We start from the raw sequence: 56,379 nt of genomic DNA, 5'->3' as shown, positions 1-56,379 counted from the left end.
CGCCGAGGTCCGCACGCTCGCGGTCGATCCGGCCGTCCGCGGCACCGGGATCGGGCACGTGCTGCTGGAGAAGCTGGTGCAGACGGCACGCTGGCTGGGCGTCCGTCGGATTTTCTGCTTGACGTTCGAGGTCGCCTTCTTCGCGAAACACGGTTTCGTCGAGATCGGCGAGCTCCAGGAAACCGATGATGGTACGACAGACCCGGCGGCGATCGCTACGGATGTCTATGAAGAACTCCTCCGCTCGTACGATGAAGGCGTCGCCGAGTTCCTCGACCTGGAGCGCGTGAAGCCCAACACTCTGGGCAACTCGCGCATGCTGCTGCACCTCTGAGCCGCTCCATCGGGGTCAAGGGTTTGTGTTTTCCGGAGAAAGGCGCTTTCCTTTCCTCAGGCAATGGGTCGTTTAGCGGAAAGGGAAGCCCGTGGCACAGAGGGTGCAGGTCATTCTTGAAGACGATCTCGACGGCGGTTCGGCGGACGAGACGGTGACGTTCGCGCTCGACGGCGTTGCCTACGAGATCGACCTGAAGAGCGCCAACGCGGACAAGCTCCGCGGCCTGCTGGCGCCGTACGTGGAGAAGGGCCGCAAGCAGAGCGGCCGGCTCGCCGGCGCCCGCCGTCCGGCCCGCGGCGGTGCGGCGCGTCCGTCCGGCGGCGCGCCGGACACCGCCAAGATCCGCGCCTGGGCCAAGGAGCAGGGCATGGACGTCAACGACCGCGGCCGGGTGCCGAGCAACGTCCGCGAGGCCTACGAGCAGGCCAACGCGTCCTGATCCCGGCGCCGCAGGACCGCCGGAGCGGGTGCGGGGCCCCGGCGGCCGGACGACGGCGCCGCGCTGACACGCACGGGGCGCGGAGGGAACTCCTCCGCGCCCCGCGGCGCGTGCCCGGGCCCGGGTCCGGAACGCCGTCCGAGCCGCCCGCCGGGCCACTGCCCGGGCGGCCGCTCGGGCGGCGGAACAATCACCGGCTGTGCAACGCTGTAAGAGCGAAGCGGTAACGCCGACACCACCGGGTCGGCCCACCGGCCACTCGGCCACCGTTCAACCGCCGCCAGTACGGCCCGACTTCTCGCCAGGCGAACACCGCCACCACGGAAACTGCGCGAGAACCGCCCCGATACCGGGTATGAATGCAGGTGGACGGGTTCTTCGGCCCGTCCAGGGGCAGTATGTGCGACCGGCCGGACGGTTCCGGCCACGCCCCCGGCGGCACGTGTTCGCCGATGGCGTAGCGGAATCCGGTGCATCCGGCCCGCCTGTGGGAACACCGATTCCCAGCATCAGGTTGGGATTGGTGTCGGCTGGTCGCGCAGCATCTCGCTCCTCTACCGGGGAGTGAATCCGTGGGCCGCGCCGCTGAGCGGGACTAGCATGCGGAAGGACAGGGCGGGGACGGACCCCGAACTGCCCGACCGCTCTGAGGAGCGATAAACGATGTTCGAGAGGTTCACCGACCGCGCGCGGCGGGTTGTCGTCCTGGCTCAGGAAGAAGCCCGGATGCTCAACCACAACTACATCGGCACCGAGCACATCCTCCTGGGTCTGATCCACGAGGGCGAGGGCGTCGCCGCCAAGGCCCTGGAGAGCCTCGGGATTTCTCTTGAGGCCGTTCGCCAGCAGGTCGAGGAGATCATCGGCCAGGGCCAGCAGGCCCCGTCCGGTCACATTCCCTTCACCCCCCGGGCGAAGAAGGTCCTGGAGCTGTCGCTCCGCGAGGCCCTTCAGCTCGGCCACAACTACATCGGCACCGAGCACATCCTGCTCGGCCTGATCCGCGAGGGCGAGGGCGTCGCCGCCCAGGTCCTGGTGAAGCTGGGCGCCGACCTCAACCGGGTGCGCCAGCAGGTCATCCAGCTGCTCTCCGGCTACCAGACCGGCGGCAGCAAGGAGTCGGCCACCGCCGGCGGGCCCGCCGAGGGCACCCCGTCGACCTCGCTGGTCCTGGACCAGTTCGGCCGCAACCTCACCCAGGCCGCCCGCGAGGCCAAGCTCGACCCGGTCATCGGGCGCGAGAAGGAGATCGAGCGGGTCATGCAGGTGCTGTCCCGCCGCACCAAGAACAACCCGGTGCTGATCGGTGAGCCCGGCGTCGGCAAGACCGCCGTGGTCGAGGGCCTGGCGCAGGCGATCGTCAAGGGCGAGGTCCCGGAGACGCTCAAGGACAAGCAGCTCTACACGCTGGACCTGGGCGCCCTGGTGGCCGGCTCGCGCTACCGCGGTGACTTCGAGGAGCGCCTGAAGAAGGTGCTCAAGGAGATCCGCACCCGCGGCGACATCATCCTGTTCATCGACGAGCTGCACACCCTGGTCGGCGCGGGCGCCGCCGAGGGCGCCATCGACGCCGCCAGCATCCTCAAGCCGATGCTGGCCCGCGGCGAGCTGCAGACCATCGGTGCCACCACCCTGGACGAGTACCGCAAGCACCTGGAGAAGGACGCCGCGCTGGAGCGCCGCTTCCAGCCGATCCAGGTCGCGGAGCCCTCGCTGCCGCACACCATCGAGATCCTCAAGGGCCTGCGCGACCGCTACGAGGCCCACCACCGGGTCTCCATCACGGACGCCGCCCTGGTCGCCGCCGCCACCCTGGCCGACCGGTACATCTCGGACCGCTTCCTGCCGGACAAGGCGATCGACCTGATCGACGAGGCCGGTTCCCGGATGCGCATCCGCCGGATGACCGCGCCGCCGGACCTGCGCGAGTTCGACGAGAAGATCGCCGACGTGCGCCGCGAGAAGGAGAGCGCGATCGACGCGCAGGACTTCGAGAAGGCCGCGTCCCTGCGCGACGACGAGAAGCAGCTCCTGCAGGCCAAGGCCAAGCGCGAGAAGGAGTGGAAGGCCGGCGACATGGACGTCGTCGCGGAGGTCAACGAGGAGCTCATCGCCGAGGTCCTGGCCACCGCCACCGGCATCCCGGTCTTCAAGCTGACCGAGGAGGAGACGTCCCGCCTGCTGCGCATGGAGGACGAGCTGCACAAGCGCGTCATCGGCCAGAAGGACGCCATCAAGGCGCTCTCCCAGGCCATCCGGCGCACCCGTGCGGGCCTCAAGGACCCGAAGCGCCCCGGCGGTTCGTTCATCTTCGCCGGCCCGTCCGGTGTCGGTAAGACCGAGCTGTCCAAGACGCTGGCGGAGTTCCTGTTCGGCGACGAGGACGCGCTGATCGCGCTCGACATGTCCGAGTTCTCCGAGAAGCACACCGTCTCCCGGCTGTTCGGCTCCCCGCCCGGGTACGTGGGCTACGAGGAGGGCGGCCAGCTGACCGAGAAGGTCCGCCGCAAGCCGTTCTCGGTCGTCCTCTTCGACGAGGTCGAGAAGGCCCACCCGGACATCTTCAACTCGCTGCTCCAGATCCTGGAGGACGGTCGCCTGACCGACTCCCAGGGCCGCGTGGTCGACTTCAAGAACACCGTCATCATCATGACGACCAACCTCGGCACCCGGGACATCTCGAAGGGCTTCAACCTGGGCTTCGCGGCCACGGGTGACACCCAGACCGGGTACGAGCGGATGAAGGCGAAGGTCGGCGAGGAGCTCAAGCAGCACTTCCGCCCCGAGTTCCTGAACCGTGTCGACGACATCGTGGTGTTCCACCAGCTGTCCGAGGAAGACATCATCCAGATCGTCGACCTCATGATCGACAAGGTGGACGAGCGGCTCAAGGACAAGGACATGGGCCTGGAGCTCAGCGTCGAGGCCAAGAAGCTGCTGGCCAAGCGCGGCTACGACCCGATCCTGGGCGCCCGTCCGCTGCGCCGCACCATCCAGCGCGAGATCGAGGACCACCTCTCCGAGAAGATCCTCTTCGGCGAGCTGCGGGCCGGCCACATCGTCGTCGTCGACGTCGAGGGCGAGGGCAAGGACGCCAAGTTCACCTTCCGCGGCGAGGAGAAGTCGGCCGTCGCGGACACCCCGGCCGAGGTCGCCTCGTCCGGTCCGGACCTGACGAAGTAGCCCAACTTTTAACAGACAACTTCACAGCCACCGAGCCCCCGGCGTTCGCGCCGGGGGCTCGGTGCGTCCCGTCCCGCCCCGAACCGGAACGGTACCGACCGGGACGGCTGGCCCCCGTCCTGGAAGGTGCGGGTGCGCCCTGTTTCTCAGTAACGTTTAACCAGCATACGGTTGACAGATGGTCAGCTGATGGGAAGTCGCGGAGGATAGCGCCGTGACCATGTCACGGTCAAGGTCTATCTTTTCCGTGCACGCTTGTATCAAATGACGTCCACCTGTCTTTCATTTTGGTTTGCCGGGCTTTGGCCAAGAGCTGGCCCCGGTCGGGGAGGACGTCACAACGTTGAAGAACATCAGGAGAACCGCTGCGGCTGCCACGGCCACAGCGGTCATAGTCACGCTCGGTGCGGGCCTGTTCCCGAGCAGCGCCGTCGCCGCGGGCGGCGCGGCGCCGGTCCTGCGGGACCCCGCCGACGCGGCCGTCCAGGCCAACACCGAGCACAACATCCCGGGCCCGCTGACCGCGAAGATGACGGCCGAGCAGAAGGCCGCCACCGAGCAGCTGCTCAACGGCACCGCCCAGGTCGAGAAGCACAACGGCAGCACCAGCGTGAAGCTCGGCAAGGACAAGTACGTCGAGCTCGCCCGCGAGCGCACGGACAAGATCTTCACCATCCTCGTCGACTTCGGTGACCAGGTGGACAACACCACCAAGACGCCGGACGGCAAGGTCAAGTACGGCGGCGAGGCCGGCCCGAAGCACAACGAGATCGAGAAGCCGAACCCGGCCACCAACAACTCGACCGCGTGGCAGGCCGACTACAACCAGCAGCACTTCCAGGACCTGTACTTCGGCAAGGACAAGCCCTCGCTGAAGACCTACTACGAGCAGCAGTCCTCGGGCCGCTACTCGGTCGACGGTGTGGTCTCGGACTGGGTGCGGGTGCCGTGGAACGAGGCCCGTTACGGCTCCGACTACTGCGGCTCCAACGTCTGCGCCAGCGCCCAGGACCTGATCCGCGACGCCGTGGACATCTGGTACAAGGACCAGCTGGCCAAGGGTCAGACCGAGGCGCAGATCAAGGCGACCCTGGCCCAGTACGACCAGTGGGACCGCTACGGTTCGCACCACGACGGGAACTTCAACCAGCCCGACGGGTACATCGACCACTTCCAGATCGTGCACGCCGGCGAGGACAAGTCGGCCGGTGGCGGCAAGCAGGGCAACAAGGCCCTGTGGGCGCACCGTTCGTACGTCTACGGCAACCTCCAGGGCACGGCCGGCCCCGACGGCAACAAGCTCGGCGGCGTCCAGGTCGGCAACACCGGCCTGTGGATCGGCGACTACACGATGCAGCCGGAGAACGGCGGCCTCGGCGTCTTCGCCCACGAGTACGGCCACGACCTCGGTCTGCCGGACCTCTACGACACCGCCGGCAAGGGCATCGACAACTCGGTCGGCTTCTGGTCCCTGATGTCCTCCGGCTCCTGGCTCGGCGAGGGCAAGGGCAGCATCGGCGACATGCCGAACGACCTCGACGGCTGGAGCAAGTACCAGCTCGGCTGGCTGAAGGTCGACCGCGCCAAGGCCGGCAAGGAGTCGACCCACCACATCGGCCCGGCGGAGTACAACAGCGACCTGCCGCAGGGCCTGATCGTCGACCTGCCGAAGAAGAGCATCACCACCCAGATCAACAAGCCGTTCGGCGGCAGCAGTGAGTGGTGGAGCGGCAGCGCCGACAACCTGAACGTCACGCTCACCCGCGACATCGACCTGACCGGCAAGACCAAGGCCAGCATCGACGCCAAGGCCTGGTTCGAGCTGGAGCAGGACTTCGACTACGCGTTCGGCGAGGTCTCCGCCGACGGCGGCAAGACCTGGACCGTCGTCGACGGCACCTGGAACGGCACCGCGCTGCCCCGCGAGAACGGCCGCCCGGCCATCAGCGGCCAGGTGGCCGCCTGGGGCGACCTGTCCTTCAACCTGGACGCCTACGCGGGCAAGCAGATCAAGTTCCGCTACCACAACACCACCGACGGCGGCCTGCACTACCGCGGCCTGACGCTGGACAACATCGCGGTCGTCGCCGACGGCGCCACCGTGTTCAGCGACGACGTCGAGAAGGGTGACAACGGCTGGGTGGCCGACGGCTTCTCCCGCTTCGGCGGCTCGTACACCAAGGACTACGCGCAGTACTACATCGCGGAGAACCGGCAGTACGTGTCCTTCGACCGGACCCTGAAGACCGGCCCGTACAACTTCGGCTTCGCCGACCGCCCGAACTGGGTCGAGTACTACCCGTACCAGCCCGGCCTGCTGGTCTGGTACTGGGACGAGTCGCAGAGCGACAACAACGTCAGCATCCACCCGGGTCAGGGCCTGGTCCTGCCGGTCGACTCGCACCCGACCCCGCTGAAGTGGTCCGACGGCACCCTGATGCGTCCGCGCATGCAGGGCTACGACTCCACCTTCGGCTCCCGCCGCACCTCCGGTCTGACCCTGCACAAGGCCGGCGTCGAGACCGTCATCCCGAAGGCCAAGGGCGTCGACGAGTTCAACGACCTGAAGTCCTGGTGGAGCAAGGACAACCCGTACAGCGGTGTCGACGTCCCGAAGACCGGGACCAGCATCGAGGTCGAGAACGAGTCCTCGAACTACCTGGAGACCTGGATCCGGGTCCGCCCGGTCGACAACTGATCGCCACCCCCCGGTAGCGATCGGCCTGTGACCAGGCAGCTCTGAAAACTCCACGTCCGGCCCGTCCCCGCACCGCGCGGGGGCGGGCCGGACGCTTTGCGGAAGCAGTGGTGCTGGTCACAGGCCCCCGACCCGATACGACCGGCGGTAGTAGCCGGACGGGGGCGGGCGACAGGGGGGCTCGGAGCGGTCGTGGGCGATCGGATCTCATGATCGTTACTCCGTCGGTTTGAATATCCGGCGCCACGCTGACTACATGCCGTAGTACGTCACGCCGTTTGGGAGTCCGCTCGGTGACCGTTAAACCTGAGTGGTCCCCCGCTCAGCACGCGCCCGAACGGGCCCTTCGTGCTGCCCTCGTACGACCGTGAGGTACGGCAAGCGATGTCCACCATCCCGTCCGCGGGGCCGGCCCTGCGCCGGCTCGCCGCCCGCGCCGCGGCCCAGGCCGCGGCCTGGCAGCCCAGGATCGGCCACGCCGTCCGCACCCATGCCGCACCCCTGCGCAGGCTCGGGACGCCCCGGCACACCACGCTGCCGGGCAGCCGCCAGCGGGCCGAGCACGACCACGCGCTGGCCTCGGCCGGGGCGGCCGCGGTGCTGCTCGCCGGCGTACTGCTGGTGGCCACCCCGGGCACCGCCTCGGCGCAGACCGTGCGGCCCACCACGCCGGGCAGTTCGGCCTTCACGGTGCCGCGGGCGGAGGTGCCGAGCCCGGGGCTGGTCCAGGTGGCCGGGCCCAGCCCGTACAAGCTGCCCGACGAAGGCGACTCGGCGCAGGAGTTCGTGGGGGTCGCGGCCAACCTGCTGCCGCTGGAGGGGCCGGATCCGGAGGCCGCCGCCGAACCGGCTCCGGAGGCGGAGCCCGAGCCCGGGGCCGTTCCCGAGTCCGGGGCCGTTCCCGAGTCCGGGGCCGTTCCCGAGTCCGGGGCCGTTCCCGAGTCCGGGGCCGAGCCGGATCCCGAGTGGTCGGCGCCGGTGCCGAACGCCCCGACCAGCAACCCGTACGGGGTCGCCAACCGCGGGTACGCGGCCGGGTACCACACCGGGGTGGACTTCGCGGTCTCCCCGGGCACCCCGCTGCTGGCGGTCGGCAACGCGACCGTGGTGTCGGCCGGGTGGGACGGCGCGTACGGCAAGGAGGTCGTGCTGCGGCTGGCGGACGGGCACTTCGCGCAGTACGCGCACATGTCCTCGGTGACCGTCTCGGCAGGGCAGCGGGTGTCGGCGGGCGAGCGGATCGGGCTGTCCGGGAGCACCGGCAACTCGACCGGCCCGCACCTCCACTTCGAGATCCGCACCAACAACCGCTACGGCGCGGTGGTCAACCCGATCGCGTACCTCGCGGGGCACGGCGTCACGGACTTCTGAGCCGCCGGCCACCGTCCGGCCCCGGCCCCGTCGGCGGCGCCCGGCTCGCTCAGACGCCGGCCTCGGGGGCGGACTGCTGGATCCGGCCGCCGATCTCCAGCGCGACCTCCCGGGCCACCTCGATCGCGTCGTGCAGCGTGGGCGCCGGCTCCAGCGGCTCCCCCCAGACGTTCTGCTCGGGGTGACCGCAGTGCCCGTCCTCCTTGACCAGGAACAGCGCCGAGTGGACGGAGAACAGGGCCATCGCCGCCCGCAGCCGGTCCTGGAAGTCCGCGTTCGGCCCGTTCACCAGCTGCATCATGGTGATCATGCGCTGCTTGAAGGCCAGCCCGGCCTTCGATTCGCGCAGCGCGGGCTGGTTCTCGTGGAAGAAGCGCAGCAGCGGGGCCCGCTCGGCCATGCCGTCCGCGAAGCGGCGGATCAGCTCGTCGCGGGTCTCCGGGCTCCAGGTCTGCTCGCGGCCCCACGCGATGGTCTCGTCGAGCGGCGCGGCCATCCGGTCGACGATGCCCAGGACGATGTCGTCCTTGGTCTTGAAGTGGTAGTAGAGCGCGGCCTTGGTGACGCCCAGGCGGTCGGCGATCTCGCGCAGTGAGGTCTGCTCGTAGCCCTGCTCCGAGAAGAGCTCCAGTGACACCTCGATGATGCGAGCCCGGGTGTCGCTGCGGGGGCTGTGCGGAGTGGCCATGGCTTGCCTCATGACTGCGTCGGTGACTGCGCGGACCCCGAGGTGGTGTCCGTCCCGGGCTCATTCTCCCTGCCCAGAGGGCCGGTCGGGAAACTGGCTTGACGACCGGCTAGGAAACAACTTACCGTGCCGACGATCGAATAACTAGCCGGGCGACAAGTAAGTGAGCCGCCGCACGGCGCGACGCTCCGTCCAAGAACCACCCTCCGGGAGACCCCACCCCATGTCACAGTCCAAGACCGCCGGCCCGGAGCCGGAGTCCAAGACGGCCGAGGAGGAGCAACCGCGGTCACCCCGCGAGATCCGCCTCGTGATGGTCGGCCTGGTCGTCACCATGCTGCTGGCCATGCTCGACAACCTGATCGTCGGCACCGCCATGCCGACCATCGTCGGCGACCTCGGCGGTGCCAAGCACCTGTCCTGGGTGGTCACCGCGTACACCCTGGCCACCGCCGCCTCCACCCCGATCTGGGGCAAGCTCGGCGACATGTACGGCCGCAAGGGCACCTTCCTGACCTCGATCGTGATCTTCCTGGTGGGTTCGGCGCTGTCCGGCCTGTCGCAGAACATGAACGAGCTGATCGGCTTCCGCGCCGTCCAGGGCCTGGGCGCCGGCGGTCTGATGGTCGGCGTCATGTCGATCATGGGCGCCCTCGTCCCGCCGCGTGACCGCGGCAAGTACCAGGGCATGTTCGCCGCCGTGATGGCCCTCGCCACCATCGGCGGCCCGCTGGTCGGCGGCTTCATCACCGACCACCTGAGCTGGCACTGGACCTTCTACATCAACCTGCCGCTCGGCCTGGTCGCGCTCGCGGTGGTCGTCGTCACGCTGAAGCTGCCGAAGGTCCGCAGCACCGCCAAGGTCGACTACCTGGGCGCCATCCTGCTCACCGTCGGCATCACCTCACTGGTACTGATCACCACCTGGGGCGGCCAGCAGTACGCCTGGGGCTCCAAGGAGATACTCGGCCTGGCCGCGCTCTCCGCCGCCTCGCTGATCACCTTCTGCTACGTGGAGCAGCGGGTCGAGGAGCCGATGCTCCCGCTGAGCCTGTTCCGGAACCTGAACTTCACCCTGGTCTCGATCATCGGGTTCGTCGTCGGGTTCGTGATGTTCGGCTCGACCGTCTTCCTGCCGCTCTACCAGCAGATCGTCCAGGGCGCCTCGGCCACCAACTCCGGGCTGCTGCTGATGCCGATGATGTTCGGCATGCTGGTGATCTCGCTGGTGGTCGGCCAGGCCGTCACCAAGACCGGCAAGTACCGGATCTACCCCATCATCGGCACCCTCGTGATGACCGGCGGCATGATCCTGCTCTCCACCATGGGCACCGGGACCAGCAGCTTCACCTCCGCCTGCTGGATGATCGTGCTGGGCGCCGGCATGGGCTTCCTGATGCAGATCACCATGCTGGTGGCGCAGAACAGCGTCGAGCTCAAGGACATGGGCGTGGCCAGCTCCACCGCCACCCTGTTCCGCACCATCGGCGGTTCCTTCGGTGTCGCCCTGTTCGGCGCGCTGTTCAACAACCGGGTGGCCGACACCATGAAGGACCGGCTCGGCGAGCAGGCCGCCGCCGGCGGCGGCATGAAGGACCCGAGCGAGGTGAGCCCGGCCGTCCTGCGCCAGCTGGACCCGGCCGTCCAGGACGCCTACCACCACGCGGTGTCCAACGGCATGCACACCGTCTTCCTGTGGGGTGCCGGCGTGGCCGTGATCGCGATCGCCGCGGCGGTGTTCCTGCGCGAGGTGCCGCTGCGCGGGACCGGCAAGGCCGAGAAGCCGACCGAGGCCTCGCTGGAGGCCGCGGCCGTCTGACCGGCCCGTTCCGCACGGCGCCCCCGGAAGGTTCTCCTTCCGGGGGCGCCGTCGTTCGGTCGCGGGGCTCGTACGGCGGAGCCGGTCCGCCGCGGGGGGCCGGTCCGTTTCGGCGGCCGGTTCGCCCTGGGGGCTGGTCCGCTTCGGCGGCCGGTCGGCCGCGGGGGCCGGTCTACTGGGGCAGGCGGTAGACGCCCTGCTCGACCGGCTCGACCAGGCCGTCCGCGACCAGGCCGTCCAGGGCCCGGGCCCGCTGCACCGCGTCCGGCCAGACCACGTCCAGCCGGGCCTGCGGCACCGCCCCGTGCGCTTCGCGGAGCACCGCGAGCAGCTTGCCGCGCACCTGGCGGTCCGTCCCCTCATAGGTCTGGCCGCGCCGGGCCGGGCCCTCGTACGGCGGGCGGCCTGCCCGCTGCCAGGCGCAGCCGGCGAACAGCGGGCACTCCCCGCACTCCGGGCCGCGCGCGGTGCAGACCAGCGCGCCCAGCTCCATCACGCCGACCGCCCAGGTGGCGGCCGTCTCGGCGTCGTCCGGCAGCAGCGCGGTGGCGGTGCGGCGCTCGGCGGCGGTGGTGGCCTGGGCCGGGTACTCGACGCCGGTCACCGACCGGGCGAAGACCCGGCGGACGTTGGTGTCCAGCACCACGTGCCGCTGGCGGAAGGCGAAGGAGGCGACGGCGGCGGCGGTGTACTCCCCCACCCCGGGCAGCGAGAGCAGGGTGGCGTGGTCGTCCGGGACCTCGCCGTCGTGCTCCTCGGTGATCGCCACCGCGGCCGCGTGCAAGCGCAGCGCCCGGCGCGGGTAGCCCAGTCGGCCCCACATCCGGACCGCCTCGCCGGGCGCCTCGGCGGCGAGGTCGGCCGGGGTCGGCCAGCGGGTGAGCCAGGCCTCCCAGGCGGGCAGCACGCGCTTGACCGGGGTCTGCTGGAGCATGAACTCGCTCACCATGACCGCCCAGGGGGTCGCGTCGGGGGCCCGCCAGGGCAGGTCCCGCTTGCTCGCCTCGTACCAGTCCAGGACGGTCGAGTGGAACAGCGGCAGCGGCATCGGCAGCCGGGCGGCATCGGTGGCGGAGGCGGTGATGGCAGTCATGGCCCTTCGATCCTCCCATGCCCGCCCGCCCCGGCCGAAGTGGAGCAGATCACTTCGGATCCTTCCTGGGATTTCCGAAAATCGTCCGGTTGGGGCTCGCTCGAACGGATCAAATGGCGGATCATGTGAAGGAAGGGGCGACTGTGCGGTGTTGGTGAGTCAATCGCCACACACAGTCTCGTAGAGTTTGATCGTGCCTTCTCTGCGTCAACCCGTCGGACCACTGCCGGCCTCGATCTACTGGCGTCGGCGCGTCGTCGTGCTCGTCGCCGTCGCGGCGGTCGCCGCGCTGATCGCCTGGCTGATGATCGATCAGGGCGGAGGCGGTGACGGCGGCTCACAGGGCAAGGCCGCACAGGCCGTTCCGTCCCAGTCCCAGTCCCAGTCCCAAGCCCCGAACCAGACGCCGGCCCAAGCCATCACACCCGGCGCCTCCCCGAGCGGCCCCGCGGCGCCTCCGGGCGGCGGCGGCACCGGAGGCGGCCCGGTGGCGGGCGGTGGCGGCACCGAGGTCAACCTCAGTGGCGGCACCGGCACCGGCGGCGCCAACCCGGCCACCGGGGGCGGCGGTGCCCCGGCGGGCGGCAGTGGCGGCGGTACGGGCGGCTCGGGCGGCGGCGCCCCGGCGGTGAACACCCCCGAGATCATGGCGCTGCCGGTCTGCGTCTCCTCGCAGGTGGCGCTGGAGCTGGCCGGCACCCAGAACTCGTACCAGCCCAAGGACAAGCCGCGGCTGGCCCTGACGGTCAAGAACTCCACCGGCACCAACTGCCGGGTGGACCTGGGCCGCACCGCCTCCGTGATCACGGTGAGCGGCAGCAGCAACGACCGGGTCTGGTCCTCCGGCGACTGCCCGGCCGACAAGGGCAACATCTGGGTGCAGCTCGGCGCGAACGGCAGCCAGACCGAGACCTTCACCTGGGACCGCAGCCGCAGCAAGCCGCAGTGCGCGACCGCCGACCAGGCGCCGCCGCCCAGCGGGACCTACGTGGTGCTCGCGGAGCTCACCGGACTCTCCGGGGACAAGGTCTCGGCGCGGGCCTCGATCCGGCTGGACAGCTGAGAACCGGTCAACTTCCCACGGAGCCCCCGGCCGCCGAGCGGCCGGGGGCTCCGGCGTGTGCCGGGGGCTCCGGCGTGTGCCGGGGGCTCCGGCGTGTTCGCTTGCGCGCGGCCGGTGTGAGCGGTCGGGTGTGAGCGGTCGGGTGTGCGACGGCCCCCGGGAGAAGCGTTTCTCCCGGGGGCCGTCGGTGAGTTCGGGCGCGTTCGTCCGACCGCGTCAGTTCGGCCGCTCGATTGATCGGCTGATCGGCTGATCGGCTGATCAGACGTAGCGCTCCAGGATGGAGGACTCGGCCAGGCGGGACAGTCCCTCGCGGACCGAGCGGGCACGGGTCTCGCCGACGCCCTCGACGGTCTGGAGGTCGTCGATGCTGGCGGCGAGCAGCTTCTGGAGGCCGCCGAAGTGCTCGACCAGGCGCTCTATGACCGTGTTGGGCAGGCGCGGGATCTTCGCCAGCAGGCGGTAGCCGCGCGGCGAGACGGCGGAGTCCAGCGACTCCGGCGAGCCGGAGTAGCCGAGCGCCTTGGCGACGGTTTGGAGGTCCAGCAGCTCGGCGTGGGTGAGCGCCTCCAGGTCGGCCAGCACCTCGGTGACCGTCCGGCCCTTCTTGGCGGCCCGCTCCGGGAAGTAGTCCCGGGCGACCAGCTCGCGCTCCGGCTCCACGCCCGCGATCAGCTCGTCCAGCTGGAGCGAGAGCAGCCGGCCGTCGATGCCGAGCTCCAGCACGTAGCCGGCGATCTCGGTGGCGATCAGCCGGACCATCTCCAGGCGCTGGGCCACGGCGGTGACGTCCCGGACCGTCACCAGGTCCTCGATCTCCAGCGCGGAGAGCGTGCCGGCCACCTCGTCCAGGCGCAGCTTGTAGCGCTCCAGGGTGGCCAGCGCCTGGTTGGCGCGGGACAGGACGGTCGTGGAGTCCTCCAGCACCCGGCGGGTGCCGTTGACGTACATCGCGATCAGCCGCATCGAGTGCGAGACCGCGACCACCGGGTAGCCGGTCTGCCGGTTGACCCGCTCGGCGGTGCGGTGGCGGGTGCCGGTCTCGTCGGTCGGGATGGTCGAGTCCGGCATCAGGTGCACGCCGGCCCGGACGATCTTGGTGATGTCCTTGTCGAGCACCACCGCGCCGTCGAGCTTGCACAGCTCCCGCAGCCGGGTGGCGCTGAACTCGACGTCCAGGACGAAGCCGCCGGTGCACAGGGCCTCGACGGTCTTGTCGAAGCCCAGCACGATCAGACCGCCGGTGTTGGCCCGCAGGACCCGCTCCAGGCCGTCACGAAGCGCGGTACCGGGCGCGATGGCGGTGAGGGAGGCCCGCAGCAGGGCCTCCTCGCGGGAGGCCTTGTCCGCCCCCCGGTCGCTGGCTGCCACGTGACTCCTCCGGTAGACCCGTGCCGCGCGCCTCGCGCCGTGCGCCGCTCCGCGGTCTGTTGCTCTGTCGCTCAGTACCGCTAGGTACTGCCTTCTGGCCAATGAGACTGGGGAAAGTCTAACTGTGTGTGGCTTCGGCAGGGCTTGGGTCAGCGCAGTTCGTCGGAGTCGAGCGGCTCCCAGCCGTCCATCAGCTCCTCCGGGTAGGCCACCGGGTGGTTCGCGGCCCTGCCGGAGCGGGGGGCGGGCGGCGCCGACGGTGCCTCACCACGGGACCCGGTACGGGACTCCGCCCGGGGTTCGGTGCGCGGCTTGGCGGCGGCCCGGCGGCGGCCCGGGATGGCCCGCAGCGCCTCGCCGATGTCGGCCACCTCGACCACCTTCATGCCCGGCGGCACCTTGCCCGGGTCCGGCGGGACCAGGGCGTGGGTGAAGCCCAGCCGGTGCGCCTCGGCGAGCCGCCGCTGCACACCCGTCACCCGGCGCACCTCGCCCGCCAGACCGACCTCACCGATCGCCACCAGATTGCTGGGCAGCGGGGTGTCCGTGGAGGAACTGGCCACCGCGAGCGCGACCGCGAGGTCCGCGGAGGGCTCCGTCAGCTTCACCCCGCCGACCGTCGCCGTGTAGATGTCCTGCTTGCCGAGCTTCACCCCGCCGTGCCGCTCGACCACGGCCAGGATCATCGCGATCCGGGGGGACTCCAGGCCCGAGGTGGTGCGGCGCGGGGAGGGGATCTGCGAATCCACCATCAGCGCCTGCACCTCGGCCACCAGCGGGCGCTTGCCCTCCAGGGTGACGGTGAGGCAGGTGCCGGGGACGGGCTTGTCACGCCTGGTCAGGAAGAGGCCGGACGGGTCGGCCAGGCCGACGATGCCCTCGTCGTGGAGCTCGAAGCAGCCCACCTCGTCGGTGGCGCCGTAGCGGTTCTTGACCCCGCGGATCAGGCGCAGCCTGGCGTGCCGGTCCCCCTCGAAGCTGAGCACCACGTCCACCAGGTGCTCCAGCAGGCGCGGGCCGGCGATCTGGCCGTCCTTGGTGACGTGGCCGACCAGCAGGGTGGCCATGCCGCGCTCCTTGGACGCCCGGATCAGCGCGCCCGCCACCTCGCGGACCTGGGCCGGGCCGCCGGGGGCGCCGTCCAGCTCGGCGGAGGCGATGGTCTGCACCGAGTCCAGGATCAACAGGCCGGGGCTGACCGCCTCGATGTGCCCGAGCACGGCGCCGAGGTCCTGCTCGGCGGCGAGGTAGAGGTGTTCGGAGAGGGCGTTGATCCGGTCGGCGCGCAGCCGGACCTGCCCGGCCGACTCCTCGCCGGTCACGTAGAGCGTGCGGTGCTGGGCGGTGGCCGCCTTGGCCGCGACGTCCAGCAGCAGGGTGGACTTGCCGACCCCGGGCTCGCCGGCCAGCAGCACCACCGCGCCGGGCACCAGGCCGCCGCCGAGCACCCGGTCCAGCTCCGGCACGCCCGTCGAACGGGCCGTCGCGACCTGGCCGTCCACCTGGGCGATCGGGCGGGCGGGGGCGCTGACCGGGCCCGCGGCCGTGGTCCGGATCGGGACCGCGCCGTACTCCTCGACCGTGCCCCAGGCGTTGCACTCCGGGCAGCGGCCGACCCACTTGGGCAGCTGGTTGCCGCACTCGGTGCAGCGGTACGCCGGGCGCGGCTTGGCGGTGGTCTTGGAACGCGGAGGCATGCGGCCCACCGTAGCGCCTGGGTGTGACAGCGGCGGTCCGCCGGCGGGACCGCCGCGCGTCCACACAGATGGGCGATGTTGTTACCCGAAAGAAGTACATACGCGGGGAATGGGCGGGGTCAGCCGTCCGCGGTCTCTACCGTCGGACGGGTGACAACGCGAACTGTGGGCCTGACCGGGGCGGCCAGGGCGGCCGGGAGGGCCGGTAAGGCCGGGAAGGCCAGGGCTGCGGGGACGGCCGGAGCGGCCGAGGCGCGGGCCGGTGCCGTGCTCGCGACGTACGAGCGGCAGGCGGACGGGCTGTTCACCTACTGCCTCTCGGTGCTGTGCGAGCACGACGCGGCCGCCGACGCCCTGCGCGAGGTCCGCGAGCTGGCGCGACGGCACGGCGACCGGCTGGCCGAACCGGGGCTGCTGCGGGCCTGGCTGTTCTCGCTGGCCCGGTACTGCTGCCTGCGGCGGCTCGCGGGCGGCGGGGAGGCCGGGCCGGGTGCCGTGGCCTGTGCCGAGGCGGAGGCAGGGTGGGCGACCGGGGCCGAGACCGGGTGGGCGCCCGGGGCGGACGCCGGACGGGCGTCCGGGGCGGAAGCGGGCGAGACCGAGGCGGCCCGGCGGCGGCGCGCGCTGTCCTCGCTCGCCTGGCCGGAGGCGGCCGGCACCGACCCGGAGCAGCGGGAGGCGCTGGAGCTGTCCGTCCGGCACCGGCTGACTCCACTGGAGGTGGCGGCGGTGCTGGGCCTGCCGTTCGGGCGGACCCGTGAGCTGCTGGCCGGGGCCGAGGCCGAGGTCGCCCGGACCAGGGCGGCGCTGCTGGTGCTCGGCGACGGCGGCTGCCCGGAGCTGGACCGGCTCGGCGGGGCGCTGCGGCGAGAGCTGGTGCGGCACGTGGTGGACTGCCCGACCTGCCGGGGGACGGCGGAGCGGGTGGCCGCGAGCGAGGCGGCGGAGGGTGTGGCGGGGCTGTCGGGACCGTCCGGGCTGTCGCTGCTGCGGGCTCCGGGGGTGGCCGCTCCGCTGGTGGCGGCTCCGCTGCTGGAACCGGGGCCCCGGTTCGACCAGGGCGGCTTCCCGCGGCACCGGGCGCCGGACGCGGGGCGCGGGCTGGCGGTGCGCCGGCGGGTGGTGACCACCGGGGTGCTCGCGGCGGTCCTGGCCGCGCCGGTGATCGCGCTCTGGGCCGGGCATCGGGGCGACGGCGGGTCGGGGTCGGCGGCCACGGTGTCGGCGGTGCGGGTGGACGAGGCCGGGCGGTCGGCCGGTCAGCGGCCTGCGGTGGGCGGCCCGGCGGAGCCGGGGGCGTCGGGCATGCCGGGGATGGAGCTGGCGGGCGGCGTCGGCGGGGGCGGTGCCAGCGGGGGCGGTGCAGAAACGTTGCTTCCCGGGCTCCCCCGACTGACCGTTCAGGGCCCGGCGGTCCCGGTCCCGGTCCACGACGCGACCCCGCTCACCAGCCAGGCCCTGGCCGCCACACCGGCCCCGGCCCCGGCGGCCGACCGCGCCTCCGCGCCGGGCACCGGCGAGCCCGCCTCGGCCGGGCTGCTCACTGTCGAAGCCGCCGAGTACGGCAGCCGGACCATCCTCACCCTCACCAACTCCGGCACCGCGGAGATCCGTTGGCACGCGGCCACGGACGCCGACTGGCTGCGGCTCAGCCGCGACTCCGGCACCCTGGCGCCCGGCCAGCGGATCACCGTGATCGTCACCGTGGACGAGGACCAGGCGCCGACGACCCATTGGACCGCCCGGATCGCGCTGCCGCCCTCGCAGGCGGTGGTCACCTTGGAGGGCGGACCGCACAACCGCGGCGGCTCCGCCTCCTCCCCGGCCACCCCTACGCCGACCACCCCTTCGCCGACCGCGACACCGACGACCCCCGCCACGGCGTCCCCGTCCTCGTCGCCCTCCCCCTCTCCCACGGACACCCCCACGGCAACACCCGGCCCGGGCGCCTCGCCACACCTGCCGGCCACGACAACGACGCCCCCTCCGAATCACTGACCCGGCACCTGGCAACCCTGCGCCAAGGCCGCCGGTCACCATGCTCCCGGCCTCGCCCCCGACCAAGGCCGTGCGACAACAAGGGCGCGCGAGAAGTCGGCCCCGCCGACTTCTCGCGCCGGGCGGGCGCGCACGGCGGTCCACGCGCGCGGAAGAGGCCTTGCGGGGGCGTCCCGCGCAGGACGTCGGCCTGGGCGACTTCCCGCGCGGGACGGGCTGGCCAGGTCAGGTGCGGTGGATCGGGGGGACTTGGTAGGTCCCGTCGAGGACCGGGGGTTCGGGTTGGTAGATGCGGAGGATGGGGCGGAACTCGCCGGGTGGGGTGGGGAGCCAGTTGGCGGCGGCGTCCGGGTCCTCGGGCTGGTCGTGCTGGAGGGTCAGGGTGAGCGAGCCGTCGTCGCCGCGGACCAGGCCGGGGGTGCGGTCGCCGATCGAGTAGCGGTCGATCGGGTTCTCCACCAGGCAGTAGTCCGGGACGGAGTACATCGTGACGGACCAGAACGCCTCGGCCGGGGGCGGCTGGTCGAAGCGCAGCGTGTAACTGTTGGCTCCGGTGAGGGCCCGGCCGTCCGAGTCGTCGTAGGTCATCGCGTACGAGGCCTCGTACGCGTGGTTGCCCCAGAGGCCGGCGCGGGCGGCGGCAGCCCGGGTGAGGTAGGCCGCGCGGCGGTCGGGGATGCGCCACTCGGGGTCGTCCAGGGTGCCGGGACCCAGGTGGTCGGTGTTGTAGTCGAAGAGGTGGAGCGTGCTGCGCCATTCGCCGAGCGGGTGGTCCTCGGGCGGGCGGGTGGCGGCCTCGACCCGTTCGCGGCCGGCGGCCAGGCCCTTGGCCAGCGCCAGCGTCCACTCGGGGGCGGCCGCGCGGTACGGCGAGGCCCCGTCGTCCAGCAGGCCGAGCGGGGCGAAGCGGCGCTGGTACTCGATGTCCGCGGTGGCGGGCGGGAAGGCCTGCATCCAGACCCGCAGGCGTTCGAAGAAGGCCAGCCGCTCGGGTACGTCGTTGTCCGGCGCGGGCAGTCCGGCGACCAGGCCGCCGGGTTCCAGCGGCTCCAGTTCCAGGGCGGCCTGGAGGGCCCGCACCCGGGCCAGGTCGTCCGGGTCGAGGCAGGCGAAGCGGCCGACGAGGGTGCCGACGGTGGTCGGCAGCTCGATCACCCGGGACGGGTCCGACGGGGTGCCGTGCCAGCCGGGCGGGACGATCAGCCAGGTCTGCGCGTGGGTGCCGGTGGCGCGGCGGCCGAGGTAGGCGATGTTGTCCGTCCAGGCGTCGATGACCTGGAGCACGTAGTACGCGCCCGCGGTGTCCGGGACGTGCAGCACCTGCGGGCCCTCCGAGAGGTCCAGTTGGGCCATCGAGTAGATCGTGTCGTTGTTGACGGAGACGAAGTCGTCGGCCGGGCCGGCCAGCCGGGTGGCGTGGCCGAGGTGGTTGAACGGCGCCGCCGGAAGGGTGCCCAGGCCCCCCTTGGTGAAGCGCTCGACCATGGTGAGGCCGGCGACCAGCGGGTAGCCGTAGACGTACGCGTCGGCGGCGAGGGCCTCCAGCTCGGACTGGTTCATCACGGGTCCTTCGTACGAAGCGGTCAAGGTGCGGGTCGGATGCTCGGCGGGTGCGCGGCGGTCAGCGCGGTTCGAGCGGTGGAGGCGGCGGGAGCCGACCGTCGTCGGCGGCGGGGCCATCCGCCTCCCAACGCCCCTGCCGGGCCTCCTCGGCGGGCAGTCCGTGGAGGTCGACCGCGGCGCCGACGGCCTGCCGCAGGAAGTCCGCGCCGATCTGCTCGCGGGTGCCGAACAGCCCGGCGGGGTCGGCGAGTTCGGCGACGGCGCGGACCAGCCGGGCACGCCCGTCGGCGAGGCCGCGCCCGATCTCGGCGCGCACCTCCAGCGGGAGGGCGGCGGGCTCGAACTCGCCGCGGCCGTCGACGCCCAGGTCGGTGAGGCGGCCGCGCAGCCCCACCTCGGCGGGCGGCAGCGGGACGGGGCCGTCCAGCGGGAAGAAGCCGAGCAGGAAGTCGAGGAAGGCGAGGAACTCGACGGTGTCCGTCACCTCCTCGCGCCAGACCGGCCAGACCGGTTCCGGGGCGGGCGCCGGCGCGGGTGTGCCGGCGTACGCGTGCAGCGGGCGCAGCCGGTACCGCTCCTGGACGGCGGCGAGTCCGGCGACCTCGGCGGGGGTGTTCCCGGTCAGCCGGGTGCGACCGAGGATGCCGACCAGCCGGGTGGCGGTGCGGATCACTCCGCGGATGCCGGGCGGGAGCTCGCCGTGCCAGTCGGGTCCGGCCACCAGGTGGTCGCCGGACCCGGGGCCGGTGGTCCGGGTGCCGATGAACCCGGCGTACACGGTGTCGAGTTCGTGCACCGGCAGGACGTGGTCCCGGGCCTCGGCGGGCACCGAGACCACCCAGGGCTCGGCGCGCAGGTCCAGCCAGGCGCGGGAGTACGGGGGTTCCCCGGGCTCGTCGGCGCGGAGCGGGCTGCCGGGAGCGGCGGAGCCGCCTGGGTCGGCGGGGGCGGGCGGCCGCGGCTGGTGGCGGAAGACGCCGAAGCCGCCGACGTACCCCGGGTCCGCGTCGTCCAGGGCCTGGGCGTAGAGGGCGCGGTAGTTCCGCAGCATGGGATAGCCGCGGATCCAGGCCTCGGCGGCGGTCGCGCGGACGGTGGCCGGGTCCACGAGTGCCGGGTTGACCATGCTGTCGCTCTCCCGCCGCGGGCCGCTTGCTTCTGTACGGATCGGTATCAATCGGTATCAATCGGTTATGAATCGGATGCTATGCGGGGCCGGGTGGGGCGGCATGTCGGATCCGCTCCGCCCCTGCTCCCTCCCCCGCCCGGGTTCCGCCCTCTGCTCAGCGCTAATCCGGGCGTACCGGCGGGACGGCCGAGGCAGGGTCATCGGTATGAAGATCCTCCTGCTTGGCGGCTCGTCCTTCCTCGGACGGGCCTACGCCGTCGAGGCGCTCGCCCGGGGCCACCGGGTGACCACCTTCAACCGCGGCCGCAGTGCCGCCGACCTGCCCGGGGTCGAGTCCGTCCGGGGCGAGCGCGACAGCGCCGACGACCTCGCCCGGCTGGTCGACGGCCGCCGCTGGGACGCCGTCGTCGACACCTCCGCCCAGCAGCCCGCCCAGGCCGCGCTCAGCGCCCGGCTGCTGCACGGGCGGGCCGACCACTACACCTTCGTCTCCTCCGTGCACGCCTTCGCCGACTGGCCCGCCCGGGTGATCGACGAGGGCTCCGCACTCCACCCCTGCCCCGCCGACACCCCACCCGGCCGGCCACCCGGCAACACCCTCAAGGCCGGCTGCGAACGCGCCGTGCTCGCGGGGTTCGGCGCCGGGCGCACACTCGTGCTCAACAGCGGCCTGCTCGTCGGACCGCACGAGAACGGCGGACGACTGCCCTGGTGGCTGGAGCGGATGGCGCGCGGCGGGCGGGTGCTCGCCCCGGGGGATCCGCAGCGGACCATGCAGGTGATCGACGTCCGGGACTTCGCCTCCTTCGGGCTGGACCTGCTGACGGCCGGGACGGCGGGGCGCTTCGTCACCACGGCGCCGCCCGGCCGGCTCCGCTTCGGCGAGTGGCTGGAGACCTGCCGGGCGGTCGCGGGCGCCGCGGACACCGAGCTGGTCCGGGTCGGGGACGGGCAGCTGCTCGCCGAGGGACCGGACCAGGTCGCCCCGTGGACCGAACTCCCCTTCTGGGCACCGGACCTGCCCGAGCTGGCGGGCGCCTGGCTGGCCGGCACCGCCCGCGCGGAGGCGGCCGGCCTGCGCTGTCGGCCGTTCGCCGAGACGGCGCGGGACACCTGGGAGTGGCTGCGGACGCGCGGGCCGGCCGAGGACACCGACGCGGCCGGACGCAAGGGGCGGCCGGACGCGCCGGTCCGGCAGGGCATCGAACCGGCGAAGGAGCGGCGGCTGTTGACGCCCTACGGCTGAGGGCCGGCCTGGTCGGGCGGCAGGAGTGGGACGTCGGGAGAGCCGGCTTCCCACTCCTGCGAACACAGGTGATGACGCGTTTGAGGACGCACTGGAGGACACGTTTGAGGACGCACCCGCGCGGCCGGGCCGCTCAGTGCGTGCGGCGGGTCACCAGCTCGGCGAGCGCCAGCAGTTCGTCGGCCGCGGCCGGCTCCGGCACCGCGGCGGCCAGCTGCGCCATCGCCGCGGCCATCCGCTCGCAGGACTCGCCCTGCGCCCAGCCACGTCCGCCCGCCGCCTCGACCGCCGCCGCGCACTGCGCCAACTCCTCGCGGCTGAGCGGCCGTTCGAGCGTGTACAACTCGGCGAGCCGCTTGCCCGCGACGGTGCCGGAGCCCAGCGCCGCGACCACCGGCAGCGACTTCTTCCGGGCGGCCAGGTCCGCGCCGACCGGCTTGCCGGTGACCGCCGGGTCCCCCCAGATGCCGATCAGGTCGTCGATCAGCTGGAACGCCAGGCCGATCTCCCGGCCGAAGCCGTCCAGCGCCCGCGCGGCCTCCTCGGAGGCGCCCCCGTACAGGGCGCCCATCGCGCAGGCGGCACCGAGCAGGGCGCCGGTCTTGGCCTCCGCCATCGCCAGGCACTCGGCCAGCGAGACGTCGTCGCGCCGCTCGAAGGCGCAGTCGATCTGCTGCCCCTCGCAGAGTTCGACCACGCAGTCGGTGAGCCGGCGGATGGATCCCTGGGCGGCCCCGTGGGTGTCCTCCGCGAGCAGGCGCAGCGCGAGGGAGTGCATGGCGTCCCCGGCCAGGATGGCCTCGGTGATGCCGAACACCCGCCAGGCGGTGGGCCGGTGGCGCCGGGTGTCGTCCCGGTCGATGACGTCGTCGTGGAGCAGGGTGAAGTTGTGCACCAGCTCCACCGCGGCGGCCGCGGCGACGGCCTGGTCGGGCTTGCCGCCCAGCGCCTGGGTGGCGGCGAGGACCATGGCCGGCCGGATCGCCTTGCCGGCGGGGGCCTCGACGGGAGTGCCATCCGCCTCCCACCAGCCGAAGTGGTAGCCGGCCACCTTGCGCATGGTGCCGGGCAGCGAGTCGACGGCGGCCCGCAGCACCGGGTCGACCAGCGCGCGGGCCCGGGCGAGGATGTCCGCCGCCTCGTGCCCCTCTTTGTGGTCCCGCTCCAGCGTGGGACTGGTCATGGGTGTTTCCCCCTGTCGGCGCCTGTCGTGGGACGGTCCGCCGTCGGCGGACCGGGGTTGCCCTGCGGTGTCGGGCACGGTCGTGTACGTCGCGCACGAACGCGTACGTAACGCACGAACGCGTACGTAACGCACGAACGCGTACGTAACGCACGAACGCGTACGTCGCGTCGCGCACGGCTGCGGCGAGTCGGACGGCCGCGCGACCGGCCGCCGCGAGCCGTCAGTACTGCGCGATGTCCACGTTCTCCAGGACGCCGACCGCGTCCGGAACCAGGATCGCCGCGGAGTAGTAGGCGCTCACCAGGTACGAAATGATGGCCTTCTCGTCGATTCCCATGAACCGCACCGAAAGGCCCGGCTGGTACTCGTCCGGAATTCCGGTCTGGTTCAGGCCGATGACGCCCTGATTGTCCTCGCCGATTCGCATCGCGATGATCGAGCTGGTGCTCCCGACGACCGGGATCTTGTTGCACGGGAAGACCGGGACGCCGCGCCAGGCCATGATCTGCTTGCCCTCGACCTCGACCGTGCCCGGGTAGAGGCCGCGCTTGTTGAGTTCCCGGCCGAAGGCGGCGATGGCCTTGGGGTGCGCCAGGAACATCCGGGTGCCGCGGCGGCGGCTGAGCAGCTCGTCCATGTCGTCCGGGGTGGGCGGGCCGGAGTGGGTCTGGAACCGCTGGTCGTACGCGGCGTTCTCCAGCAGGCCGAACTCGGGGTTGTTGACGAGCTCGTGCTCCTGGCGCTCGCGCAGGGCCTCGATGGTCAGCCGGAGCTGGTGCTCGGTCTGGTTCATCGGCTCGTTGTAGAGGTCGGCGACGCGGGTGTGCACCTTGAGGATGGTCTGCGCGACGCTCAGCTCGTACTCGCGCGGCTTGAGCTCGTAGTCCACGAAGGCGACGGGCAGGTCGTACTCGCCGCGGCGGCCGGAGGAGAGGTCGATCGCGGCCTCGCCGTGCTTGTTCTGCGCCTGCTGGAAGCCGTTCAGGTACTCGATGATCTGGAGCTGCAGCGCCTCGGAGCGGTCGTGCAGTTCCTGGAAGGCGGGCCAGGAGAGCGTCATGACGGTGCCGGAGGTCGCGGCGCGGACGGTGTACGGCCAGTCGCCGCCGTTCTGCCGGACCGCCTCGTCGCCGAGGTGGTCGCCGTCGGCGAGGGTGCCGACCACCGTCTCCTCGCCGTACTTGCCGGTGCCCAGCCGGTCGAGCTTGCCGTGCGCGATCAGGAACACCTCGGTGATCGGCGCCCCGGCCCGGACCAGGACGTCGCCCGGGTTGAAATCCCGCTGCACGAAGCGCCCGGCCAGCTCCTCCAGCACGGCCTCGTCCTGGAAGCCGCGCAGCACCGGCACCTCGGCCAGCGTCGGCGCGACGATCCGCACCTCGGCACCGGTCTTGACGAAGCCCACCCGGCCCCGGCCGACCGAGTGGCGCAGGCGGCGGTTCACCCGGTAGGTACCGCCGGACACCTGCACCCAGGGCAGCCTCCTGAGCAGCCAGCGCGGGCTGATGCCCTGCATCTGCGGCGCGGACTTGGTGGTCGTCGCGAGGTTCCGCGCGCCGGCCGTGCTCAGACTCTGCTGCTGCCGGATCCCCGAAGGCGCACCTGGTGCGGGAATACCGGCATTGGTTTCGGTCGACATGAGGGGAGCCCTTCGCATACCCGATGAAGTGTCGCCTTGCACATGCGTGTTGCAGCTTCATAGTGGGCCCATTCGAGGGCGTCCCGCAATCACTCGTTCGAGTGGTTCGGAATGGCCAAACAAATAGTACGAATAGATCACCCGATCGATATCTGTTCGACTATTTATTCGAACAAATCGGAGCGCCGGACCCCATCCTCCCCCATGGCCGCCCGGCCCGCGCCGCCCTTCGGTGCGATCCGCGCGTCGCGCCCCCGCCGTCCGACCCGTTCGAACAGGTCGCTAGGGTTTCCTGACCCTTCGTCAACTCTCATCCTGGGAAGGCCACATGAGCGCACCCGTACGCGTCTGGCTGAACCGCGCCTACGCCGAGAACGTCTTCTTCATCGAACAGCTGCGCGCCGCGCCGCGCCCGGTGGTGGTCCACGCGACCCACGGCGACCCGGACTCCCCCGTACTCGCCGCCGCCGACCACGGCACCCCGGAGCCGGTCGACCTGCCCGCGGCCGACTACGTCCGCTACGCGCTGGACTACTGCGCCCGGCACACCGTCGACGTCTTCGTCCCGCAGCTGCACCAGCTCGCCATCGCCCTCGCCCGGCCGGAGTTCGAGGCGATCGGCACCGCGCTGCTCTGCCCGCCCGCCACCGCGATAGCGGCCTTCACCAGCAAGGCCGACGGCTACGCGGCGATCGCCGGGGCCGGACTGCCCACCCCGCCCTGGTGGCGGGTGCGCACCCCCGGCGAACTGTGGGACGCCGTCGAGCGGATCGAGGGCGACGGGCACACCGCCTGCCTCAAGCCCACCTCCGGCGCCGGCGGCGCGGGCTTCCGGGTGCTCACCCGGGAGCCTTACGGCGCAAGGCGGTTGGCAGGCTGGGACCACCGGGTGCAGGTCGAGCAGGTGGCCGCCGCACTGGCCTCGGACGGCCCGGACGGCGAGCCGGTGGACCTGCTGGTGATGCCGTACCTGGACGGGCCGGAGGTCTCGGTGGACTGCCTGGCCGACCGCAGCGGCGATCCGCTCACCGTGGTCGGGCGCACCAAGCAGGGCCGCCGCCGGGGCTTCACCACCGAGGACCGCTACCTGGAGCCGGTCCGGCGGCTGGTCCGGGCAACGGGGATGGCGTACCTGTCCAATGTGCAGTTCCGCCGGTTCGAGGACCGGCCGGTGGTCATCGACGTCAACACCCGCCCCGCCGCCGGGCTCCACCAGCTGCGGCTGTGCGGCCTCAACCTGCCGTGGGACGCGGTGCGGCTGGCGCTCGGAGAGCGGCCGGAGGGGGCGGACGGCGCGGGCGCGGGGCCGGACGTGCGGGGCATCGAGTACACGCTGGTGCCCGGCATCCAGCCGGTGCGGCCGCGCCGGGCGCCAGGACGGGTGTCACTGGTCCGGGCCCGGGCGTGACGGGCGACGGGCGACGGGCGACGGGCGACGGGCGACGGGCGCCGACTCCGCTGCTACAGCGGGCCGTTCCAGTCGAGGGTCGGCTCCAGCACGCCCTCCAGGGTGAGCAGCCAGCGCTTCACCTCGATGCCGACCTTGCCGCCGCCGAAGCCGCCGATCCCGTCCGCCGCCACCACCCGGTGGCACGGCACCAGCAGCGGAACGGGGTTGGCGGCCATCATCTGCCCGACCGTGCGAGCGGCCAGGCCCGGTTCCGTGACGTCCTCGAACACCCCGCTGCGGGCGGCCAGTTCGCCGTAGGTGATGGTCCGGCCGTATGGCACCTCACGCCAGAGCGTCCGCAGCACGGCGCGGTGCGGTCCCGAGCTGAGGCTCCAGTCGATCGGCAGGCCCAACTCGTGGGTGCGGCCCGCCAGATAGGCGCCGATCCGCTCGGTGACGGCGGTGGCCCTCGCCTCGTCCGTGCACGGCGGCCGCTCGCCGTCGCGCCCGTGGTAGCCGGCCGCCGCCACGCCGAGCGGGGTCACCGCGATGTGCATCGGGCCGCTGGGCAGCGGCGTGGGCACGGTGAGCCAGGACATCGACCAGGACTGCGACACGATCGGGCCCCCACCCTCCACCGGACCGGCCACCGGCCACCCCGGCACCCGGGAGACGTCCCCGCCCCGCGCGCCATCGTACGGCGGGCGGCCGCCGGGCGACGCCCGGTAGGCCGCGGTCGACGGCGAGTGGCCGGCAGGGAGCGGCGGGTGGCCGGCAGGGAACGGCGGGCGGCCGGCACCGCGAGCACGGGCGGCTCCGGTCAGAGCTGCCCCTTCAGCCCGCGGGCGAGCGACGCGCACCAGTGCACCAGCTCGGCGCGGTCCGGGCCGCGCCCCTCGCACAGCACGGCGAGCTGCGCGTCACTGATCCGGTCCGGCCCCGGGATCTCCAGCAGGTACGCCAGATCCGCCAGGACGGTGGCGAGCCGCTCGGCGTCCATGTGGTCCACGGTCGCGGCGGACTCGTGATGGCTGATGGTGAGCGAACCGGGCATGATCGACCTCCTCCGTCACCCCCGTCCTCCCACCGTACGACCGGGTCGGCCGCCCCGCCCGCCGCGGAGGCGCACACGCGCGGGAGGGGCAGCCGGTCGCGCTCCGGGGCCGGCCGGGCGCGGTGCGCGGTGGGCCGGGGGTGCGCCCCGAAGCCGTCCAGGGGTCGGTCAGCTGCCCGGGCCCTCCTCCCAGCGGCGGTTCCGTACCGCCGGTGCCGCCAACACTACGGCCCCGGCCGCAAGTTGCCAGACAGACCCGAGCAGCAGCACGGTGCCCGACCCGAACCGGTCGGCCGGCGGACCGGCCGCCGCAAGCCCGAGCGGGCCCAGGCAGAAGGCGTCCAGCACGCCGAAGGCCGTCAGCCGGCCGAGCAGTTCCGTCGGCACCCATCTCTGCGTGGTGGTGTTGTAGAGCGCCCCGCAGACCGCCGGGCCGGCCCCGGCCACCAGCGCACCGACGGCCACCCAGGGCAGCGGCACCCCGGCCGCGAGCACGGCCGACGGCAGCGCCCAGGCCAGCGCCGCCACGGACGCCACGGACGCCACCGCGAGCGGACGGGCGGGGGTGCGGCCGAGCAGCAGCAGCCCGCCCATCACCAGGCCCCAGGCCGAGGTCACCAGCCCGGCGGCGTTTCGCCCAGCGGCGTCGGGTCCCGACTCGTCACACCCGGCGTCGTTACGCAGCCGATGAGTGGCCGTGACACGACCGGCCGAGCACCGCGACACGCCCCTCCTACCGTCATCGACGACGCCCCGGCCGAACGGGCCGGACGGCGTCCACGACGAGGACGTACGCGTCCGGCGCCGACGACGGACGTCCCTTGACCCCCCGTACGCCCGGCCCCACGAACCGCACCGCGGGCCGGCGTCCACCACGTACCGACCGATGCAGATGGAGAGACACCCCATGAGCAGGAGCCGTACCCACCGCTCGCCCGCCCGCCGCGTCCTGACGGCCTGCGCCCTGACCGGCGTCGCGCTGCTGGCCACCGTCACCGGCGGGCAGGCCTGGGCCGACGGCGCGGCGAAGCCGACCGCGAGCGTCGCCGCCCCGGGCAGCGACGCGGCGCCGAAGCCGGCCGTCGAGGCCCCCCGGGCGGCCACCCCGGCCCCCGCCGCCCCGGCCGCCCCGGCCGCCGCTCCCGCCGTCGTCCCGCGGGGCGCCGCCACTCCGGCGCCGGTCGCCCCCGGTGGCGCCCAGCCGCAGGTCCGCGAGGTGCCCAAGGGCGCCGCGCAGGCCGGTGACGGCTCCGGCGCCTCCGACAGTTCCGGTCTGATGCTCGCCGGTGGCGGCACCGTCGCGGCCGTCGGCGCCGCGGCGCTGGGCTTCGCCGTCCTGCGCCGCCGCTCCGGTGCGCGCGGCTGACACCGGTCCCGAGTCCGCCGGGGCGGCCCCGGTGGCGGGGACCAGCAGCCACCGACGCGGGCGCGCACCCGGGCGGGGACGGCGACGCGCCGCCCGGCCCGGCCCGGGACCGCTGCGCCGCACCGCCTTCGGCACGGCCGGACTGCTCTGCCTGGTGCTCGGCACCTCGCTCGCGCTGTCCGGCCGGGAGACCCCGGTGGTGCGGATCGAAGCCTCCGGGCACGGCGCCGGCACCGACACCCCGGCGACCGCCCCGGACACCCCGGGCACCCCGGCCGCGACCGGCACCGCGCCCACCACCCCGAAGCCGTACCCGCCCTCGCCGCCGACCCGGCTGCTGGTCCCCTCCGTCGGGGTGGACGCGCCGGTGACCGGCCTCGGACTGAACCCCGACGGGACGGTCGAGGTGCCGCCGGCCGACCGCGGCCAGGACGTCGGCTGGTACCGCAACGGCCCCTCCCCCGGCGAGACCGGCCCCGCCGTGCTCATCGGGCACTACGACACCGCGCACGGCCCTGCGGTCTTCCAGCAGCTGCCGAAGCTGCGGCCCGGCGAGCTGATCCGGATCCGGCGCGCGGACGGCGGCACCGTGGACTTCAAGGTCCGCACGCTGCTCCAGGCCGCCAAGGACCGCTTCCCGACCGAGCAGGTCTACGGCGACACGCCCGCGCCCGCGCTGCGGCTGATCACCTGCGGCGGGCGGATCGGCTCGGACGGCCACTGGACGGACAACATCATCGTGCTGGCGGACCTGGCCTGACGGCCGCCGGCGACCGGTGGCCGGCGGAACCGGTGACCGCCGGTACCGGTGGCCGGCGGAACCGCCGGCCACCGTCCGCGCGACCTAACCCCAGGGGCGCTGACGGGGAGCCCGACCCGAGGCATCGCCGCAGACCAGGAGGACGAGCACCGACCGTGGCAGCCATACCAGCCCCCCGCCGACGGCCCGGCGCCGTCCCGATGGCCGCCCTGGCAGGCCTGGTCGTCCTCATCGCCCTCGCCACCCTCGCCTTCGGCCGGGCCACCCCCGGAGGCCTGCTCGACCAGGGCCCGGCCAGGACCGTCACCCCGCCGCCGGAGGCCCAGCCGCTCTGGCCGCAGCTGTCCGTCTCCCCCTCGCCGACGGCGACGGCGACGGCGGCCGGTGTCTCCCAGGAGCCGCAGCCCGTACCGGACCTGACCGTCCCCGGGCACGACATCACCGCGGTCGACGTCCGCGCCGTCCTCGCCAGGGACCCGAAGGTGGGCCCGGAGGAGCGGCAGGCGCTCGGTTCCTGCGCCGGCTGCGAGGTCCGCGCCCCCGAGTTCCGCGACCTCACCGGGGACGGGCGGCCCGAACTGATCACCGTCGTCTCCGTCCCGGGACTGGTCGTGCTGCACGTCTACGCACTCGCCGAGGACCGCCTGCTGCCCGTCCTGCGGGTACCGGTCCAGCCGGCGTTCAGCGCCGAGACCATCGGTCCCGACCTGTGGCTGTACGAGCCGATCAGCGCCTACCTCCAGGCCAGTAGCCACTACGAGTGGGACGGGACCAAGCTCGCCCTGAAGGAACGCCGGGACGTGGGCGTCGGCGTGCTCCCGCCCACCGGCCAGGAGCCCGGCCCGCCGGACCCCGCCGCGGCCGAGCCCGGCGCGGTACCGGCGCGGCCCACCGCGCTCCCGCCGAAGCAGTCGGCCCCCAGGCCCCCCATCGCTTCCCCGCGCGCCGTACGGCCCTCCTCCGAGCCCTCCGCCCCCGTCGTGATCCCGGAGCCGAAGCGATGAACCCCGCCACCACCCCCGCGACCGCCACACCTGCGGCCGCCACCCCCGCCGCCCAGCCGCGCATCCTCCTGGTCGAGGACGACGAGGTGATCCGCGAGGCCACCCGGATGGCCCTGGAACGCTACGGCTTCCCGGTCACCACGGCGGCCGACGGCCTGGAGGGGCTGGAGGCCTTCCACGCCGTCCGGCCGGACCTGCTCCTGCTGGACGTCATGCTGCCGCTGCTCGACGGGGTCGGGCTCTGCCGCCGGATCCGGGAGGAGAGCCAGCTGCCGATCCTGATGATGTCGGCCCGGACCGACCCGGTCGACGTGGTCTCCGGGCTGGAGGCCGGGGCGGACGACTACGTGGTCAAGCCCTTCGAGAGCGCCGTCCTGGTCGCCCGGATCCGTACGGTGCTGCGCCGCGTCCGGGTCGTCCCGGCGGCCGACGCCCCGCCGCCGCCGGAGGTGTTCCCCACCGCCGGCGCCGACCCCACGGCCCCCACCGCCACCGCCGCTGCCCCCGCCCCCGCCCCCGCCCCCGCCCCCGTACGAAGCTTCGACGGCCTCCAGGTCGACACCGACAGCATGGAGGTCCGGGTGGACGGCCGCCTCGTCCCGCTCACCCCCACCGAGCTGCGGCTGCTGCTGGAGTTCACCGCCGCGCCCGGCATCGTGCTGGAGCGCTCCACCCTGCTGGAGCGCGTCTGGGACTACGAGTGGGGCGCCGACACCCGGGTCGTGGACGTCCACGTGCAGCGGCTGCGCGCCAAGATCGGCTCCGGCCGGATCGAGACCGTCCGCGGGTTCGGCTACAAGCTGCGGCGCCCGGCATGACCCTGCGCCGCCAGATCGCCACCGCCGTCGCCGCCATCGCCGTCCTGGTCGCGGTGGCCGTCGGCCTGCTGGTCCACCAGGCGATGATCCGTCAGCACGTCGACCAGGCCCGGTCCGCCGCGCTCGCCGTCCTCGACTCCGGCCGGGCCGACTACGAACGCGCCGGCGGCAAGGCGCTCGGCCGGGGCGCCGCCCTGAACGACCCGGCCCTGCCCGACCCGCTGCGCGCCCTCGTCGCCGGCGGCCGGCACGGCTCGCTGCTCGCCGCCGACGGGACGGGCGAGTCGATGTGGGCGGCCCGCCCGGTGCAGGAGGGGGTGCTGTCCGCCCGGGTGGACTTCACCCAGGACCGGCAGGCCATCGCCGACCTGGACCGGATCATCCTGCTCACCGTCGTCGCCGCGGTCTTCACCACCGTGCTGGCCGGCGTGCTGGTCGCCGACCGGATCAGCCGCCGGCTGCGCACCGCGGCCACCGCCGCACGGGGCATCGCGGCCGGCGGGACGGACACCCGGATCGGCGAACTCGTCGACGGCAAGGACGAGGTGGCCGACCTCGCCGCCGCCGTCGACCTGATGTCCCGCACCCTGCACCGCCGCCTGGAGGACGAGCAGCGCTTCACCGCGGACGTCGCCCACGAGCTGCGCACCCCGCTCACCGGGCTGGTCACCGCCGCCGAACTGCTGCCGCCCGGGCGCCCCACCCAGCTGGTGCAGAACCGGGTCCAGGCGCTGCGCGGCCTGGTCGAGGACCTGCTGGAGGTCTCCCGGCTGGACGCGGACGCCGAGTCCCCCGACCTCTCCGCCGTCCCGCTGGAACGCGCGGTGCGCCGCACCGTCACCCTCACCGGACTGGACGTCACCGTCGACATCGCCGCCGACCGGCAGGTCCGCACCGACCTGCGCCGGCTCGACCGCATCCTCGGCAACCTGGTCCTCAACGCCCACCGCCACGGCGCCGGCCCGGTCCAGCTGCACGTCGACGGCCTGCGGATCACCGTCCGCGACCACGGCCCCGGCTACCCCGAGGACATCCTGCGACACGGCCCGCAGCGCTTCCGCACCAACGCCCCCGAACGCGGCCGCGGCCACGGCCTCGGCCTCACCATCGCCACCGGCCACGCCCGCGTCATCGGCGCCGCCCTGACCTTCGCCAACCACCCCGACGGCGGCGCCCTGGCCACCCTCACCCTGCCCCCGGACTGACCCCGGACTGGCCCCGCCAACGCCGAGGGGCCGGCTCGACCACTGTCGAACCGGCCCCTCCCGCACCACGGAGCCCCCTGTCGGGTTCGAACCGACGACCCCCGCTTTACAAGAGCGGTGCTCTGGCCAGCTGAGCTAAGGAGGCACGGTGGCCGTCCGCGACGGATCACGGCGGCACCGGGGGGCAGTCTACCGGGCTCGGGTGACGGGATGGGGGGATATCCAGGGGTTGGTGGGATGGGTGGGCGTGATGGAACCGATGCCGAAATCGGGGCGGGCGGGGGCTGACAAGCGGCGGACGCGCAGGTAGCGTCGCCGGGAGTCGGTTCGCCCAGTGGTTCAGACCACTGGTGGGCCGGCGGAACACCGACAACCCCCTTTACTCGGATCGTCCGGCACGTTCCTGCCGGTGAAGGAGAGCAACGACCATGGCTTCTGTCACGTACGACAAGGCGACCCGCGTCTACCCCGGGGCCACCAAGCCCTCGGTGGACGCGCTGGACCTGGACATCGCGGACGGCGAGTTCCTCGTGCTGGTCGGCCCCTCGGGCTGCGGCAAGTCGACCAGCCTGCGCATGCTGGCCGGCCTGGAGGACGTCAACAGCGGCGCGATCCGGATCGGCGACCGCGACGTCACCCACCTGCCGCCGAAGGACCGGGACATCGCCATGGTGTTCCAGAACTACGCGCTGTACCCGCACATGTCCGTCGCGGACAACATGGGCTTCGCGCTCAAGATCGCCGGCGTGAACAAGGCGGACATCCGTAAGAAGGTCGAGGAGGCCGCGAAGATCCTCGACCTGACCGACTTCCTGGACCGCAAGCCGAAGGCGCTCTCCGGCGGTCAGCGCCAGCGTGTCGCGATGGGCCGCGCGATCGTCCGCGAGCCGCAGGTCTTCCTGATGGACGAGCCGCTGTCGAACCTGGACGCCAAGCTCCGCGTCTCGACCCGTACCCAGATCGCCGGTCTCCAGCGCCGCCTGGGCATCACCACGGTCTACGTCACCCACGACCAGACCGAGGCGCTCACCATGGGCGACCGAGTCGCGGTGCTCAAGGACGGTCTGCTCCAGCAGGTCGACACCCCGCGCAACATGTACGACAAGCCCGCCAACGTCTTCGTCGCCGGCTTCATCGGCTCGCCCGCCATGAACCTGCTGGAGGTGCCGCTGGTGGACGGCGGCGTGAAGTTCGGCGGCTCGGTCGTGCGCGTCTCCCGCGAGGACCTGGCCGGCGCCGGCTCCGACAAGACGGTGACCGTCGGCGTCCGCCCCGAGCACTTCCAGGTCGTCCCGGCGGGCGGCATCGAGGGTGTCGCGGTGACGGTCAACGTGGTCGAGGAGCTCGGCTCGGACGGCTTCGTCTACGGCACCACCCAGATCGCCGGCCAGGACCACGAGCTGGTCGTCCGGGTGCCCGGCCGCGAGATCCCGGCCCGCGGCGAGACCATCCACGTCGTGCCGACCGCCACCGAGACCCACGTGTTCTCCACCAGCACCGGCCTGCGCCTGGGCAACTGACGCGGCACCGGCGAAACGCCACCGAGCCCGTCGGACCCCATGGTCCGGCGGGCTCCGTCGTGCCCCGTGTCAACACGGTGCGGGGACAAAACCGGACACCGTGTCACTCGATGGGGTAACGGAGGGCGATCCTGCCCGCACCCACCGCTACTCTCCTGAGGGTGAAGCAGCTCGTGCGCCGTATCGGCCAGACCGTCGCCCTGACCCTGCCGGTCGTCCTGGTGACCACCGGCACCCTCGCCGTGACCCGGGTCCCCTGGGCCCCGCCGACCGGGCTCGATCAGCAGGTCGTGGCGGCCTCCAGCGGCGACGGCGCGGGGATCGGACGCTCCAGCAACGCGACCGCCGCCTCGGCCAAGGCCCCGGACGGGCTCGCCCCGCAGGAATCGCTGCGAGTGGTGCTGCTGGACGAGCTGCGGGCGAAGAACCCCTCCGCGGCGCTGGACCTGTTGGAGCGCTCGATGCGCGAGCAGCCCTCGCTGACGCCGTACTGCAGCTCGCTGGCCACCGAGCTGGGCAAGGCGGCGGTGCGCAAGTACCAGGGCGACGTCCAGCGGGCCCGCTCCTTCGCCCGTCCGGTCTGCGACGGGGCGTTCGCGGCCGGCGTCGTCGGCTGACGGAAGCCGGAGTGCCCGGGGCCGACGAAGCGAACGAGGCCCGGGGCGGAACGGTGGGGTGGTGGACGGCTCCCGTCCACCGCCCCACCGTTCCGCCCTATTGTTCAGGCATGACCGCTGACTCCGGCCCCATCATCGAACTCCCGTCCGCCCCGCACCCGCAGTCGCCCCGGCCCACCACGACACCCGTGACCCAGGCCGTCATCCTGGCCGGCGGCCAGGGCTCCCGGCTGCGCCCCTACACGGACGACCGCCCGAAGCCGCTGGTCGAGATCCCCGGGACGGGCGTGCCGATCCTCGGCCACCAGCTGGCCTGGCTCGCCGAGGAGGGCGTCACCGACGTCGTGGTCTCCTGCGGGCACCTCGCCGACGTGCTGGAGGAGTGGCTGGACAAGGCCCAGCTCCCGCTGCGGGTCCGCACGGTGGTCGAGGCGGAGCCGCTCGGGCGCGGCGGCGGTCTCAAGTACGCGGCCAAGGCCCTGCCCCGCCCGGAGGAGCCCTGGTACGCCACCAACGGCGACATCTGGACCCGCTTCAGCCTGCGCGAGATGGCCGCCTTCCACCACGAGCGGGACGCCGTCGCGACGCTCGCGCTGGCCCGGCCGCGGATCCCCTGGGGCGCGGTGGAGACCGACCAGTTCGGCAACGTGCTGGACTTCATCGAGGCCCCGCCCTCGCCGTTCCTGATCAACGCCGGCCTGTACGTGTTCAGCCCGGAGTTCGCCGAGCTGCTGCCGGACGTGGGCGACCACGAGCGCACCACCTTCCCCCAGCTCGCCCGCTCCAAGCGGCTGGCGGGCTACCAGCTGCCGCAGGGCGTGTACTGGCGGGCCATCGACACCGCCAAGGACCTCACCGAGGCGGCCAAGGAGCTCGCCTCCGGCGCCGGCCGGACCCGCTAGTCCCCGCTGCCCCCGCCGGCCCTCGGGAAGCTCCCCGGACGACCGAAGGCCGACCCACCGGACGACAGAACCGGACGACAGAACCGGACGACCACGGAACCGGACACCTGACAGCCGGACAACCGCACACGCGCCGACCGGCCGGGCGCTCCCCCGTGGAGCACCCGGCCGACCGGCGTCACCGGGGCCTCAGGTCGCGGTCGGCGCCCCCGGGTAGGAGGACCGGCCACCGGACAGGTCGGCCAGCGGCGCGCTGCCCAGCACCCCGCCGAGCAGCCCGGAGGAGCTCGGGCTGGACTTGGCCGCCCCGCCCGGGCCGCCGGAACCCGGGGTGCCGCGCGACGCGGGCGCGGTGCCCGCCCCGCCGGCCGGCGCGGAGGCGGCCGGCGAGGCGCCGGACCCGGCCTCCGCCTTGCCGGAGTGCTTGCCGCTCGGCGTCGGGGTGGCCGGCTTGGTGGACGGCGTGGCGGACGGGGTGGTCGCGCTCGGTGTGGGGGTGGCCGGGCGCGGGGCGGCGGGTTGGGGCGAGGTGGACGTGCCCTTGCCGCCGGGGGCGCCGGACGGGCCGCCGGACGGCCAGACCGGGGTGCCGTAGTCGGTGGCCGGACGGTCCGGCGCCTGGTGCGCCCGGGCACTGGTGCGGACGGCGGCACCGAGCATCGAGCCGAGCAGCAGGGTCAGGCCGACCACCACCGTGGTGACGACCGCGCCCCGGCGCAGCACCCGGCGGCGCAGCGCCCCGGACGCGTCGGCGCCGAACCGGCGCCAGGCCTCCAGGTTGAGCCGCCCGTCCAGCGAGGCGAACGGCGCCCCGGCGATCAGCAGCGGGCTCCACGCCGCGAGGAAGATCAGGTCCGGGGTGTCGTAGGCCGGGACGGCCCGCCAGCTGACGGTGAACAGCAGCGCGGTGGAGAGCGCCATCGCCGCGCCGGCGGCGAGCCGCTGCCAGAGGCCGAGGACGGTCAGCACGCCGACCACGATCTGGGTGAACGACACCACCAGGCCGGCGCCCACCGGGTGCGCCATGGCGAAGGCCAACAGCGGTTCGGCGACCCTCCACGGGTGCAGCGAGGAGAGCCAGCGCATCATCGAGCCGCGCTCGCCGCCGTCGAAGTACACCGGGTCGCACAGCTTGCTGAACCCGGCGTAGACGGCGAGCGAGCCGAGGACGGCGCGCAGCGGCAGCAGCACCAGGCCGAGGTCGACCCGGCGGCCCGGGTACCAGGGCTGCCTGCCCTCGGCGTCGACGGCGGAGACCTCGGGCAGCTCCCCGCTCGGGGTCCAGCCGTGCGGCTCGCCGATCGGGCCGACGCCCGCGTCGGTGGCGGTGCCGGTGCCCTCGCGGGACTGGCGCGGGAGGGCCCGGACGCCCGCGAGGGAGGGGATCACCTGGGTGTCGGCCTCGATCAGCCGGACGCCGCCCACCGGGGTACCGCCCTGGCGCACCGCTTCCAGCAGCTGGGTGGCCGCGTAGTCCCCGGGGGGTGCCTGCCCGGTCCAGGTGACGGCGGTGACCCGGCCCTTGCGGCGCGGCACGCCGCCGGCCCCCGCTCCGGCCAGCGCCGGGACGGCCCCGGCGGGCACGACGACCTGCGGGGTGACCAGCGGACGGCGGATCAGGCCCTGGTTGGCGTACGGGTCGCCGAACGCGGCGCCGGTGGACAGCAGTCCGGCCGGGGCCTCGATCAGCGGCGCCACCGGGTCCTGGAGCCGGAGCCGGAAGCTCGCCTGGGTGCTGCTGAGCCGCGCCGGGTCCGACTCCACCTTGACGGTGTTGAGGCCGGGGCCCGCGTCTATCCCGGTGCTGCCGTCGCCGAACAGGGGGCGCCGAGGTGTTCTGGTGTCCACGCCCGTCTAACCGGGTGACGGCCGCTTAGGACACTCTCGCGGGTGGATGTCCGGCGGACACTTGAAGTGATCATGAAAAAAGCGATCGGGCCCGGTCGGGGCCCGATCGCCTTCTCTCGGATTGCGGGGAATTCGGAAGATCTCCTGCGCCCCGCGCACCGGCCGTACTCGGCTCAGCCGCACTCCGGAGAACCCGGAACCCCGGACGCCCGGAGAGCCCGGAGAGCCCGGACTACCTCAGCGCTTGGCGCGCAGCCGCGAGGCCTCGTACAGCACGATGCCCGCCGCGACACCGGCGTTCAGCGACTCGGTCAGACCGGACATCGGGATCCGGACGCGCATGTCACAGGTCTCCGAGACCAGTCGGGACAGGCCCTTGCCCTCGCTGCCCGCGACGATCACGACCGGACCGGTCAGCAGCTCCAGGTCGCCGATCTCGGCCTCGCCGTCGGCGGCCAGGCCCACCACCATCAGACCGGCCTTCTGGTAGGCCTCCAGGGCGCGGGTCATGTTGGTGGCCCGGGCGACGGGCAGCCGGGCGGCGGCACCGGAGGAGGTCTTCCAGGCACCGGCGGTCATGCCGGCCGCGCGGCGCTCGGGGATGACCACGCCGTGCGCGCCGAAGGCGGCGGCCGAGCGGACCACGGCGCCCAGGTTGCGCGAGTCGGTCACGCCGTCCAGCGCCATGATCAGCGCGTCCTGGCCCGCGTCGGCGGCGTCCGCCAGCAGGTCCTCGGGGTGCGCGTACTCGTACGGCGGCACCTGGAGGACCAGGCCCTGGTGGTTCATCCCGCCGGTCATCTGGTCCAGCTGGGCGCGCGGGGCCTCCATCAGCGGGATGCCGCGGTCGTTGGCGGCCTGGAAGGCGTCGCGGACCCGGTCGTCGGTGTCGATGAACTGCTGGACGTACAGCGCGTTGGCCGGCACGTCGCCCTGGAGGGCCTCGACCACCGAGTTGCGGCCGAAGACCAGCTCGGCGCTGCCCGCGCCGCCGCGGCCACCGCGACCGCCGGCACCGGACCGGCGCATGCCGGCCCGGGCCTTGGCGTCCCGCTCGCGCTTGATCGCGGCGTTGGCGGCCCGCTGCTTGGGGTGGCCCTTGCGCTCCTCCCCGGGCGGGGTCGGGCCCTTGCCCTGGAGGGCCTTCCGGCTGTGCCCGCCGGTACCGACAGACGCGCCCTTCTTCGATCCGGGGTTGCGGCGGTTCCTGCGCTGGCTGTTGCCGGCCATGGCTGTACTTCCTGTCTGTCCGGCATGCCCCGGCCGCCCCGGTCTGTCCGGTGGCGGCCGACGGCACGCGCTACGTCATGCGGGAGGGCCGCACCGGTCCGGTACGGCCCACCCATCACCCCGATCGTCGGATGGGGTTACTGGCTGTTGATCGTCCAGCGCGGGCCGGACGGGGTGTCCTCGATCGCCAGCCCGGCCAGGCCGAGCTGGTCGCGGATGGCATCCGCGGTGGCGAAGTCCTTGCGCTCGCGCGCCGCCTGCCGCTGGTCCAGGACCAGGCGGACCAGCGAGTCGACCACACCGTGGAGGTCCTCGCCGCGCTCCGTCCCGGCCCAGTGCGGGTCGAGCGGGTCGAGGCCCAGTACACCGAGCATCGCACGGACCTCGGCCAGTCGCGCCACCACGCTCTCCTTGTCGTCCGCGTTCAGGGCGCTGTTGCCCTGGCGGACGGCGGTGTGCACGACGGCCAGCGCCTGCGGCACTCCGAGGTCGTCGTCCATCGCCTCGGCGAAGGCCGGCGGCACCTCGGGCGCCGCGTCGACCGTGCCGCACCGCTCGACGGCGCGCTGGATGAAGCCCTCGATCCGGCCGAAGCCCGCCTCGGCCTCGCGCAGCGACTCCTCGCTGTACTCGATCATCGAGCGGTAGTGCGGGGCCGCCAGGTAGTAGCGGAGCACGATCGGCCGCCACGCCCGGACCATCTCGGAGACCAGCACCGAGTTGCCCAGCGACTTGCTCATCTTCTCGCCGGCCATGGTGACCCAGGCGTTGTGCACCCAGAAGTTGGCGAAGTCGTCGCCGTAGGCCTTGGACTGGGCGATCTCGTTCTCGTGGTGAGGGAAGATCAGGTCCAGCCCGCCGCCGTGGACGTCGAAGGCCTCGCCCAGGTACTTGTGGGCCATCGCCGAGCACTCCAGGTGCCAGCCCGGACGGCCGCGGCCCCACGGGGTCTCCCAGCTCGGCTCGCCCGGCTTGGCGGCCTTCCACATCGCGAAGTCGCGCGGGTCCCGCTTGCCGGTCTCGCCCTCGCCCTCGGGCTGGCGCAGGTCGTCCAGCTTCTGGTTGGAGAGCGCCAGGTACTCGGGGTACGAGCGCACGTCGAAGTAGACGTTGCCGTCGGCCGCGTAGGCGTGGCCCTTCTCGATCAGGCCCCGCATCATCTCGATCATCTCGGGGATGTGCCCGGTGGCCCGCGGCTCGACGGTCGGCGGCAGGCAGCCCAGCGCGTCGTAGCCGTCGTTGAAGGCGCGTTCGTTCTCGTAGCCGATCTGCCACCACGGCGTGCCGAGCTCGCGCTCCTTGGCGATGATCTTGTCGTCGATGTCGGTGACGTTCCGGGCGAAGGTCACCTGGTAGCCGCGGTAGGCGAACCACCGCTGCATGATGTCGAAGTTGAGCCCGGACCGGATGTGCCCGATGTGTGGCGCCGACTGGACGGTAGCGCCGCACAGGTAGATCGAGACACAACCCGGTACAAGCGGGACGAAGTCGCGTACCTGTCGGGTGCTGGTGTCGTACAGACGAATGCTCACAGCGTCAAGCGTAGTGGGCAGTGGGGGGTGCCCCGCCACATTCCCCGGGACAACGGGGGCGTGATCCCGGGGAAGGACGGGCCGCGGGCCCGGGTCAGATGCTGCCGAGCACCTTGTGCGGGGTGAGCCGGACGACCACGCGGACGTCGTCCGGGCCGTCCATCGTGTACTTGTCCTGGCCCATGTACTTGCCGGCCAGCTCGTCGATCAGCTCCCGGCCGCCCTCGGTGGTCATGGTGACCCTGCCGCGCGCCTCCAGGTACTCGTACGGGCTGTCCGCCGGGTTGATCAGGATCGCGATCCGCGGGTCCCGCTCCAGGTTGAGGTGCTTGCGGCGGCCCTGGACGGTGGAGAACAGGATGTCGTCGCCATCGCGCTTGACCCAGACCACGGTGGACTGGGGGCCGCCGTCGGGCTGGATGGTGGAGACCACGGCGAAGCTCCTGGCGTCGAGCAGGGCCTTGGCCCGGTCGGAGAGCTGGGCAGTCACGGATTACCTCTTCTCGTCGGGGTACGGCCCGAGCGGAAACCCGTACGGGCCCGAACCGCACCCTAGCGACTCGGGCCCGTGGGACCCCCGGTGAACACCCGTCAGCAGCGGGTCGCCCCGCCCGCTCACCCGCGAGGGCTCAACGCCGCTCGTACACCAGCGCGGTGGCGATCGCGGCCAGGCCCTCGGCGCGGCCGGTCAGGCCCAGCCCGTCGGTGGTGGTGCCGGAGACGGACACCGGCGCGCCGGCCGCCTCGGACAGCGCGGCCTGCGCCTCGGCCCGGCGCTTGCCGATCTTCGGCCGGACCCCGATCACCTGGACGGCGACGTTGCCGATCTCGAAGCCGGCCTCGCGGACCAGCCGGGCCGCCTCGCCGAGCAGCTTCACCCCGGACGCGCCGGCCCACTCCGGGCGGTCGGTGCCGAAGTGGGCGCCCAGGTCGCCGATCCCGGCGGCCGAGAACAGCGCGTCGCAGGCGGCGTGCGCGGCGACGTCGGCGTCCGAGTGCCCGGAGAGCCCGAACTCGGCGTCCGGCCACTCCAGGCCGGCCACCCGGAGCGGGCGGCCGGCCTCGAAGGCGTGCACGTCGGTGCCGATGCCCACGCGGGGGATCGGCGGGATCTGCGGATCAGTAGGCATCGGCGGCCCTCCTGCGGGCGAGTACGGCCTCGGCGAGCACGAGGTCCAGCGGGCGGGTGACCTTGAACGCCTCCTCGTGGCCGGGCACCACGACGACCTGGCCGCCGTAGCGCTCGACCAGGCCGGCGTCGTCGGTGACCGGCGGCGCGTCGGCGGTGCCCGCGTTCTCCTCGGCCAGCGCCTTGGCGTGCACCTCGGCCAGCGTGGCGCGGTCGAAGCCCTGCGGGGTCTGCACCGCGCGCAGGGTGGCGCGCTCGGGCGTGTCGAGCACCGGCTCGGCCCCGCCCGGGTTCGGCTCGACCCGCTTCACCGTGTCGGCCAGCGGCACCGCGGGCACCACCGCCCGCGCCCCGGCCCGGACGGCGGCCGCGACGGTGTCCACCACCTCGACCGGGACCAGCGGGCGGGCCGCGTCGTGCACCAGCACGACCTCGACGTCCTCCGGGATCGCGGCCAGGCCCAGCCGGACCGACTCCTGGCGGGTCGACCCGCCGGCCACCACACGGATGTCCTTGTCGTCCAGCCCGTGACTGTCCAGCAGGGCGACCACCTCGGCCACCCCGTCGGCGGGCGCGGCGACCACGACCAGGCCGACCGCCCGGCTGCGGGCCAGGGCCCGGACGGCGTGCACCAGGAGCGGCACACCGCCCAGCTCCCGCAGGGCCTTCGGGGCCCCGGGCCCCAGCCGCTCGCCGCGTCCGGCGGCGGGAACCACTGCTGCTGCGACTGCTGCTGACGCGTTCAGGTTTCACTCCTTCGGCGAAGTGGGTATGGCCATGGCGTGCCCGGCGGGCGCACCGGGCCCCTTCCGAAGAGCCATGGTCTACCGCCCCGCCGCACAGCTCCGCAAACTCCGCGCAAGCGGATGCGGAAACGGTCGTGCACGTCCGGGTGTGCTCGGTCGGCCAGGGCTCGGGCGTGGTCCGGACACGCCTCAGCGCCCGGAGTGCCACCGCACCACTCCCGGACGGTTCGTCCAAGGAGCGGTGCTTCGACACCGGGCGCTGTGAGCGTTGGGCGGAAGCCCGACCGCACGCGGTCGCGCGCTACGAGGCGAGGACCTCGTCGAGCAGCGTCTCCGCCTTGTCCTCGTTGGTGTTCTCCGCCAGCGCGAGCTCGCTGACGAGGATCTGGCGCGCCTTCGCGAGCATCCGCTTCTCGCCGGCCGAGAGGCCGCGCTCGCGCTCGCGGCGCCAGAGGTCGCGGACGACCTCGGCAACCTTGATGACATCGCCCGAGGCGAGCTTCTCCAGGTTCGCCTTGTAGCGACGGGACCAGTTGGTCGGCTCTTCCGTGTACGGTGCGCGCAGCACCTCGAAGACCCGGTCCAGACCCTCCTGGCCGACCACATCGCGCACGCCGACGAACTCCGCGTTCTCGGCGGGCACGCGGAGCGTCAGGTCTCCCTGCTGCACCTTGAGCACCAGGTAGGTCTTGTCCACACCTTTGATCTGGCGAGTTTCGATGGCCTCGATCAGCGCGGCCCCGTGATGGGGGTAGACCACCGTGTCGCCAACCTTGAACGTCATGTGACAGGACCCCTTCCGTGGCTTTCCAGCTTAACACGCTTCTCGGCGCACCCGAAGGGCGTTTTCGCAGGTCAGGGCCGGTCTCGGGGCTTGACAAGGACCCCCATGACGTGCTGCGACCAGTGTTCGAGAAGGGCTTCCCGCAGGTCGGAGGCGGTTCCGGGGTTCGACGAAACCCTTGCGCAACACCCCCGCAACCATGATTGGATCTTGAGCTTTCACCCGTTTTCAGGTCGCGGCCGAATCGTTATTCGATCTTGGTCGAACCTTGTCCGCCGCGTGACCCGGACATGCCGGACGGTGCCGCCGGACGGCCCCGGGCGTACGGCCGGACGGCCCCCGGCGGCCCCCGGGAGTGCGACATGGGGACCACCCCGTGAGGAGCGGATAAGTGAGGTCGATAATCTGAGACCTGACCTACCGACACGTGACCTAGGAGAAGCCGCCGCCGTGAGCCGCAGCCTTCGACGCGGCAGCATCGCCGCCATCGCCGCCATCGCCATCGCCTCGCTGTCCTCCTGCGCCGCCGGCAACACGCCGGACACGCTGCAGATCAAGCCGGACAACGCGGCGGCGACCCTTGGAACGAACCTCCGACTGAACAACATCGTGGTCGTCACCGGGGAGGGCACCGTCGGCGACCACACCGGCCCCGCCAACGTGGTCGTGAACATCGCGAACACCGCGAACACCCCGGCCGAGCTCCAGTCCATCGCGGTCAACGGCACCGCCGCGACCTTCGCCGACCCGGCCGGCGCCCCGCTGTCCGGCATCGTCATCCCGGCCGGTGGCGCCGTGGCGATCGGCGTCGAGGGCAACCCGTCCGCGACCGTCGCCTCCACGACCGTCCACGTCGGCGGCTTCGCCCCCACCACCTTCACCTTCAAGGACGGCCAGAAGGTCGAGACCCAGGCCGGCGTGAGCCCGGACTCGGGCGAGCACGGCAACGGCCTGTACAAGGGCTTCGGGCCGACCCCGTCGGCGACCGCCACCCCCGCCAAGACCACCACCCCCGGTGCGACCGCCCCGGCCACCCCGGCCACCGGCGCCACCACCCCGGGTACCCCGGCCACCGGCACCACCGCCCCGGCCGGCACCACCGCCCCGGCCGTCCCGGCCGCGCACTGACGCCGCTCCCCGGGCCCGCCGGGGACGACGGGAAGGCCCCCTCCGGCTGTTCGGAGGGGGCCTTCCGCGCGCTCGGGAGGTCCGGCGTGTCAGGCGGGCTCCCGGTGGTGCCGTATGGCGCTCCACGGCGCCGTACGGCCCTTCACCGGTCTCGGCCGGCGCTCTTCACCGCGCTTCCCGGCTCCTCACCGGTCGCCGCGGCCCTTCACCGGTCGCCGCGGCTCTTTACGGCTCGAACTTGTAGCCCAGGCCGCGGACGGTGACCAGGTAGCGCGGCGCGCCCGGGTCCGGCTCGATCTTGGCCCGCAGGCGCTTCACGTGGACGTCCAGGGTCTTGGTGTCGCCGACGTAGTCCGCGCCCCAGACCCGGTCGATCAGCTGCATCCGGGTGAGCACCCGGCCGGCGTTGCGCAGCAGCATCTCCAGCAGGTCGAACTCCTTGAGCGGCAGGTCGACCTTGGCGCCGTCCACCGTCACCACGTGGCGGTCCACGTCCATCCGGACCGGGCCCGCCTCCAGGGCGCCCGGGCCGCCGCCGGCGTCGCCCGCGCCGCCGTCCTCGCCGCGGCGGCGCAGCACCGCGCGGATCCGCGCGACCAGCTCGCGGGTGGAGTACGGCTTGGTGACGTAGTCGTCAGCGCCTATCTCCAGGCCGACGACCTTGTCGATCTCGCTGTCCTTCGCGGTCACCATGATCACCGGGACGTTGGAGCGCACCCGGAGCTGGCGGCAGACCTCGGTGCCGGGCAGGCCCGGCAGCATCAGGTCGAGCAGGACGAGGTCCGCGCCGTTGCGTTCGAACTGCTCCAGGGCGTCGGGGCCGGTGGCGGCGACGGCCACCTCGAAGCCCTCCTTGCGGAGCATGTACGAGAGGGCGTCGCTGAACGACTCCTCGTCCTCGACCACCAGTACTCGGGTCACGATCAGGCCTCCGGGGCAAGCTGAGGGGTTGTGTCTGACAGGTGTGCTTTCCGTTCCCCGGCGGGGAACGGACGAGCCGTGCGGCCCGTGGTGAGGGTTCGGGGTGCGGCGGCGGGGCCGGCCGGGTCGCCGTCCGGTCCGTGGTCCGGCGCGTGGTCCGGTTCGTCGTCGAGCGTGTCGTCGAAGTCGTCGTCGAAGCCGTCGTCGAAGTCGTCGGGTCCGTCCTCGGCGGGTGCCTGCCCGGCGGGCAGGCGGATGGTGAAGGTCGAACCCTGGCCCTCGACGCTCCACACCGAGACGGTGCCGCCGTGCGAGGCCGCGACGTGCTTGACGATGGACAGGCCCAGACCGGTGCCGCCGGTCGCCCGGGAGCGGGCGGGGTCGACGCGGTAGAACCGCTCGAAGACCCGCTCGCGGTCCTTCTCGGAGATGCCGATGCCCTGGTCGGTGACCGAGATCTCGATGAGCTCGCCGTCCGCCTCCCCGAGCGCCGCGGCGCTGGAGATCCGGCGGGTGGCGATCGCCACCCGGGTGCGGGGCGGGCTGTAGTTGACGGCGTTCTCGACCAGGTTGCCGAGCGCCGCGGCCAGCTGGCCGCGGTTGCCGTGCAGGTAGAGGCCGGCGATGCCGCCCGCCGCGATCAGGATCTGCTTCGCGGCGGCCTGCTGGCGGCAGCGGTCGATCGCCTCGGCGATCAGCTCGTCCACCGCGACCGGTTCCGGATCGACCATCAGCCGGTCGTCCTGGACCCGGGAGAGGTCGATGATCTCCTGGACCAGGCTGGCCAGCCTGGTCGCCTCGACCTGCATCCGGCCGGCGAAGCGCTGCACCGCCTCCGGGTCGTCGGACGCGTCGGCGACCGCCTCGGAGAGCAGCGACAGCGCGCCGACCGGGGTCTTCAGCTCGTGGCTGACGTTGGCCACGAAGTCCCGGCGGACGGCCTCCACCCGGCGGCGCTCGGTCTGGTCCTCGACCAGCACCAGCACCAGCCGGGAGCCCAGCGGGGCCACCCGGACGGAGACCGCGAGCGGCTCCGCCGCGCGGGCCGCGCCCGGCCGGGGCACATCCAGCTCGACCTGGCGGATCTCGCCGTCCCTCCGGGTGGAGCGGGCCAGCGCCAGCATCGGGTCCACGGCGACGGCGCCACCGCGCACCAGGCCCATCGCGTACGCCGCCGAGCTGGCCTTGACCACCTCGTCGCCCTCGCCCAGCACGATCGCGCAGGAGCGGAGCACGGAGAGTACGGTGTCGACCCCCGGCGGCAGCGGCTGCTCGGGGTTGCCGGTGCCCAGCGACTGGTGCCGGCCCAGGTTCCTGCCGCCTGTTCCGCCGTGCCTGCCCCTGGCCTGCTCGCGCTCGCTCCAACGGAAGGCGATGGAGGCGGTGAGGCCTACGCCGAGCCCGGCTATGGCACAGGCAGCGGCGGCGGCCACGTTCACGTCCATGTGGCCAGCGTAAGCGCACGGTGAGGGCAGTCCCCAAGCGGTGGATCAAGGCATCGACCACGCGTTGCCGAGAATTCACCTTCAGGTAGCCACTGATTCACCGTGGCGGCCGTGCACCGTCGCCCTGACGGCCGAATGTTGGCCGGGCAGCCCGTGTGGGAGAGATCGGTGCGCCGAACAGCGGCCACCGGCTCGGGTGTGCGCGTACGATGCGCGCCACCAGCAGCGGTCACCCGGACACCGGAACGATGGTCGGAAGGGCTGACCGGTCGGCACCGCCACCGACACAGCTACTGAGGAGAGAACATGCGCGACGCGTACCACGAGGAACTCGATGCGATCGGCGACAGCCTGGTCGAGATGGCCCGGCTGGTCGGCTCTGCACTGGGCCGCGCCACCACCGCCCTCCTCGACGCGGACCTGGCGCTGGCGGAGAGCGTGATCGCCGCCGACCAGAAGATCAACGAGCTGCACCACGAGCTGGAGAACCGGGCCATCGACCTGCTGGCCCGCCAGCAGCCGGTCGCCACCGATCTGCGCATCGTGGTCACCTCGCTGCGGATGAGCTCCGACCTGGAGCGCTGCGGCGACCTCGCCCGGCACGTCGCCAAGGTCGCGCGGATGCGCTACCCCGACACCGCCGTGCCCAGTGACCTGCACTCCACCGTCCTGGAGATGGGCCAGCTCGCCCAGCGCCTGGTGGCCAAGGCGGGCCTGGTCATCGCCACCAAGGACGTCGACAAGGCGCTGGAGATGGAGCAGGACGACGACGCGATCGACACCCTGCACCGCGAGCTGCTGTCGCACCTGATCGACGAGCGCTGGCACCACGGCATCGAGACCGCCGTCGACATCACCCTGGTCGGCCGCTACTACGAGCGCTTCGCGGACCACGCGGTGTCGGTCGCCAAGCGCGTGGTGTACCTGGTGACGGGCGAGCACGTGGCCGAGTTCGTGGCCGCCACCGAGGCCGCCGAGGCCGCGCCGGTCGACTGACCGACGGGCCGGTCGGTCGCTGCCGCGGCGGCGCCGTTTCCGGCGGCGCCGCTTCCCGCTCACCCCGAGGGGTGAGTAAACCCGTGGCGAGGGTGGTGCGGGCGCACGGGCTTCCGTGCGCTCCACCACTGCGCGCCCGTTGACGCTCCCTCCGTTCGGCGGTTTCACTCGACGGTGGGGCACCGGAGCGTGCCCGTCACAAGAAGGGGAGCTCGATGAAGGCCAACCCGACCCGACCGGCAACCGCCCACGACACCGTCGAGCCACCCGCTCCGAAGTTCCTTCCCGTCCTCGCCGCCGGCTGCGGCTGCGGCCCCGGCTGCGGCTGCGGCTGCCAGTCCGGCGCGCCCTGCCAGTGCGGCGGCGCGGACGGCGGCTGCTGCGGCGGCCACTGAGCGGCCCGGGGCCGGAGGCCCGAAGGGCTTCGAGGGATCCGGAGGATCCGAGGACTCACGAGGTGCACGGCATTCCGGCGGCCGTACACCTCGTTCGCGTCCGCGTCGGCCCCGCGCGTGCCGGGGCGGGGCACGCCGCCTGTCCGTCCGGACGGGCGGGGCGGGGCGGTCAGAACTGCACGTCGGTGCAGGAGTAGAAGGCGTTCGGGGTGTCGGCGATGTTCCAGACGGCGACCACCACCTGGTGGCCGGTGCGCCCGCTCGGAATGGTCGCGGTGTGGCTGAGCGTGCTCGGCACCTGCACCCCGCCGAACGGGACGGTGAGGAAGGGCGTCAGGTCCAGGTTGGACCGGGTGATCGGCTGGCCGGCGTCGTAGCCCGGCTTGGTCATGTAGTACCGGAAGTCGCTGGTCGCGTGCCGGGCGGTGAACGTCCAGGTGAAGGTGAGCTGCTGCCCCGCCGTCACCTTGGTGGTCGGCCAGGCGCCCGCGTGCGGGTCGTCCAGCTCGGCGAAGCGCGCGTTGCCGCCCGCGCAGATGGTCCCGTCCGAGGGGCCGAGGGACGGGAAGCCCTTGGGGCCCTCGACGCTCTGCGGCTCCCACTGGATGTCGCCGCAGTCCCAGGGGACTCCCTTCACGTGGGTGTCGCAGAGGGCGGCGCGGCTGGGCGGGGTCGAGATCCAGCCGTGGGACGAGGCCGGGAAGGCGAGGGTCAGCGGGATCGCCAGCGCGGCGACGACCGCCCCGACGATGTGGCGTTTGCGCATGGTGCTCCTCCGTGGGGGTGGATGGAGTGTGCGCCGGGGCGCAGACGCGCGCGTGGGGTGCGGCGGCCCGGACGGGGACTTCCTGGCATGCCTGCGCCGGTCCGGTGCCCTCACGGTAGGAGCCGGCCCCGTACCCGTCAATGGTCTGAACCATTTTCTCAGCTGCCCAACTCCCGGGCAGTGCATGCGGATTGACCTCGAACTGACCGAAAGACGAAGGCCCCGCCCCCGGTCTGGCCGGGCGGCGGGGCCGTGTCGCAAGCGGGCTTACTTCTTGCCCTGGTTCTTGACCGCCTCGATGGCCGCCGCGGCGGCGTCCGCGTCGAGGTAGCGGCCGCCCGGGGTGACGGGCTTGAAGTCGGCGTCCAGCTCGTAGACCAGCGGGATGCCGGTCGGGATGTTCAGGCCGGCGATGGCCTCGTCGGAGATGCCGTCGAGGTGCTTGACCAGCGCGCGCAGGCTGTTGCCGTGGGCGGTGACCAGGACGGTCTTGCCGGCGGCGAGGTCCGGGACGATGGCGTCGTACCAGTACGGGAGCATCCGCTCGACGACGTCCTTCAGGCACTCGGTGCGCGGACGCAGCTCGCTCGGGATCTCGGCGTAACGGGCGTCACCGGCCTGCGAGTACTCGGCGTCGTCGGCCAGCACCGGCGGCGGGGTGTCGTACGAGCGGCGCCACAGCTGGAACTGCTCCTCGCCGAACTCGGCCAGGGTCTGGGCCTTGTCCTTGCCCTGGAGCGCGCCGTAGTGGCGCTCGTTCAGCCGCCAGCTGCGGCTGACCGGGATCCAGTGCCGGTCGGCCTTGTCCAGGGCGATCTGCGAGGTGCGGATGGCGCGGCGCAGCAGCGAGGTGTGCAGCACGTCGGGGAGCAGACCCTCGGCGGCCAGGAGCTCACCACCGCGGGCGGCCTCCTTCTCGCCCTTCTCGTTGAGGTCGACATCGACCCAACCGGTGAACAGGTTCTTCTGGTTCCACTGGCTCTCGCCGTGACGGAGCAGGATGAGTCGGTACGTCGTGTCAGCCATGGCCCCCAGCTTAGTGGGGGCCGGAAAACCCCTGGTGGGGACCTTCGGCCGATGTGTAATGTGTGCTCTGCGCATCTGACACTTACATATGTCGGCTGACCGGGCCTGCCGTACCGCTCAGCGGACACCTGCCCTCGGGAGCCCCCACATGCTCGTCACCGCCCGGTTCCGAAGAATGATCCAGGAGACGGCGGGCGGGCTGCCCCGTCAGTTCTGGTGGCTCTGGGTCTCGACGCTGGTCAACCGGCTCGGCGCCTTCGTTGTTCCCTTCCTCTCGCTCTACCTCAGCAGCAACCGCGGGTACTCGATCACCTACGTGGGGCTGGTCTCCGCGCTGTTCGGCCTCGGCGCGGCGGTCTCCTCGATCGTCGCCGGGGTGCTGACCGACCGGATCGGACGGCGTCCGACCCTGCTCGTCGCCCAGCTCGGCACCGCGCTGTTCACCGCCGTGCTCGGCTTCTCGGACGGCCAGGTGACGATCGCGGTGGTGGCCTTCCTGGTGGGCTTCTTCAACAACGCCACCCGGCCGCCCGTCTCGGCGATCATCGCGGACATCGTCCCGGCCGCCGACCGGGTCCGCGCCTATTCGCTGAACTTCTGGGCGATCAACCTGGGCTTCGGCCTCTCCTCCGCGGTCGCCGGTCTGATCGCCACCCACGGCTACCTCACCCTCTTCCTGCTGGACGCGGTCTCCACGGCGCTCTGCGCCGTGGTGATCTTCGTGAAGCTCCCGGAGACGAAGCCCGACACCCCGGCCACGAAGGTCGACGAACCGGCGGTCGGCCTCGGCGCCGTCTTCCGCGACCGCCGCTTCATGGCCGTGGTCGGCCTCACCCTGCTGCTCGCCCTGGTGATGCAGCAGGGGTCGACCACCCTCCCGGTGGACATGGGCCGCCAGGGGGTCACGCCCACCGAGTACGGCCTGGTCATCGGCCTGAACGGGCTGCTGATCGTGCTGCTCCAGATCCCGCTCACCCGGTGGGTCGAGAACCGCAGCCGGTCGGCCATGCTGGCGGCGGCCTCGCTGTTCATCGGCTGGGGGTTCGGGATGACGGCCCTGGCCGGGTCGTCCGCCTGGTTCTACGCCTTCACGGTGGTGGTCTGGACGCTCGGCGAGATCCTCTACACGCCGACCCTGATGAGCCTGATCGCCGAACTGTCGCCGACCCACGCCCGCGGGCGCTACCAGGGCGTCTACTCGCTCTCCTGGTCGCTCGCCTCGTTCGTCGGCCCGGCCGTGGGCGGCGTGCTGCTGGAGCGGGCCGGCGGCGGGGCGCTGTGGGGCGCGTGCGGGGTCTGCGGCACCGTCGCCGCGGCCGGCTACCTGGCGCTGGGCAAGCGGACCGGCGCGGCGCAGGGCCTGCGGACCGGCGGGACCGTCGTCGCCGTTCCGGCGCCCGCGGCCGCGCCCGAGCCCGAGCGGGCTCCGACGGGCGCCTGACCGGCGGGGCGTCAGCCAGCGGGTGTCAGTCGGCGTCCGGGGCGGTGGCCTCGGGCGCCGCGGTGCCGTCCGACCTCGCGGTGCCGTCCGACCCCGCCGTGTCGGCGGACGGTGCCGCCAGGTGGGCGAAGGCGGCCAGGTTGCGGGTGGACTCCCCGCGCTTGGTGCGCCACTCCCACTCGCGCCGGATCGCCGAGGCGAAGCCCAGCTCCAGCAGGGTGTCGAACGGCTCGTCCGCGTTCTCCAGCACCGTCCCGAGCAGCCGGTCCACGACCTCCGGGGTGAGTGCCTCGAGCGGCAGCCGCCCGGCCAGGTAGACGTCGCCGAGCGCGTCGATCGCGTACCCGACGCCGTACAGCCGGGTGTTGCGCTCCAACAGCCAGCGGTAGACGACCTCGTGGTTCTCGTCCGGACGGCGGATCACGAAGGCGTTCACCGACAGGGTGTGGTCGCCGACCCGCAGGGCGCAGGCGGTGCTCAGCTTCCGGGTGCCGGGCAGGGCCGCCACCAGCGTGTACGGGTCGGTGGCGGCCGGCTCCCAGGCCACCCCGGTGTCGTCCAGGGCGGTGCGCAGGAGGGTCAGGGCCTCGTCCTTGGTGCGGATTGCCATGGGGGCGAGGTTACTCGCCGGTACCGGTCGGGCGCAGCCCCTGGCGGGCGCGAGCCGAGGGCCGCGCCGGTCTCAGACCAGCCGCTGCCGGGCCGCGGCGAACCGGCCGGCCGGGCGGGCCAGGCTGCCGGCGTACACCTCGGCGGTGGTCGCCGCGGCGGTGTCCCAGCCGAAGCGGGCCGCGTGCCGGGCCGCCGCCGCGCCGCGCCGCGCCACCAGGCCCGGGTCGGTGACGTACGGCTCCAGCGCGTACGACCACTCCAGCGGGTCGTGGCCGTTCACCAGGCTGCCCGTCTCGCCGTCCCGCACCGCGACCGGCAGGCCGCCGACCGCGGCCGCCACCACCGGGGTGCCGCAGGCCTGCGCCTCCAGCGCGACCAGCCCGAAGGACTCGCTGTACGAGGGCATCACCAGCGCCGTCGCCGCCCGGTACCAGTCCGCGAGCTGCGGCTGGCCGACCGGCGGGTGGAACCGCACCACGTCGCCGATGCCCAGCTGGGCGGCGAGCTTGTGCAGGCTCTCCGGCCGGGCCAGCCCGGTGCCGGACGGCCCGCCGACCACCGGCACCACCAGGCGCTCGCGCAGGTCCGGGCGGCGGTCGAGCAGCGCGGCGACCGCCCGCAGCAGCACGTCCGGGGCCTTCAGCGGCTGGATCCGGCCGGCGAACAACAGCACCGCGGCGCCCTGCGGCAGGCCCAGCCGGGCCCGCGCGGCGGCGGGTGCCCCCCGCCCGGCGGGGCGGAAGACGTCCAGGTTGACCCCGGGGTGGACGACGGCCAGCTGGTCCGGCCGCGCGGCGTAGTGCAGTTCCAGCTCGGCGGCCTCCTCGACGGTGTTGGCGATCAGCCGGTCGGCCGCCTCCACCACCTGGGTCTCGCCGATCACCCGGGCCGCGGGCTCGGGCGTGTCGCCCAGGGCCAGCGCGGCGTTCTTGACCTTCGCCATGGTGTGCATGGTGTGCACCAGCGGCACGCCCCAGCGCTGCGCGGCCAGCCAGCCGACCTGCCCGGAGAGCCAGTAGTGCGAGTGGACCAGGTCGTAGTGGCCGGGCCGGTGGCCCGCCTCGGTGCGCAGCACCCCGTGGGTGAAGGCGCACAGCTGGGCCGGCAGGTCCTCCTTGACCAGGCCCTCGTACGGCCCGGCGGTGACGTGCCGGACCAGCACGCCCGGGGCCAGCTCGACCGTCGGCGCGTCGTCCGATCCGGTCGACCGGGTGAACACCTCGACCTCGATGTTCAGCTCGGCCAGGCGCTTGGCCAGCTCGACGATGTAGACGTTCATCCCGCCGGCGTCCCCGGTCCCGGGCTGGTGCAGCGGCGAGGTGTGCACGCTCAGCATCGCTATCCGGCGCGGGCGGCGGCGGCCGGGCACGAGCGACTGGAGCCGGCCTCGCGCGGGTGCGGCGGGCTGGGCACGGCGTACCGAACGGACCGGGTGCTGGATCACCTGGCTGAAGCCTCCTCTGTGCGGCCCGTCCGGGCGACCCCTCCGGGGCGCCCGCTGTCCGGTGTGCGCTGCCCCGTCCGGGCACACATCACCACCAGTGTGCCAACCGCACGAACCTCGTCCCGCATTCCCGGCCCGGCCCACGGACCGGAACGGACGGCACCGCCGCAGGACGACGGGCATCACCGCCCCGGGTCGACGGACGGCACCGCCCCAGGTCAGCGCGGCCGCTTCGGCGGCCCGACTACCCTTCTGGGCATGGCCGCCTCCTTCGAACCCCCGACCGCCGCGCCCGCCCGCGGGCGGACCGGACGCCCGGTGGGGACGGTCACCCGGGGCACCACCAACACCAACCGGCTGCGCCGGATGGACCGCTGGATCGCCCACGCCCTCGGCCGGACGCTGCGCACCGCCGGGCGGCCGCCGGTCGCGGTGGACCTCGGCTACGGCGCCGCGCCGTGGACCGCCGTCGAGCTGGCCGGGCGGCTGCGCGCGGTGCGGCCGGACGTCCGGGTGGTCGGGATCGAGATCGAGCCGGAGCGGGTCGCCGCCGCGCTGCCGTACGCCGAGCCGCCGCTGCTCACCTTCCGGCGCGGGGGCTTCGAGGTCCCGCTGGACGGCGGGGCGCCGGCCCAGCTGATCCGGGCCGCCAACGTGCTGCGGCAGTACGACGAGTCGACGGTGGCCGCCGTGTGGGAGCGGCTGTGCGCGCGGCTCGCCCCGGACGGGCTGCTGGTCGAGGGCACCTGCGACGAGATCGGCCGGCGGCACGTCTGGGTCGCGCTCGGCCCCGAGGGGCCCCGGACGGTGACCTTCGCGGCCCGGCTGGGCGGCCTCGGCCAACCCTCCGACCTGGCCGAGCGGCTGCCGAAGGCGCTGATCCACCACAACGTGCCGGGGCGCCCGGTGCACGCCTTCCTGACCGACTTCGACCGGGCCTGGGCCGCGGCCGCTCCGTACGGGGCGTTCGGGGCGCGGCAGCGCTGGGTGGCGGCCTGCACGGCGCTGGCGGGCAGCTGGCCGCTGGTGGACGCGCGGGGGCGGTGGCGGCAGGGCGAGGTCACGGTGCCCTGGTCGGCGCTCGCACCGTAGCCGACGGGGGCGGCACAGGAGTGGTGGCGCGTAGCGGGCGGGGCGGCGGGGGTGGCTGGGGCGGCGGCCGGAGAGGTGCCGGGCTCCCGTGCGGGCCGGTGAGCGACCTTATGGATTCACTAGAACGAGTTATCGAATAACTCTGGCGTGTTGACGCCCCGGCAGGCCACCATGGACCCACCGAGCGGCGGTGCCACACCGCTCGGTCGGCACCACGCACGGCCCCGCCACAGGCCCCGCCGTCAGCCCGCCCACCCGGGCAGCTCCCGCCGGGCCCGTTCGAACACCTCGTACATCTCCGACCCGAACAGCACGAACCGCACCTCCGCCAGCTCCGAGCCCGCCTCCGCGTCGCCGCCGTCCAGCACCTCCGCGACGGTGCCGAGCGCGATCCGGGCCGCGTCCGCCGGCGGCCAGCCGTAGATCCCGGCCGAGACGGCCGGGAAGGCCACCGTGCGCGCGCCGAGCCCCGCCGCAGTGCGCAGCGACTCGCGATAGCAGGAGGCCAGCAGCTCCGCCCGCTCCTCGTACTCCTCCGCCCGGTACACCGGTCCGACGGTGTGCACCACCCACCGGGCGGGCAGCCGCCCGGCCGTCGTCGCCACCGCCTGACCGGTGGCCAGCCCCTTGCCGTAGTGCGAGGCACGCAGCCGGCGGCACTCCTCCAGGATCCGCGGCCCGCCCTTGCGGTGGATCGCGCCGTCCACCCCGCCACCACCCAGCAAGGACGAGTTGGCAGCGTTCACCAGGGCGTCCGCCGGCTGCTCCGTGATGTCACCCTCCACCAGGGTGATCCGGGTCACCGCCGCCACTTCCACCACTCCCCTTCCGGGAGTCGACCGGCACCGCCGGGGCGGGAACCGAGCCCTCGTCCGAATCCGTCCACCCCACCACCATCGTCGTGGCAATGACCACAACGGCCAGGTCGGCGACAGAAATCCCCGGAGATCACGTTATGGTCGCGAGAAGTTCCCCGACGCCAGGTCGGGCACTGCGGACGGACGCCGGCCGTTACGCAGTCGGGGAAAGGGAGGAACCACCGATGCCCGCAACGGGAGACGGGCGGGCACCTGGTGCCGCGGACCTGCCGGGCGCCCATGACAGCGCCCCCGTCGGCCATGCCCGCACCCGCAGCACGACCGGCCGGGCCACGGCGGTCTCCCCGATACCCCACCCCCGCTCACGGGCCGCGCGCGCCGGCCACCCGTCCCACGTCGCCGAACCGGGCGGCGGTCCGACGGACGGCCCGGCCGACAGCGGACCGCTGCGGCTGCTGGTCATCGAAGACGACGCCTCGGACGTCCAACTGATCAAGGCCGCCGTGGCCGACAGCGGCACCTCGATCGAGATCCACTGGGCCCGCGGCCTGGACCAGGCCACCGAACTGCTCGCCCCGCCCGCCCCCTGGGCCCGGCGCGGACGTTCCCGGACCCCCGAGTTCGGCTGCGTGCTGCTCGACCTCGCCGCGCCCGCCGACCTGCCGCACCCGGAACGGGGACACCTCCCAGCCGCCCAGACCGGGGGAGCCTCCGACGGGCTGGAGGGCCTGCACGAGCTGCTCCGCCGGGCCCCGCACACCCCGGTCGTGGTGCTCACCGACGCCGCCGGCGCCGAACTCGGCGCGGCCGCCGTCGCGGCCGGCGCCCAGGACTTCCTGCTCAAGCACGACACGGACGGCCCGCTGCTCGCCCGCGCCCTGCGCTACGCCGTCGAGCGCAAGCGCGCCGACGAGTCCCAGCGACGCCTGGTCGAGGCCGAGCTGCGCGGCCAGGAGAACGCCCGCCTCCAGCGCCACCTGCTGCCCACCCCGCTGCTCGACGGCGCCGGGCTCTCCTTCACCCGGCGCTACCGCCCCGGCCGCCGGCGCGCGCTGCTCGGCGGCGACTTCTACGACGCCGTGCGCACCGACGACGGCACCGTCCACGTCGTGATCGGCGATGTCTGCGGCCACGGCCCGGACGAGGCGGCGCTCGGCGTCGCGCTCCGGATAGCGTGGCGCACCCTGGTCTTCGCGGGCCTCACCGGCCAGGCCCTGCTCACCACCCTCCAGCACGTGCTGGAGCACGAGCGGCGCAGCGACGAGATCTTCGCGACGCTCTGCATGCTGGTCATCGAGCCCGGCGGCACCGGCGCCACGGACGGTACCGATGGCGGCCCGGGCGGTTCCGGCGGCGGCCTCGGCCCGCTCGGCGCGGGCGAGCGGGCCCGGCTCTACCTCGCCGGGCACCCGGCGCCCCTGCTGCTCGGCCGCGACCACGAGCCGATCACCCTGCCCGCCGATCTCGCCGGGCCCGCGCTCGGTCTGCTGCCCTGCCACGACGGACAGTCCGCCTGGCCCGCCCAGGATCTCGAACTCCGGCCCGGCTGGCGGCTGTTGCTCTACACCGACGGGCTGATCGAGGGCCGGGTCGGGGCCGGGTCGCGTCGGCTGGGCCAGGACGGGCTGGCCGATCTGATCGGCGATCACCAGGCCGCCGGGCTGACCAGGGGCCGGCTGGTCGACAGCGCCATCGCGGAGGTCGAGGAGCTGAACGGCGGCGCGCTGACCGACGACGTCGCGGTGCTGCTGCTGGAGCGCAGCCCGGTGCAGCTGCTCCTCGGCTGAGGGGTCCGCGGGCCGGCATCCGGGATCGGACGCGCGCCCGGGACCGGACGACGCGGCGGCCCGGGCGGGTGAACTCCCCGCCC

Annotated in this window: 49 protein-coding genes and 1 tRNA gene (1 of these 50 only partly in view); 24 read left to right on the top strand and 26 right to left on the bottom strand. The window is 73.2% G+C overall.

Going from position 1 to position 56,379, the window contains the following annotated elements; genetic code table 11:
* The 5 genes from ACFRAR_RS17545 to ACFRAR_RS17525 form a co-directional block, all read left to right on the top strand.
* Positions 1-334, top strand: partial view of an amino-acid N-acetyltransferase gene (locus tag ACFRAR_RS17545; RefSeq protein WP_380698955.1) — the 3' portion only. Its footprint begins 203 nt before the window's first position; only the last 334 of its 537 coding nucleotides appear in the window; its start codon lies off the left edge, out of view; the stop codon is at positions 332-334.
* Between the two features lie 91 nt (positions 335-425).
* Entirely contained in the window at positions 426-776 is a 351-nt protein-coding gene (locus ACFRAR_RS17540) for an Lsr2 family protein (protein WP_380698954.1), read from the top strand.
* A gap of 663 nt (positions 777-1,439) precedes the next feature.
* The gene (locus ACFRAR_RS17535) at positions 1,440-3,959 is read left to right on the top strand and encodes an ATP-dependent Clp protease ATP-binding subunit (RefSeq protein ID WP_380698953.1); all 2,520 of its coding nucleotides are present in this window, start codon (positions 1,440-1,442) and stop codon (positions 3,957-3,959) included.
* A gap of 343 nt (positions 3,960-4,302) precedes the next feature.
* Entirely contained in the window at positions 4,303-6,657 is a 2,355-nt protein-coding gene (locus ACFRAR_RS17530) for an immune inhibitor A domain-containing protein (protein ID WP_380698952.1), read from the top strand.
* Between the two features lie 384 nt (positions 6,658-7,041).
* Positions 7,042-8,028 carry a M23 family metallopeptidase gene (locus ACFRAR_RS17525; RefSeq protein WP_380698951.1) on the top strand — a complete coding sequence of 329 codons (987 nt, stop codon included), beginning with the start codon at positions 7,042-7,044 and terminating at the stop codon, positions 8,026-8,028.
* 49 nt (positions 8,029-8,077) lie between these two features.
* Here the strand turns inward: ACFRAR_RS17525 and ACFRAR_RS17520 are convergent, their stop codons facing one another.
* Positions 8,078-8,716 (bottom strand): TetR/AcrR family transcriptional regulator, encoded by a 639-nt coding sequence (locus tag ACFRAR_RS17520; protein WP_380698950.1) that lies wholly within the window; start codon positions 8,714-8,716, stop codon positions 8,078-8,080.
* Positions 8,717-8,939: 223 nt separating this feature from the next.
* Between ACFRAR_RS17520 and ACFRAR_RS17515 the strand changes: the two genes are divergently transcribed.
* A complete protein-coding gene (locus ACFRAR_RS17515; RefSeq protein WP_380698949.1) occupies positions 8,940-10,535 on the top strand; it encodes an MDR family MFS transporter in 1,596 nt (531 codons plus the stop codon).
* A 172-nt stretch (positions 10,536-10,707) separates the two neighbouring features.
* On the opposite strand, the gene ACFRAR_RS17510 is transcribed toward ACFRAR_RS17515, so the two are convergent.
* Positions 10,708-11,628 (bottom strand): A/G-specific adenine glycosylase, encoded by a 921-nt coding sequence (locus tag ACFRAR_RS17510; protein ID WP_380698948.1) that lies wholly within the window; start codon positions 11,626-11,628, stop codon positions 10,708-10,710.
* A 193-nt stretch (positions 11,629-11,821) separates the two neighbouring features.
* Here ACFRAR_RS17510 and ACFRAR_RS17505 point away from each other — a divergent pair, with 193 nt between their 5' ends.
* The gene (locus ACFRAR_RS17505) at positions 11,822-12,691 is read left to right on the top strand and encodes a hypothetical protein (RefSeq protein WP_380698947.1); all 870 of its coding nucleotides are present in this window, start codon (positions 11,822-11,824) and stop codon (positions 12,689-12,691) included.
* 261 nt (positions 12,692-12,952) lie between these two features.
* On the opposite strand, the gene disA is transcribed toward ACFRAR_RS17505, so the two are convergent.
* Together disA and radA are read right to left on the bottom strand one after the other, a co-directional pair.
* Positions 12,953-14,011 (bottom strand): DNA integrity scanning diadenylate cyclase DisA, encoded by a 1,059-nt coding sequence (disA, locus tag ACFRAR_RS17500; protein WP_380698971.1) that lies wholly within the window; start codon positions 14,009-14,011, stop codon positions 12,953-12,955.
* Positions 14,012-14,211: 200 nt separating this feature from the next.
* Positions 14,212-15,759, bottom strand: coding sequence for a DNA repair protein RadA (gene radA / locus ACFRAR_RS17495; protein WP_380698946.1), 1,548 nt, complete (start codon positions 15,757-15,759; stop codon positions 14,212-14,214).
* Between the two features lie 150 nt (positions 15,760-15,909).
* On the opposite strand from radA, the gene ACFRAR_RS17490 reads away from it, so the two are divergent.
* Positions 15,910-17,757 (top strand): hypothetical protein, encoded by a 1,848-nt coding sequence (locus tag ACFRAR_RS17490; RefSeq protein WP_380698945.1) that lies wholly within the window; start codon positions 15,910-15,912, stop codon positions 17,755-17,757.
* A gap of 225 nt (positions 17,758-17,982) precedes the next feature.
* Here the strand turns inward: ACFRAR_RS17490 and ACFRAR_RS17485 are convergent, their stop codons facing one another.
* Both ACFRAR_RS17485 and ACFRAR_RS17480 read right to left on the bottom strand, forming a co-directional pair.
* On the bottom strand, positions 17,983-19,317 hold the full coding sequence (locus ACFRAR_RS17485) for a DUF1254 domain-containing protein (RefSeq protein ID WP_380698944.1): 1,335 nt from the start codon (positions 19,315-19,317) through the stop codon (positions 17,983-17,985).
* Between the two features lie 61 nt (positions 19,318-19,378).
* Positions 19,379-20,446, bottom strand: a complete 1,068-nt coding sequence (locus ACFRAR_RS17480; RefSeq protein WP_380698943.1) for a DUF1254 domain-containing protein — start codon at positions 20,444-20,446, stop codon at positions 19,379-19,381.
* A 208-nt stretch (positions 20,447-20,654) separates the two neighbouring features.
* Between ACFRAR_RS17480 and ACFRAR_RS17475 the strand changes: the two genes are divergently transcribed.
* Positions 20,655-21,695, top strand: coding sequence for an NAD-dependent epimerase/dehydratase family protein (locus ACFRAR_RS17475; protein ID WP_380698942.1), 1,041 nt, complete (start codon positions 20,655-20,657; stop codon positions 21,693-21,695).
* 133 nt (positions 21,696-21,828) lie between these two features.
* On the opposite strand, the gene ACFRAR_RS17470 is transcribed toward ACFRAR_RS17475, so the two are convergent.
* Complete coding sequence (locus ACFRAR_RS17470; RefSeq protein WP_380698941.1) at positions 21,829-22,878, bottom strand: family 2 encapsulin nanocompartment cargo protein polyprenyl transferase; 1,050 nt, start codon at positions 22,876-22,878, stop codon at positions 21,829-21,831.
* Between the two features lie 223 nt (positions 22,879-23,101).
* The gene (locus ACFRAR_RS17465) at positions 23,102-24,520 is read right to left on the bottom strand and encodes a family 2B encapsulin nanocompartment shell protein (protein WP_380698940.1); all 1,419 of its coding nucleotides are present in this window, start codon (positions 24,518-24,520) and stop codon (positions 23,102-23,104) included.
* A 328-nt stretch (positions 24,521-24,848) separates the two neighbouring features.
* On the opposite strand from ACFRAR_RS17465, the gene ACFRAR_RS17460 reads away from it, so the two are divergent.
* Positions 24,849-25,928, top strand: a complete 1,080-nt coding sequence (locus tag ACFRAR_RS17460) for an ATP-grasp domain-containing protein (protein WP_380698939.1) — start codon at positions 24,849-24,851, stop codon at positions 25,926-25,928.
* A 53-nt stretch (positions 25,929-25,981) separates the two neighbouring features.
* Here the strand turns inward: ACFRAR_RS17460 and ACFRAR_RS17455 are convergent, their stop codons facing one another.
* From ACFRAR_RS17455 to ACFRAR_RS17445, 3 genes are all read right to left on the bottom strand, one after another.
* Positions 25,982-26,527 (bottom strand): methylated-DNA--[protein]-cysteine S-methyltransferase, encoded by a 546-nt coding sequence (locus tag ACFRAR_RS17455; protein ID WP_380698938.1) that lies wholly within the window; start codon positions 26,525-26,527, stop codon positions 25,982-25,984.
* Between the two features lie 203 nt (positions 26,528-26,730).
* Positions 26,731-26,964, bottom strand: a complete 234-nt coding sequence (locus ACFRAR_RS17450) for a hypothetical protein (RefSeq protein ID WP_380698937.1) — start codon at positions 26,962-26,964, stop codon at positions 26,731-26,733.
* Positions 26,965-27,132: 168 nt separating this feature from the next.
* A complete protein-coding gene (locus ACFRAR_RS17445; protein ID WP_380698936.1) occupies positions 27,133-27,582 on the bottom strand; it encodes a hypothetical protein in 450 nt (149 codons plus the stop codon).
* A 289-nt stretch (positions 27,583-27,871) separates the two neighbouring features.
* Here ACFRAR_RS17445 and ACFRAR_RS17440 point away from each other — a divergent pair, with 289 nt between their 5' ends.
* From ACFRAR_RS17440 to ACFRAR_RS17420, 5 genes are all read left to right on the top strand, one after another.
* Entirely contained in the window at positions 27,872-28,330 is a 459-nt protein-coding gene (locus tag ACFRAR_RS17440) for a hypothetical protein (RefSeq protein ID WP_380698935.1), read from the top strand.
* Between the two features lie 31 nt (positions 28,331-28,361).
* Positions 28,362-29,090: a class F sortase gene (locus ACFRAR_RS17435; protein WP_380698934.1), complete on the top strand. Its 729-nt coding sequence runs from the start codon at positions 28,362-28,364 to the stop codon at positions 29,088-29,090.
* Between the two features lie 155 nt (positions 29,091-29,245).
* Positions 29,246-30,094 carry a hypothetical protein gene (locus tag ACFRAR_RS17430; RefSeq protein ID WP_380698933.1) on the top strand — a complete coding sequence of 283 codons (849 nt, stop codon included), beginning with the start codon at positions 29,246-29,248 and terminating at the stop codon, positions 30,092-30,094.
* Positions 30,091-30,912 (top strand): response regulator, encoded by an 822-nt coding sequence (locus ACFRAR_RS17425; protein ID WP_380698932.1) that lies wholly within the window; start codon positions 30,091-30,093, stop codon positions 30,910-30,912. The genes ACFRAR_RS17430 and ACFRAR_RS17425 overlap by 4 nt, the downstream gene beginning before the upstream one ends.
* Entirely contained in the window at positions 30,909-32,117 is a 1,209-nt protein-coding gene (locus ACFRAR_RS17420; protein ID WP_380698931.1) for a sensor histidine kinase, read from the top strand. The genes ACFRAR_RS17425 and ACFRAR_RS17420 overlap by 4 nt, the downstream gene beginning before the upstream one ends.
* A 71-nt stretch (positions 32,118-32,188) precedes the next feature.
* On the opposite strand, the gene ACFRAR_RS17415 is transcribed toward ACFRAR_RS17420, so the two are convergent.
* A tRNA-Thr gene (locus ACFRAR_RS17415) sits at positions 32,189-32,262 on the bottom strand.
* 283 nt (positions 32,263-32,545) lie between these two features.
* Here ACFRAR_RS17415 and ACFRAR_RS17410 point away from each other — a divergent pair.
* The 3 genes from ACFRAR_RS17410 (at position 32,546) to ACFRAR_RS17400 (ending at position 35,156) form a co-directional block, all read left to right on the top strand.
* Positions 32,546-33,637 (top strand): ABC transporter ATP-binding protein, encoded by a 1,092-nt coding sequence (locus ACFRAR_RS17410; protein ID WP_380698930.1) that lies wholly within the window; start codon positions 32,546-32,548, stop codon positions 33,635-33,637.
* A 161-nt stretch (positions 33,638-33,798) separates the two neighbouring features.
* Positions 33,799-34,254, top strand: a complete 456-nt coding sequence (locus ACFRAR_RS17405; RefSeq protein WP_380698929.1) for a hypothetical protein — start codon at positions 33,799-33,801, stop codon at positions 34,252-34,254.
* Positions 34,255-34,364: 110 nt separating this feature from the next.
* Positions 34,365-35,156: an NDP-sugar synthase gene (locus tag ACFRAR_RS17400; RefSeq protein WP_380698928.1), complete on the top strand. Its 792-nt coding sequence runs from the start codon at positions 34,365-34,367 to the stop codon at positions 35,154-35,156.
* 189 nt (positions 35,157-35,345) lie between these two features.
* Here ACFRAR_RS17400 and ACFRAR_RS17395 read toward each other — a convergent pair whose 3' ends face one another.
* The 7 genes from ACFRAR_RS17395 to ACFRAR_RS17365 all read right to left on the bottom strand — a co-directional run bounded on the left by ACFRAR_RS17395 (position 35,346) and on the right by ACFRAR_RS17365 (position 42,425).
* Entirely contained in the window at positions 35,346-37,004 is a 1,659-nt protein-coding gene (locus ACFRAR_RS17395; protein ID WP_380698927.1) for a DoxX family protein, read from the bottom strand.
* A gap of 237 nt (positions 37,005-37,241) precedes the next feature.
* Positions 37,242-38,234, bottom strand: coding sequence for a 23S rRNA (guanosine(2251)-2'-O)-methyltransferase RlmB (rlmB, locus tag ACFRAR_RS17390; RefSeq protein ID WP_380698926.1), 993 nt, complete (start codon positions 38,232-38,234; stop codon positions 37,242-37,244).
* A gap of 137 nt (positions 38,235-38,371) precedes the next feature.
* A complete protein-coding gene (gene cysS, locus ACFRAR_RS17385; RefSeq protein ID WP_380698925.1) occupies positions 38,372-39,766 on the bottom strand; it encodes a cysteine--tRNA ligase in 1,395 nt (464 codons plus the stop codon).
* 94 nt (positions 39,767-39,860) lie between these two features.
* Positions 39,861-40,256 (bottom strand): PPOX class F420-dependent oxidoreductase, encoded by a 396-nt coding sequence (locus tag ACFRAR_RS17380; RefSeq protein ID WP_380698924.1) that lies wholly within the window; start codon positions 40,254-40,256, stop codon positions 39,861-39,863.
* A gap of 139 nt (positions 40,257-40,395) precedes the next feature.
* Positions 40,396-40,896, bottom strand: a complete 501-nt coding sequence (ispF, locus tag ACFRAR_RS17375) for a 2-C-methyl-D-erythritol 2,4-cyclodiphosphate synthase (protein WP_380698923.1) — start codon at positions 40,894-40,896, stop codon at positions 40,396-40,398.
* A complete protein-coding gene (gene ispD / locus ACFRAR_RS17370) occupies positions 40,886-41,641 on the bottom strand; it encodes a 2-C-methyl-D-erythritol 4-phosphate cytidylyltransferase (protein WP_380698970.1) in 756 nt (251 codons plus the stop codon). The genes ispF and ispD overlap by 11 nt, the downstream gene beginning before the upstream one ends.
* Before the next feature lie 301 nt (positions 41,642-41,942).
* Positions 41,943-42,425 (bottom strand): CarD family transcriptional regulator, encoded by a 483-nt coding sequence (locus ACFRAR_RS17365; protein ID WP_014136563.1) that lies wholly within the window; start codon positions 42,423-42,425, stop codon positions 41,943-41,945.
* A gap of 450 nt (positions 42,426-42,875) precedes the next feature.
* Between ACFRAR_RS17365 and ACFRAR_RS17360 the strand changes: the two genes are divergently transcribed.
* Positions 42,876-43,553: a DUF461 domain-containing protein gene (locus ACFRAR_RS17360; protein ID WP_380698922.1), complete on the top strand. Its 678-nt coding sequence runs from the start codon at positions 42,876-42,878 to the stop codon at positions 43,551-43,553.
* A 225-nt stretch (positions 43,554-43,778) separates the two neighbouring features.
* Here ACFRAR_RS17360 and ACFRAR_RS17355 read toward each other — a convergent pair whose 3' ends face one another.
* Positions 43,779-44,474, bottom strand: a complete 696-nt coding sequence (locus tag ACFRAR_RS17355) for a response regulator (RefSeq protein WP_380698921.1) — start codon at positions 44,472-44,474, stop codon at positions 43,779-43,781.
* A gap of 2 nt (positions 44,475-44,476) precedes the next feature.
* Positions 44,477-45,919, bottom strand: coding sequence for a sensor histidine kinase (locus ACFRAR_RS17350; RefSeq protein WP_380698920.1), 1,443 nt, complete (start codon positions 45,917-45,919; stop codon positions 44,477-44,479).
* A 306-nt stretch (positions 45,920-46,225) separates the two neighbouring features.
* Between ACFRAR_RS17350 and phoU the strand changes: the two genes are divergently transcribed.
* Complete coding sequence (gene phoU, locus ACFRAR_RS17345; RefSeq protein ID WP_380698919.1) at positions 46,226-46,915, top strand: phosphate signaling complex protein PhoU; 690 nt, start codon at positions 46,226-46,228, stop codon at positions 46,913-46,915.
* 215 nt (positions 46,916-47,130) lie between these two features.
* Positions 47,131-47,310 carry a hypothetical protein gene (locus tag ACFRAR_RS17340; RefSeq protein WP_380698918.1) on the top strand — a complete coding sequence of 60 codons (180 nt, stop codon included), beginning with the start codon at positions 47,131-47,133 and terminating at the stop codon, positions 47,308-47,310.
* 169 nt (positions 47,311-47,479) lie between these two features.
* Here the strand turns inward: ACFRAR_RS17340 and ACFRAR_RS17335 are convergent, their stop codons facing one another.
* Positions 47,480-48,076 (bottom strand): lytic polysaccharide monooxygenase, encoded by a 597-nt coding sequence (locus ACFRAR_RS17335; RefSeq protein ID WP_380698917.1) that lies wholly within the window; start codon positions 48,074-48,076, stop codon positions 47,480-47,482.
* A gap of 267 nt (positions 48,077-48,343) precedes the next feature.
* Positions 48,344-49,102 (bottom strand): phosphoglyceromutase, encoded by a 759-nt coding sequence (locus tag ACFRAR_RS17330; protein WP_380698916.1) that lies wholly within the window; start codon positions 49,100-49,102, stop codon positions 48,344-48,346.
* 148 nt (positions 49,103-49,250) lie between these two features.
* Between ACFRAR_RS17330 and ACFRAR_RS17325 the strand changes: the two genes are divergently transcribed.
* The gene (locus ACFRAR_RS17325) at positions 49,251-50,543 is read left to right on the top strand and encodes an MDR family MFS transporter (protein WP_380698915.1); all 1,293 of its coding nucleotides are present in this window, start codon (positions 49,251-49,253) and stop codon (positions 50,541-50,543) included.
* A 25-nt stretch (positions 50,544-50,568) separates the two neighbouring features.
* Here the strand turns inward: ACFRAR_RS17325 and ACFRAR_RS17320 are convergent, their stop codons facing one another.
* Positions 50,569-51,153, bottom strand: coding sequence for a YbjN domain-containing protein (locus tag ACFRAR_RS17320; RefSeq protein ID WP_380698914.1), 585 nt, complete (start codon positions 51,151-51,153; stop codon positions 50,569-50,571).
* 72 nt (positions 51,154-51,225) lie between these two features.
* Positions 51,226-52,596, bottom strand: coding sequence for a D-inositol-3-phosphate glycosyltransferase (gene mshA / locus ACFRAR_RS17315; protein ID WP_380698969.1), 1,371 nt, complete (start codon positions 52,594-52,596; stop codon positions 51,226-51,228).
* Between the two features lie 261 nt (positions 52,597-52,857).
* Between mshA and ACFRAR_RS17310 the strand changes: the two genes are divergently transcribed.
* A complete protein-coding gene (locus ACFRAR_RS17310) occupies positions 52,858-53,691 on the top strand; it encodes a class I SAM-dependent methyltransferase (RefSeq protein ID WP_380698913.1) in 834 nt (277 codons plus the stop codon).
* Positions 53,692-53,933: 242 nt separating this feature from the next.
* Here the strand turns inward: ACFRAR_RS17310 and ACFRAR_RS17305 are convergent, their stop codons facing one another.
* Positions 53,934-54,494 carry an O-acetyl-ADP-ribose deacetylase gene (locus tag ACFRAR_RS17305; RefSeq protein WP_380698968.1) on the bottom strand — a complete coding sequence of 187 codons (561 nt, stop codon included), beginning with the start codon at positions 54,492-54,494 and terminating at the stop codon, positions 53,934-53,936.
* Positions 54,495-54,733: 239 nt separating this feature from the next.
* Here ACFRAR_RS17305 and ACFRAR_RS17300 point away from each other — a divergent pair, with 239 nt between their 5' ends.
* Complete coding sequence (locus ACFRAR_RS17300) at positions 54,734-56,296, top strand: SpoIIE family protein phosphatase (protein ID WP_380698912.1); 1,563 nt, start codon at positions 54,734-54,736, stop codon at positions 56,294-56,296.
* Positions 56,297-56,379 lie beyond the last annotated feature (83 nt).

It is taken from the genome of Kitasatospora sp. NPDC056651 (genome assembly GCF_042792155.1).
In the GTDB taxonomy this organism is placed as follows: domain Bacteria; phylum Actinomycetota; class Actinomycetes; order Streptomycetales; family Streptomycetaceae; genus Kitasatospora.
Note: the sequence above shows the minus strand (reverse complement) of the source record. Positions and strands in the feature narration are given on the sequence as shown.

What these genes read in the sequence shown, in the direction of transcription:
- ACFRAR_RS17350 (WP_380698920.1), bottom strand. Translation starts at nt 45,919, where the DNA reads ATGGACGTGAACGTGGCCGCCGCCGCTGCCTGTGCCATAGCCGGGCTC.
- ACFRAR_RS17480 (WP_380698943.1), bottom strand. Translation starts at nt 20,446, where the DNA reads ATGGTCAACCCGGCACTCGTGGACCCGGCCACCGTCCGCGCGACCGCC.
- ACFRAR_RS17535 (WP_380698953.1), top strand. Translation starts at nt 1,440, where the DNA reads ATGTTCGAGAGGTTCACCGACCGCGCGCGGCGGGTTGTCGTCCTGGCT.
- ACFRAR_RS17330 (WP_380698916.1), bottom strand. Translation starts at nt 49,102, where the DNA reads ATGGCTGACACGACGTACCGACTCATCCTGCTCCGTCACGGCGAGAGC.
- phoU (WP_380698919.1), top strand. Translation starts at nt 46,226, where the DNA reads ATGCGCGACGCGTACCACGAGGAACTCGATGCGATCGGCGACAGCCTG.
- ACFRAR_RS17520 (WP_380698950.1), bottom strand. Translation starts at nt 8,716, where the DNA reads ATGGCCACTCCGCACAGCCCCCGCAGCGACACCCGGGCTCGCATCATC.
- ACFRAR_RS17485 (WP_380698944.1), bottom strand. Translation starts at nt 19,317, where the DNA reads ATGAACCAGTCCGAGCTGGAGGCCCTCGCCGCCGACGCGTACGTCTAC.
- radA (WP_380698946.1), bottom strand. Translation starts at nt 15,759, where the DNA reads ATGCCTCCGCGTTCCAAGACCACCGCCAAGCCGCGCCCGGCGTACCGC.
- ACFRAR_RS17465 (WP_380698940.1), bottom strand. Translation starts at nt 24,520, where the DNA reads ATGTCGACCGAAACCAATGCCGGTATTCCCGCACCAGGTGCGCCTTCG.
- ACFRAR_RS17325 (WP_380698915.1), top strand. Translation starts at nt 49,251, where the DNA reads ATGCTCGTCACCGCCCGGTTCCGAAGAATGATCCAGGAGACGGCGGGC.
- ACFRAR_RS17450 (WP_380698937.1), bottom strand. Translation starts at nt 26,964, where the DNA reads ATGCCCGGTTCGCTCACCATCAGCCATCACGAGTCCGCCGCGACCGTG.
- ACFRAR_RS17365 (WP_014136563.1), bottom strand. Translation starts at nt 42,425, where the DNA reads ATGACGTTCAAGGTTGGCGACACGGTGGTCTACCCCCATCACGGGGCC.
- ACFRAR_RS17340 (WP_380698918.1), top strand. Translation starts at nt 47,131, where the DNA reads ATGAAGGCCAACCCGACCCGACCGGCAACCGCCCACGACACCGTCGAG.
- ACFRAR_RS17310 (WP_380698913.1), top strand. Translation starts at nt 52,858, where the DNA reads ATGGCCGCCTCCTTCGAACCCCCGACCGCCGCGCCCGCCCGCGGGCGG.
- ACFRAR_RS17300 (WP_380698912.1), top strand. Translation starts at nt 54,734, where the DNA reads ATGCCCGCAACGGGAGACGGGCGGGCACCTGGTGCCGCGGACCTGCCG.
- ACFRAR_RS17510 (WP_380698948.1), bottom strand. Translation starts at nt 11,628, where the DNA reads ATGACTGCCATCACCGCCTCCGCCACCGATGCCGCCCGGCTGCCGATG.
- ACFRAR_RS17470 (WP_380698941.1), bottom strand. Translation starts at nt 22,878, where the DNA reads ATGACCAGTCCCACGCTGGAGCGGGACCACAAAGAGGGGCACGAGGCG.
- ACFRAR_RS17335 (WP_380698917.1), bottom strand. Translation starts at nt 48,076, where the DNA reads ATGCGCAAACGCCACATCGTCGGGGCGGTCGTCGCCGCGCTGGCGATC.
- rlmB (WP_380698926.1), bottom strand. Translation starts at nt 38,234, where the DNA reads ATGGCCGGCAACAGCCAGCGCAGGAACCGCCGCAACCCCGGATCGAAG.
- ACFRAR_RS17410 (WP_380698930.1), top strand. Translation starts at nt 32,546, where the DNA reads ATGGCTTCTGTCACGTACGACAAGGCGACCCGCGTCTACCCCGGGGCC.
- ACFRAR_RS17400 (WP_380698928.1), top strand. Translation starts at nt 34,365, where the DNA reads ATGACCGCTGACTCCGGCCCCATCATCGAACTCCCGTCCGCCCCGCAC.
- ACFRAR_RS17460 (WP_380698939.1), top strand. Translation starts at nt 24,849, where the DNA reads ATGAGCGCACCCGTACGCGTCTGGCTGAACCGCGCCTACGCCGAGAAC.
- ACFRAR_RS17440 (WP_380698935.1), top strand. Translation starts at nt 27,872, where the DNA reads ATGAGCAGGAGCCGTACCCACCGCTCGCCCGCCCGCCGCGTCCTGACG.
- ACFRAR_RS17420 (WP_380698931.1), top strand. Translation starts at nt 30,909, where the DNA reads ATGACCCTGCGCCGCCAGATCGCCACCGCCGTCGCCGCCATCGCCGTC.
- ACFRAR_RS17475 (WP_380698942.1), top strand. Translation starts at nt 20,655, where the DNA reads ATGAAGATCCTCCTGCTTGGCGGCTCGTCCTTCCTCGGACGGGCCTAC.
- ACFRAR_RS17320 (WP_380698914.1), bottom strand. Translation starts at nt 51,153, where the DNA reads ATGGCAATCCGCACCAAGGACGAGGCCCTGACCCTCCTGCGCACCGCC.
- ispF (WP_380698923.1), bottom strand. Translation starts at nt 40,896, where the DNA reads ATGCCTACTGATCCGCAGATCCCGCCGATCCCCCGCGTGGGCATCGGC.
- ACFRAR_RS17515 (WP_380698949.1), top strand. Translation starts at nt 8,940, where the DNA reads ATGTCACAGTCCAAGACCGCCGGCCCGGAGCCGGAGTCCAAGACGGCC.
- ACFRAR_RS17525 (WP_380698951.1), top strand. Translation starts at nt 7,042, where the DNA reads ATGTCCACCATCCCGTCCGCGGGGCCGGCCCTGCGCCGGCTCGCCGCC.
- ACFRAR_RS17425 (WP_380698932.1), top strand. Translation starts at nt 30,091, where the DNA reads ATGAACCCCGCCACCACCCCCGCGACCGCCACACCTGCGGCCGCCACC.